We start from the raw sequence: 57,671 nt of genomic DNA on the forward strand, positions 1-57,671 counted from the left end.
TAAGTTTTTTTCGTTTTTTTATTCGTTCGATTAAAAAGAACTCAAAACGCCTCAAAAGTAGGCTTTTATCTTACATATTCTTCAGTTTTTCAGTGAACAAAGAGACTTTTTCCCAGTTTGTGTACTCAACTTCCTTCGTTGTATCCGTTTCACCACCTGTCATATTCATAATAAAGCGGATCATGGTTCTATCGAACCAGTTATAACGTGGGTAATAGAGGGCACCTGCAAATACACCGATTAAAGTCGGCTGCCATGGAGACTTGGTAAGGAACTTCTTAATATACGCACTGCCTTCTGGTGTATCTTTGCCTTGGTCTTCTTTACGCGCCGTTAAGTTAACACAGAAGAACGCAACCTTGTTTGATTGCAACTGAGTAAGGTTGGCATCAATAAATTGATATAGCTTCTTATTAAGGTGGCCATAACGAATCGATGCGCCAATCAACACTCTGTCGTACTGAGCAAAGTCCACCTTGCCAATAGTGTGCAGATCTTGAAGCTCACATTCGAACTCACTCATTTCTTCTTTTATATAGTTCAAGATTTTCTTGGTCTGCCCTTCACGGCTTGAATACAAAAATAGAACTTTTGCCACAATGTTGTCCTTAGCTACGCCAAAACGTAGGGGTCAATAAGATTAATAAGGTGAAGATTTCTAATCGGCCAAACAGCATAGATACGATAAGTACCCATTTTGCTTTGTCGTTCACATCGCCAAAGTGCACCGCGACTTCACCAAGGCCCGGGCCAAGGTTATTTAATGTCGCCGCTACCGCAGAGAAAGCACTCAACTCGTCCATACCAGTTGCAATAAGAGCCAGCATACAAACCACAAACACTAATGCGTATGCAGAGAAGAAGCCCCAGACCGCATCTACAACACGTTGTGGTAGTGCAGAACCGCCAACCTTGATGGTATAGACAGCCCGTGGGTGAACAAGACGCTTCATTTCACGAGCACCTTGCAGAGTAAGTAGTAAGATTCGAATCACTTTCATACCACCACCCGTAGAACCTGCACATCCCCCTATAAAAGAAGAGAACAAAAGCAGTACGGGTAAGAACAATGGCCACTCTGAGAAACCCGTCGTTGTAAAACCCGCGGTCGTAGAGATAGACACGGTTTGGAACAAGGCTTGGTCGAAAGCATCGTAGTACGAATCATAAGAGTGATGATTGAGCAGTAATAAGAAACAAACCAAGAACAGTACTGCCTGAATAAAGATAAAGGCGCGGAACTCAGGATCTTTCCAATAATACTTAGGATGCACACCACCTGAAGCAAATGCAGCAAAGTGAAGCGAATAGTTACATGCGGATATAAGAAGGAACACAACTGTAATCATGTTGATCGCAGGGCTATTGAAATACCCCATGCTCGCATCGTGAGTCGAGAAGCCACCAATCGCAATAGTAGAGAAGCTATGACTGATGGCATCAAAGAAGCTCATCCCAGCAAGCCAAAACGCCACTGCACAAGCAATGGTTAAGCTCAGGTAGATGTACCAAAGCGCTTTTGCCGTTTCAGCAATACGCGGAGTCATCTTGCTATCTTTTACTGGACCCGGGATTTCAGCACGATATAACTGCATACCACCGATACCCAGAACAGGGAGGATAGCTACCGCTAATACGATGATACCCATACCACCAAACCATTGTAGGAACTGACGATAAAAAAGAATCGCCTTAGGCAGATCATCGAGGCCGACAATTACGGTCGCACCTGTCGTAGTTAATGCAGAGAAGGATTCGAAGAAAGCATCGGTTACCGACACATTGGGGTTATCGGCGATCAAAAACGGCAGCGCACCCGCACTACCGATTACCGTCCAAAACAGAACAACAATCAAAAAGCCATCACGCGCTTTCAATTCATGCTTATAACGTCGGTTTGGAAACCAGCAAGTTGCTCCACAGAATAAGAGAACGAAGAAGGTCGTCACAAATGGCACACCCGCACCATCTCGATAGATCAGTGCGACGAGCGCAGGAGCAAGCATTGATACACTAAAAAGTGCTAATAATAATCCGACGATTCGAATAATTGAGCGAAATTGCATGAGCTATTGAACGAAGCGAAATGCTTCACACTTCCTAGTTGTCTTTGACTTTCGTTACCAGTGCCTTAGCACCGCTTTTATTGATCATGGTTTGGGTAAACGAATCTACCTGAAGGAGCTCTATTTCAATAATAAGCTCAACTTGAACACCATAATCCGCTTGGACCTCAACAGCCTGATGCTGAGCCATGATGGATTGTGCGATCGGCACAAAGCCATAGTCTAACTCTAGCCGTAATTTTGTGGTTATTTTTTTCTCGATAGTTTGAAGCAGCTTGAGAGCTTGTTGTACGCCACCGCCGTAAGCCTTAACCAAACCGCCGGTTCCAAGCTTAATTCCGCCAGAGTAGCGCGTCACAACAGCCGTTAATTCACCGACACCAGAGCCCGATAGTTGCGCCAAGATAGGCTTACCCGCTGTACCCGAGGGTTCACCATCATCACTGAAACCCCAAAGCATTGAGTCTTCAGGTCGACCAGCAACAAAACCCCAACAGTTATGTCGTGCTGAAGAATGCTCTTTTTTCACCTGTTCTACGAACTGTTTTGCAGCTTCAACACTTGGAGTATGAGCAAGATGCGTAATAAAGACGCTCTTTTTTATCTCTTCTTCAAACAGAGCCGACGCAGAAGGTATTAAATAAGGCTGTTCATTCATATCGTTAACTTAGTTAATAAGAGCGACGAAGTGTATCACGCGTGAATAATAAGGGTTAGAGGATCTGTGCCATCGCACAATGTTAAACAATTGTTTAAAAAATGTATTGAAATTAATCAAGCAGAGGTACAGACTAAGATAACTGGTCTTACCAGGTATTCTACAATAATAGAAAGATAACAAGATTCTCTCAAACAATCGTGGATTGTATGTCATGGAGATAGACAATGATTTACCAAGCTAACACCCTACAGGTAAAGGAATTACAAGATGGTATTGCGGAATTAAGCTTCTGTGCACCAGCCTCTGTAAACAAACTCGACCTTGCTACTTTAGAATCACTAGATAAAGCGTTAGATGCTCTTAATGCTCACGCAGGATTACGTGGTTTAATCTTAACTTCAAACAAAGACGCGTTCATTGTAGGCGCAGACATCACTGAATTTCTTGGCCTATTTGCTAAGCCAGAAGCAGAACTTGATGAATGGTTAAGATTCGCTAATTCAATCTTCAGCAAGCTCGAAGACCTTCCTGTCCCAACTCTTTCAATGATGCGTGGCCATGCCCTTGGCGGCGGCTGTGAATGTGTACTCGCTACCGATTTCCGTATCGGTGACAAGACCACCAGCATTGGCCTACCTGAAACCAAACTTGGCATCATGCCTGGTTTTGGTGGTTGTGTGCGCCTACCTCGTGTTATCGGTGCTGACAGCGCAATGGAAATTATCACGCAAGGCAAAGCATGCCGTGCAGATGAAGCGCTTAAAGTTGGCTTGTTAGATGCGATTGTTGAAACAGACCAGTTACTAGAATCGGCAATCAATACCGTTTCTCTGGCTGCTAATGAAAAATTAGACTGGCAGCTACGCCGTAAACAAAAGACATCAGCGCTTTCACTAAGCAAACTCGAAGCGATGATGAGCTTTACCATGGCGAAGGGCTTAGTTGCTCAAAAAGCAGGGCCTCACTACCCAGCTCCGATTACTTCTGTGATTGCGATTGAAGAAGCAGCACGCAGCAATCGCGATGCAGCACTCGACATCGAACGTAAGCACTTCGTTAAGCTAGCGAAATCGGAAGAAGCAAAAGCATTAGTTGGCTTATTCCTGAATGACCAGTACATCAAAGGCTTAGCGAAACAAGCGGGTAAGTCAGCAAACAAAGCAACTGAGCGTGCAGCCGTACTTGGTGCAGGTATCATGGGCGGCGGTATTGCTTACCAATCAGCTCTAAAAGGCGTGCCAGTGATGATGAAAGACATCGCACAAGCATCGCTTGATCTAGGTATGAACGAAGCATCTAAGCTGTTGAATAAACGCTTATCACGCGGTCGCTTAGATGGATTCAAGATGGCTGGTATTCTGTCTTCTATTACTCCAAGCCTGCATTACGCGGGTGTAGAACAGTCGGATGTGATTGTTGAAGCAGTAGTAGAAAACCCGAAAGTAAAAGCAGCAGTACTGAGCGAAGTGGAAGGTTTGGTTGGTGAAGACACGGTTCTAACATCAAACACCTCTACAATTCCGATCAACCTGCTAGCGAAATCACTGAAGCGCCCAGAAAACTTCTGTGGCATGCACTTCTTTAACCCTGTGCATCGCATGCCTTTGGTTGAGATCATCCGTGGTGAACAAACTTCAGAAGAGACCATCAATCGCGTGGTTGCTTACGCAGCGAAGATGGGTAAATCCCCAATCGTTGTTAACGACTGCCCAGGCTTCTTCGTTAACCGTGTACTTTTCCCTTACTTTGGCGGTTTCAGCATGTTGCTACGCGACGGTGCTGATTTCACTAAGATCGATAAAGTGATGGAGCGCAAGTTCGGTTGGCCAATGGGCCCGGCTTACTTACTAGACGTTGTAGGCCTAGACACTGCACACCACGCACAAGCTGTGATGGCGCAAGGTTTCCCAGAGCGTATGGGCAAAGAAGGTCGTGATGCGATTGATGCACTTTACGTTGCTGAAAAATACGGTCAGAAAAACGGTAGCGGTTTCTACACATACAGCGTAGACAAGCGTGGTCGTCCGAAGAAGACCTTCTCTGAAGACATTCTTCCTATCTTGGCTGACGTATGTCAAGCACCACAAGATTTTGATGACCAAACAATTATCCAGCGCGTGATGATTCCAATGATCAACGAAGTGGTGCTTTGTCTAGAAGAAGGCATTATCGCGACACCGCAAGAAGCGGATATGGCACTGGTTTACGGTTTAGGCTTCCCTCCATTTAGAGGCGGCGTATTCCGCTACTTAGACAGTGTGGGCATTGGTAACTTCGTTGAAATGGCGAAAGGCTACCAAGACTTAGGTGCAATGTACCAAGTTCCTCAGCTATTGCTTGATATGGCAGCGAAGGGCGAAAGCTTTTACGACAGCCAACAAGCCAGTTCTCTGTAACCCACATTTGGAAAAGGAATAGCAAAATGAAAAATGTAGTTGTTGTTGATTGCCTTCGCACCCCAATGGGACGTTCCAAAGGTGGAGCTTTCCGTCACACTCGTGCTGAAGATCTGTCTGCACATTTGATGAAAGGCATTTTAGAGCGCAACCCAGAAGTAAACCCTGTCGAAATTGAAGATATTTACTGGGGTTGTGTACAACAAACACTAGAGCAAGGCTTCAACGTTGCACGTAACGCTGCCTTGCTTGCTGGTCTACCGATTGAGATTGGTGCTGTAACAGTCAACCGTTTATGTGGTTCATCTATGCAAGCTTTGCATGATGCAACTCGCTCTATCATGGTTGGTGATGCTGAAATCTGCCTGATTGGTGGTGTGGAGCACATGGGCCACGTACCAATGAACCATGGTGTTGATTTTCACCCAGGCATGTCAAAACACGTAGCAAAAGCGGCCGGCATGATGGGGCTAACCGCTGAGATGTTAGGCAAAATGCACGGTATTAGCCGTGAAGACCAAGATGCATTCGCAGCACGCTCACATGCTCGCGCTCAAGCAGCTACGGTTGAAGGTCGTTTCAAAAATGAAATCCTGCCAACCGAAGCTCACGCTGCAGACGGTTCTCTGTTCACTCTGGATTACGACGAAGTCATTCGCCCAGAGACAACAGTTGAAGGCTTATCCCAGCTGCGTCCGGTATTTGACCCAGCAAACGGCACAGTAACAGCAGGTACTTCATCAGCTCTGTCTGATGGTGCTTCTGCAATGCTTATCATGAGCGAAGAGAAAGCTAACGCACTTGGCCTTAAGATTCGCGCTCGCGTGAAGTCTATGGCTATCGCTGGCTGCGATCCTTCAATCATGGGTTACGGCCCAGTACCAGCAACCCAAAAAGCACTTAAACGTGCAGGACTAACCATTGAAGACATGGGTGTGATTGAGTTAAACGAAGCGTTTGCTGCTCAATCTCTACCTTGTGCTAAAGACTTAGGTCTACTGGATGTTGTTGACGAGAAAGTAAACCTTAACGGCGGTGCGATTGCTCTGGGTCACCCACTAGGCTGTTCTGGTTCTCGTATCTCGACGACGCTAATCAACCTGATGGAAGCACAAGACGTGAAATACGGCTTGGCGACTATGTGTATTGGTTTAGGCCAAGGTATTGCAACGGTATTTGAACGCCCATAGCGTTTACTGACTGTAATATTTGAAGGGTAATCTTTTGTGCAGCTATATTTATATAGCTGCACTTTTTATTGCTTGGCATCCAACAATGCATCGATTGCGTTCAGCGAACTCAACGAGAGAAAAACCAACCCTGACATCTATGCACAAAACGCATATATTCAATGTTGATGTTTCATTATTTTTTCTCGGATGATTCAACTAAAGTTACTTCAGTTTCCTAATATTCCTCCACGGAGCAGATCATGTTTAAAGCACTTGTACTAAACCAAGAAGACAAAAAAACTATCGCGTCAGTTTCTCAAATTGAAGAATCTCAATTACCAGAAGGTAACGTGAAGATTGATGTTAGCTACTCTTCTTTGAACTACAAAGATGGTTTGGCGATTACAGGTAAAGGGCGCATTGTTCGTAACTTCCCTATGGTTCCTGGTATCGACCTTTCAGGTGTGGTTTCACAATCTGATGACCCACGCTACAAAGCAGGCGACGAAGTTGTTTTAACGGGTTGGGGTGTTGGTGAAGGTCACTGGGGCGGCATGGCTGAAAAAGCGAGCCTAAACGGTGATTGGTTAGTGCCAATGCCTAAAGGTCTAGACGCTAAGAAAGTCATGGCGATCGGTACAGCAGGCTTCACGGCAATGCTTTGTGTGCAAGCTATTGTCGATGCTGGCATCAAGCCTGAAGACGGTGAAATCCTAGTTACCGGCGCAAGTGGCGGTGTAGGTAGCGTATCTATCACTCTACTAAACCAACTGGGCTACAAAGTGGCAGCAGTGACTGGCCGTGCTTCTGTAAACGGTGAACTACTTAAATCACTAGGCGCGACACGTATTGTAGAGCGTGCTGAACTAGAAGAACCAGCTAAGCCACTAGAAAAACAACTGTGGGCTGGCGCTATCGATACGGTAGGCAGCAAAGTGCTTGCGAAAGTATTGGCGCAAATTGATTACAACGGTGCGGTTGCGATGTGTGGTCTAGCTGGCGGTTTTGACTTACCAACCACGGTAATGCCATTCATTCTGCGTAACGTTCGCCTACAAGGTGTTGATTCTGTAATGTGCCCTCGTGAAAAACGTATTAAAGCGTGGGAACAACTGGCTGAGCTACTACCAGAATCTTTCTACGCTCAAGCAACCAAAGAAGTGTCTTTAGACGGTGCAATTCAAGCAGCAGAAGACATCACTAACGGTCAAATCACTGGTCGCGTAGTCATTAAACTATAGGCTCTCAAACATAAAGTTATCAAACCTTAAGCAACAGCTTTAGGCTTGGATAACCCAAAACAACAAAGGGCTGATTTTTATCAGCCCTTTTGCGTTTTTGTCATTCGGGTCAAGTGAACTCAGACTCAGATCCGGTTAACCCAAACCGACATCCGCAATCCGTTTTTGAATCAACTCACCACACTCTTCTTTTACCACTCTTCTTAACCATTGTTGTGAAGCAGAAGAATCGCAACGCGAGTGCCAGATCAGTGAGTAATCAAACGGCATAAATTCAAATGGTAATGGCTTAACAACCAAGTCATAACGCTCTGCTACCAAATAAGCCAAATCAGCAGGCACAGTAATCACCAACGGCATTCTATCGACAATCGCCAATGCCGCTTCAAGGTGATAAGCACGCAGTACCATTTTTCTGGGTTGTTGATTAGCTAAAGCGTTGTCCAATAAAGCCTTAACACCATCACTGATCGCAATCATCGCATGTGGGAGTGAAACATAGTCTGCAAGGCTTAAAGGTTGATCGGCTAATGGATGGTTTTTAGATAACAGACACGACACACCAACCGGCCCCAAGACTTCTTGATGAAGTGGTGCAATGCTGCCACTCGGACGACAGATCGCCATATCAACGCGTTCGGTGCTGAGCTGTTTAAACAAATGCTCATGCTGCAACGGAGCAAACTCCAAAGAGATATTGGGTGCTTGTTCATAAATCTTAGGCAACGCATAAGGCAAGATGGTTTGCATCGCATAATCGGTGGTAGCGATCAGAAAACGTTCGCTGCAATAGTAAGGGTCAAAGTCACTCGGACTCAGCAATTGGCGAAAAGACTCCAAAGGCTGATCAATACGCTGACTGATCTCGAGTGCTTTCTTGGTAGGAATAAGGTGCTGACCTTGACGTGTAAACAACGGATCGTTTAGTAATTCTCTTAAACGCCCTAATACTCGACTGGTTGCGGATTGGCTTAAGTTAAGACGAAGCGCGGCCTGGCTTACGCTGCCCTCTTCAATCAATACCTTTAAAGCGACCAATAAATTAAGGTCTCTACGATAGATGTCTTCTAATTCCACGCCACTTACCTAGCTGTATACGATTGCCATTAGTCACTAAGTTGTTTATAGCATGCTTTAGATAAAAAAAATCCCGCAATTACGCGGGGAAGCCCAAGAAAATTGGGGGATAGTGTCGGAATGTTGTCGTATCGGAATTCGCTTGCTGTATTCGGGTTAGTGCTCTTGCTCTTCGGCTATACCTTGCCAACGGCGCATCTCTACCCAAATACCAATAATCGTTGCTACTATGCCAAAAATAGGCATCAGTGAGGTCTCTGTCGATGAGCGTAGTACTAACGCACAAAAAGAAATAAAACAGAGAACCGAATAAATTGTTAATCTATCTAATCCTGTCAACATCGCCACTCCTTAGCTAGTTGCCTTTGCTTCAAGTTGTTATCAACTTGTTAACTAAGTTATAGGAAATGATTCTGTTTGCCAAGCACTTATTGCATATTTTTTCTGCAGACGTATTATTCACTCGTTAGATAGATATAGAGATACAAACCATGACATTCAAACCTGAACTGGCAACCCATACTTTAGAAGCTGAAGGCCTGCGTTGCCCGGAACCAGTAATGATGGTCAGGAAGACAATTAGAAACATGCAGGATGGCGATGTGTTACTGGTAAAAGCTGACGATCCTTCGACAACTCGAGATATTCCGAGCTTTTGTCGATTCATGGATCACCAGTTGGTAGGCCAAGCAACAGAAACGTTGCCTTACCAGTATTTGATCAGAAAGGGATTGGAGGCGTAACGCCCCACCGACTATCAAGTATCAAAAAAGCCGCTCGTACCTTATGTTCTTAAACAGAACTCAGAGTACGAGCGGCTTTTTGTTTATTCGCTTCTAGATTTGTTTTGCAGATGCTCCAGCTGATGCTGAATTTCTCGGATATCTTTGCGCATCGGAATAATATGCGCGACCCGAATCCAAGCCTCTACCGCAAGTGCAGTCATGATGATGGCACCCGCGACCATTGGCAGCCACATGTCCGTCAACACCATGCCTAACAGTGTAAGTGCAAGACCAAAAGTAAATAGATAACTTTGGCTTTGTGGAGTAATACCCATATAACGCGTCAACATAATCATGCCCTCGTGTTCTTAACTCACAAGATTAAAATATCATGACAAGTATGACAGTTATATGTCCATTCGCTCGATAAACCCCACAATACTGTAAGAGTATGACCTACAACACATTACTCTACTGATTGAGTATAATAAGACTCAATACCACCTGTTAATAGAAAGCAGCAGCGATAGCTAAACCCACGAATAGCAAGGCTGTGATCTTACGAATCAGATCAAGCGGCATCTTATCCGCAGAGAGCTTACCGATGATCACCACAGGCACATTCGCCAGCAGCATACCGATCGTAGTACCCAGAATCACCCACGTTAATGCATCAGAATATTGAGCCCCTAGAATAGAGGTCGCAATTTGGGTTTTATCACCGATCTCAGCAATGAAGAAGGCGATGAAACTGGCGACAAACGGGCCTCGGTTTGATATCTGCTCATCGTCATCCAACTTATCCGGAATCAGAATCCAGCCCGCCATAGCGATGAAACTAACCACCAGCACCCACTTTAATACTTCAGGTGAAAGATAGTCGGCGACCACAACCCCGAGCCATGCAGCAAGGGCATGATTGGCAATGGTGGCAAAGAAGATAGCCGCAATGATAGGTATCGGTTTTCGATATCGACTGGCTAATAAAAGGGATAGCAACTGGGTCTTATCACCGATCTCGGCTAAGGCGACAGTTGTAATTGAAATTGCTAAAACGCTCACGACATGCTCATTTGGGATGGAGATTATTATATTTAACCAAAGACAAACCTCGCGCCCCATCCCGGTTCACGATGCTTGTCTAAGGTCTTGCTAAGCGCCACCAAGGTGGTGGTTGCCTCGAACGCCATGATGATTTTGCATCAATTATGTTGACGAACGAACTCATTCAATAGGATATGAATAAGTAAGCTACTCCCCAAAGACCGCGAGATTTTAATCACCCACGCTTTCAAACACAAGTGTCAAACTTATCAAAATATCCACTTGTGCCGAAAAACAAACATTAAAGGCAAAAAAATCCACTAAACGACATTTTAGACCACTAATTAAACAAGATTACCCCTACTCGCTTTACGAATATCTCGGTATACTCAGAGGTTATTTTTCTCATTCATTTAAAAGAATCGCGCGAACCTGACTATGCAAAAATACGATATCAAAACCTTCCAGGGAATGATCCTCGCGCTGCAGGATTACTGGGCTCAAAACGGTTGTACCATTGTTCAACCTCTAGATATGGAAGTAGGTGCAGGCACCTCTCACCCAATGACATGTCTACGAGCACTTGGCCCAGAGCCAATGTCTACAGCTTACGTTCAACCTTCTCGTCGTCCGACCGATGGCCGTTACGGTGAAAACCCTAACCGTCTGCAGCACTACTACCAATTCCAAGTAGCGCTAAAACCATCGCCAGACAATATCCAAGAGTTGTACCTAGGCTCCCTAGAGGTTCTTGGTGTTGACCCACTTGTTCACGACATTCGCTTCGTTGAAGATAACTGGGAAAACCCAACACTAGGCGCATGGGGCCTTGGTTGGGAAGTATGGCTAAACGGCATGGAAGTAACTCAGTTTACTTACTTCCAACAGGTTGGCGGCCTTGAGTGTAAGCCAGTAACTGGCGAGATCACTTACGGTATCGAGCGTCTAGCAATGTACATCCAGGAAGTAGATTCTGTTTACGACCTAGTATGGAACGTAGCACCAGACGGTTCTAACGTGACTTACGGTGACATCTTCCACCAAAACGAAGTTGAGCAATCGACGTACAACTTCGAGCACGCAGACGTAGATTTCCTATTCACTTTCTTCGACCAGTGCGAGAAAGAGTGTAAAGAGCTACTTGAGCTTGAGAAGCCACTGCCGCTTCCAGCTTACGAGCGCATTCTAAAAGCAGGTCACGCATTCAACATCCTTGATGCGCGCAAAGCTATCTCTGTAACAGAGCGTCAACGTTACATCCTTCGTATCCGCAACCTGACTAAATCAGTTGCTGAAGCGTACTACGCGTCACGTGAAGCGCTTGGCTTCCCAATGTGTAAGAAGGAAGGTAAATAATCATGGCGAAGAATTTTCTAATTGAACTGGGTACGGAAGAGCTTCCACCAACAGCACTTCGTTCTCTAGCAGAAGCGTTTGCTTCTAACTTTGAAGCAGGTCTTAAAACGGCTGAGCTTTCTCACGAAGGCATCAAGTGGTACGCAGCACCTCGTCGTCTAGCACTTAAAGTAACTGCACTGGCTGAAGGCCAAGCAGACAAAGTGGTTGAGAAACGTGGCCCTGCTGTTTCTGTGGCATTCGATGCTGAAGGCAACGCGACCAAAGCGGCACAAGGTTGGGCTCGTGGTAACGGTATTACTGTTGAGCAAGCTGACCGTCTGAAAACAGACAAAGGCGAGTGGCTTCTTTTCAAACAAGAAGTAGCTGGCAAACCAGTTCAAGAATTGGTGATGGACATTGCTGCGAAAGCACTGGCTGGCCTACCAATTCCTAAAGCAATGCGCTGGGGTAACTCAGACATTCAATTTATCCGTCCAGTAAAAACACTGACAGTACTACTAGGTGATGAGCTTGTTGAAGGCGAAATCCTAGGCGTAGCATCTGCTCGTACTATCCGTGGCCACCGTTTCATGGGCGAACAAGAGTTCACAATCGACTCTGCTGACCAATACCCTGCGATCCTAGAAGAGCGCGGTAAAGTAATGGCAGATTACGAAGCGCGTAAAGCGATCATCCTTGCTGATTCGCAAAAAGCGGCAGCTGCAGTTGGCGGTACAGCTGACCTAGAAGATGACCTTGTTGAAGAAGTAACGTCTCTGGTTGAATGGCCAGTAGTACTGACAGCGAAGTTTGAAGAAGAATTCCTAAAAGTCCCTTCTGAAGCTTTGGTTTACACCATGAAGGGTGACCAAAAGTACTTCCCTGTTTACGATGACAACAAGAAGCTACTACCGAACTTCATCTTCGTATCGAACATCGAGTCTAAAGAGCCTCGTCACGTTATCGAAGGTAACGAGAAAGTGGTACGCCCACGTCTTGCTGATGCTGAATTCTTCTTCAACACAGACCGTAAGCGCCCGCTTATCGACCGTCTTGCTGAACTAGACCAGGCTATCTTCCAGAAGCAATTGGGTACTATCAAAGACAAAACAGACCGCATCACAGAGCTTGCAGGCTACATTGCTGAGCAAATCGATGCTGACGTTGAAAAGTCTAAGCGTGCTGGCCTACTGGCTAAGTGTGACCTAATGACCTCTATGGTATTCGAATTTACGGATACTCAAGGTGTGATGGGCATGCACTACGCGACTCACGACGGTGAAGACGAGCAAGTTGCACTGGCACTTTACGAGCAATACATGCCTCGTTTCGCGGGTGACGATCTACCAAGCACTGGTATCTCTTCAGCAGTAGCAATGGCAGACAAGCTAGACACTATCGTAGGTATCTTCGGTATTGGCCAAGCACCAAAAGGTTCTGACCCATTTGCACTTCGTCGTGCGTCTCTAGGTGTGCTACGTATCATCGTTGAAAACGGCTACAACCTAGACCTAACCGATCTGATCGGCAAAGCGAAAGAGCTACTAGGCGACAAGCTGACTAACAAAAACGTAGAAGCTGACGTTATCGACTTCATGCTAGGTCGTTTCCGCGCATGGTACCAAGATGCTGGTTTCAGCGTTGATATCATCCAAGCGGTACTAGCACGTCGTCCAACTAAGCCTGCTGACTTTGACCAACGTGTTAAAGCGGTTTCTCACTTCCGTGAACTGGAAGCAGCAGAAGCACTAGCAGCAGCGAACAAGCGTGTAGGTAATATCCTTGCGAAATTCGATGGCGAGCTACCAGCTGAAATCGACCTAACGCTTCTTCAAGAAGACGCAGAGAAAGCACTGGCTGAAAACGTTGAAGTAATGACGGAAGCACTAGAACCAGCATTCGCAACAGGTAACTACCAAGAAGCCCTAAGCAAGCTTGCTGATCTACGTGAACCAGTTGATGCATTCTTCGATAACGTAATGGTGATGGCTGATGACGAAGCGCTTAAGAAGAACCGTCTAACGCTACTGAACAACCTACGTAACCTGTTCCTACAGATTGCTGACATCTCTCTACTGCAAAAATAAGCACAAGTGAGACAATTACTCTAAGTCATACTCTGAGTAATTAACGGTAAACACCCAAAGGGAAGCGAAAGCTTCCCTTTTTGTTTTTGTGAACCAAGCATTTGTTTGTAGAGGTCTTATTGATTAACTGAATGAAACAGCACTCAGACTGTAGAGGGCATTGTTTGCTATAACTGACCTGTTTATTCAGGGGAAGGGAACAATGAAAAAAACAGTACTCGCGCTTTCAATACTCGCACTCAGCGCATGCAGCCAAACCAGTGACAACAACCTATTACTGACAATTGATAACGACACTGTCGTATTCGAATCATCCGGTAAAGGCACCGTGATTGCAGAACAGGAACTCGCGAAAGGTAGCTATACCTTCTCTATCAGCGATACTCAAAATACCTGTGGCACCAACTATGCGCTGGCTGAAGAAAACCGCATCAAATTCAATAAACCCCTTCGCCTAGACGACTGCGCCGAGAAGTCTGAATTAGATATCAAGATCTTTCGCGCTAACACCTATCAGTTTATGCTCAACCCACAAACCAATGAACTGACCGTTCAGATAAAGCCGAAGCAACAACAAGTACAAAGCTTTGCTTGTCCGGTTCCTAGTGACGAACCAACCATCATCGACGTTGCTCAAACCTTTGATGATGGCACCGTGGTTAGAGACGCTCTTTCAGGCAAACAAGTCACAGTAACGAATGGCAGCGTCACCATGCAGCCAGCAGAAAATAGCCAAGGTGTTCTGCTGCTTGAGAAAGTAGAACCAGAAACCAAAGCTGACTTTAGTTGGGATAACGCCACGGTTTACTTCGTAATGACTGACCGTTTCCACAATGGTAATCCTGATAACGACAACAGTTACGGTCGCAGCCAAGATGGACAAGACGAAATCGGCACCTTCCACGGTGGTGACTTGGCAGGCTTAACCGAAAAACTCGATTACATAGAATCACTCGGTGCTAATGCTATCTGGATAACGTCTCCGTTAGAGCAAATCCACGGCTGGGTTGGCGGCGGTGATCGAGGTGACTTCAAACACTACGGCTACCACGGCTACTACCATCAAGATTGGACCAAGCTCGATGACAACATGGGCACCGAAGACGAGCTAAAAACCTTCATCGATACCGCGCATAGCAAAGGCATTCGTGTTGTTTGGGATGTGGTAATGAACCACACCGGCTATGCGACGCTTGCCGACATGCAAGAGTTTGATTTTGGTAAGCTCAACCTAACTGACGAAGAAGCCAAACAAACACTTGGCGAAAACTGGACAGATTGGCAACCTGCCAAAGGTCAGAACTGGCACTACTTCAACAACTACATCTCTTACAGCGACAAAGAAGCGTGGGAAAAGTGGTGGGGCAAAGCTTGGCTACGCAGCGATATCGGCGCCTATGACTCTCCGGGCTACAATAACCTCACCATGTCTTTGGCGCATCTGCCCGATTTCAAAACAGAGTCGACAGAGACAATCGGGCTGCCTAATTTCTATCGCAATAAGTCCACCAGCGCGACCGATGAACTCAAAACACCTCGTAACCATTTAATCACTTGGTTATCGGATTGGGTGCGCGAATATGGTGTCGATGGTTTCAGGGTCGATACCGCTAAACACGTTGAACTCGAAGCATGGGCAGAACTGAAAGAGAGCACCAACCAGGCACTTGCCGAGTGGAAACAGAACAACCCAGACAAGGCCTTGGATGACTTACCCTTCTGGATGACTGGCGAAGTATGGGCACACAGCGTGGTCAAATCAGATTACTTCGCTAACGGATTTGATTCGATCATCAACTTTGAATTCCAGAGTGATATCGCACCAAAGGCGCTCAAGTGCCTATCCGATCTTGATGCTGATTACCTTCGATACGCAGAGAAGGTCAACAACGACAGCGAGTTCAACGTACTGAGTTACCTTTCGTCTCACGACACCTCGCTATTCTGGACACAACATGGCAGTGACTTTGCAAAACAAACCAAAGCTGCAAACGCGTTGATGCTGGCTCCCGGTGCGGTACAGATCTATTACGGCGATGAAATCGCCCGAGACTTTGGCCCAACGGGTTCTGATCCAATGCAAGGCACACGCTCAGACATGCCTTGGGATCAAATCACTGGCGAACGTGCAGAGCTGCTAGAACACTGGCAAGCGCTTGGCCAATTCCGCCAACGCCACCCAGCCGTTGCTCAGGGTAAGCACATCATCCGTAACAGCAAGGGCTACTATGCGTTCGAACGCCAATACCAAGATGACAAGGTATTAGTCGTTTATACCGGTTCGAACTAAACCTTCATTAACATAAACACCAGAAACTAAAGGGGAAGCTTAGGCTTCTCCTTTTTTTATCGCTAAAGGTACGTTCAATAAGCAAGCTGTCACTCATTAACCAAACTTTATAGAAGTTTTTTACGTGTTAGAGCATTTGGCGCTATGCGTCGCAAAAACATTGCGGTATGTTCAAGGAATACACTGATGGCAGACATAAGGTCTGCCTTAATGACACGTAACAAGCAATCACAATGAATTAGGTAAAATTAGTAATGCAGTTCTCTAAGTTTGGCGAAAAGTTTAATCGATACTCTGGAATCACTCGTTTAATGGATGATTTGAATGATGGCCTGCGCACTCCTGGCGCTATCATGCTCGGTGGTGGCAACCCAGCCGCTATCCCTGCCATGCTCGATTACTTTAACCAAGCCAGTGCCGACATGCTCGCCAGTGGAGAACTCATCGCCGCCCTCGCCAACTACGATGGTCCGCAGGGTAAAGACAGCTTCATCAAATCGTTAGCAGCAATGCTGAAAGAGACCTACGGTTGGGACATCAGCGAGAAGAACATCAGCCTGACTAATGGCAGTCAAAGTGGCTTCTTCTACCTATTCAACCTGCTAGCAGGCCAACAGCCTGACGGCTCACATAAGAAAATCCTACTGCCGATCGCACCGGAATACATCGGCTACGGCGACGCGGGTATTGATGACGATATTTTTATCTCTTACCACCCAGAGATCGAACTGCTAGAAAACCGTCAGTTTAAATACCACGTTGATTTTGAACAACTAAAGGTTGATGACTCAGTCGCGGCTATCTGTGCATCTCGTCCAACCAACCCAACGGGTAACGTACTGACCGACGAAGAAGTGCGTAAACTGGATAAACTGGCGCGTGAAAACAACATCCCACTGCTGATCGACAATGCTTACGGCCTGCCGTTTCCTAACATCATCTTTGAAGATGTCGAACCGCTCTGGAATGAAAATACGATTCTGTGCATGAGCCTTTCTAAGCTTGGTTTGCCGGGTGTGCGTTGCGGTATCGTAATTGCGAGTGAAGAAGTAACACAAGCATTGACCAACATGAATGGCATCATTAGCTTAGCGCCAAACAGTGTTGGCCCTGCAATTGCCAATCACATGATTGAAAAAGGCGATTTACTGCGCTTAAGTAGCGAGGTAATCAAACCTTTCTATAAAGATAAGTCACTACGTGCAGTTGAACTGTTACAAGACGCTATCGACGACCCTCGCTTCCGTATTCACAAGCCTGAAGGCGCTATCTTCTTATGGCTATGGTTTGATGAGCTGCCGATCACCACAATGGAACTGTACGACCGCCTTAAAGCTCGCGGCGTATTGATTGTTCCGGGTGAATACTTCTTTATCGGCCAAGAAGACGAGTGGGATCATGCTCACCAGTGCTTACGCATGAACTACGTACAAGATGATGAGGCGATGCAGAAAGGCATTGCTATCATTGCTGAAGAAGTGAAAAAGGCTTACTCAGAGCAGTAATAAGAGCTTTTAGCTTACCGCAGGTCAAATACAAAAAGAGCACCTCATTAGGTGCTCTTTCACTTTTACTTCCCGATATTTTTTAGCTCTAAGGAGCTAACAGTAATTAGCCTTCTAGTAAACTATTACCATTGATAGCAATCTTACGTGGTTGCATCGCTTCTGGGATTTCGCGTTCGAGGTCGATGTGAAGAAGACCATTTTCCATGCTTGCACCTACCACTTTTACGTAGTCAGCCAGTTGGAATTTACGCTCGAAATCGCGCTCTGCGATACCTTGGTATACGAAGGTTTTCTCTGCTTCTGCTTTACGCTCACCTTTCACAATTAGCATGTTCTCTTTCTGAGTCAGATCTAATTGGTCATCAGCAAAACCAGCGACTGCCATAGTAATACGGTAGTTGTTCTCGTCTTTTTGCTCGATGTTGTATGGAGGGTAACCGCCAGAAGAGTTCTTCGATGTATTCGCTTCCATCATGTTGAATAGACGATCGAAGCCGATTGCGTTGCGGTAAAGTGGAGTGAAATCTACAGTTCTCATAATGCTATCCTTTTAGTAAGCAATAGTCTTAGCTGCGAATTTTACTTGGATCTAACCTGTGTGTGACCCAGTAAACAGCTAAGAGATTCAATTCGCATTCCTCGGGTTTCACCTCTATTGGCGACAACGCTGGGACATGGCAATGAATCAATTTTTAAGTTGTGTGCTGCCAAAGTTATCCTCTATTGAGCGATACTTCGTTAGCGGTAATGAAGGTTCTGTTTCTTCTCTTGTAGAGCAAGACAGTCATCCTCTTCACAAATAGATATATGGATTGAGCAAAATAGTTTCAAGGGGTTATTTTCAATTATTTTTGCAACTCAATATTTTTCAATATCTTACAAAGATAAAAAAGCACCATCCAAAGGATAGTGCTTTAAAATGATTTTAGTTTTTTGAGACGAAGCTATTTGGCTTTAGTTCAAGGAAGAGGCGCGGAGCATACGAATGTATGTGAGCACCTCTGACACAGAAATTAAGCCAAAGAGCGAAGTATCAAAGAGACTAAACGTCTAGGTTTGCTACTTTCAGTGCATTCTCTTCGATGAAGTTACGACGAGGTTCAACTTGGTCACCCATTAGCGTCGTAAACAACAAATCAGCACCAACAGCGTCTTCAATTGTTACTTGCATCATACGGCGAGTTTCAGGATCCATCGTGGTTTCCCAAAGTTGATCAGGGTTCATCTCACCTAGACCTTTGTATCGCTGTAGGCTTAGACCACGACGAGACTCTTTCACTAACCAGTTCAGAGCATCAACGAAGCTAGAAACTTCTTGAGTACGCTCACCACGCTTAATGTAAGCGCCTTCTTCAATCAAGCCATCAAGAGCTTCAGAAAGATCCGCTAGCTTACCAAACTCTTTAGAGTTAATAAGATCGATGCTTAGTAGGTGTTCATGAGTCACACCATGAGTACGAACCACAATCTTAGGAACGCTTAAGCCTAGCTCTTCGTGTTTTTCAACTTCAAGGCTGTATTGGCTTGCACCTACTTCTTTCGCGTTTAGCTGTTCAACAAGCTGCTTACCCCAAGCTTCAACTGCCGCGTCATCATGACACTGCTCGGCCGTTAGACGAGGAACGTAAATCAGTTCGTGAACCAATGCGCGTGGGTAACGGCGGCTCATACGATCAACAAGCTTGATGCCTGCATTGTATTGCTGAACAAGCTTCTCTAAACCTTCACCTGCAAATGCTGGCGCTTCAGGGTTTACGTGCAGTTCTGCGTTGTCTAAAGCCAAAGATACTTGATACTGGTTCATCGCATCTTCATCTTTAATGTACTGCTCTTGCTTACCTTTCTTCACTTTGTAAAGTGGCGGTTGAGCAATGTAGATGTAGCCACGTTCAATCAGCTCTGGCATTTGACGGTAGAAGAACGTCAGTAGCAGGGTACGGATGTGAGAACCATCGACATCGGCATCGGTCATGATGATGATGTTGTGGTAACGCAGTTTATCTGGGTTGTATTCGTCACGACCAATACCACAACCAAGAGCGGTGATTAGCGTTGCTACTTCTTGAGAAGACAGCATTTTATCGAAACGTGCTTTCTCTACGTTAAGGATTTTACCTTTCAGCGGTAGGATTGCTTGGTTCTTACGGTTACGCCCCTGCTTAGCTGAACCGCCAGCAGAGTCTCCTTCCACAATATATAGTTCAGACAGTGCAGGATCTTTTTCCTGACAGTCAGCAAGCTTACCAGGAAGACCCGCTAAATCTAATGCGCCTTTACGACGAGTCATTTCACGAGCTTTACGCGCTGCATCACGAGCACGTGCTGCATCAATGATTTTAGAACAAACTGTTTTCGCTTCACCTGGGTTCTCAATAAGGAACTCAGACAACTTCTCACCCATTGTAGATTCAACGGCAGACTTCACTTCTGAAGAAACCAGCTTATCTTTAGTTTGGCTTGAGAACTTAGGATCAGGCACTTTAACAGAAACAATCGCCGTCAGACCTTCACGAGCATCATCACCAGAGGTCGCAGTCTTCGCTTTCTTAGAGAAGCCTTCCTTGTCCATGAAGCTGTTCAGAGTACGCGTTAGCGCCGCACGGAAACCTGCTAAGTGAGCACCACCATCGCGTTGAGGGATGTTGTTGGTGAAACAGTAGATGTTTTCTTGGTAGCCGTCATTCCACTGCATCGCAACTTCAACGGTAATACCGTCTTCGCGCTCAGAGTTAAAGTGGAAGATTTTTTGGATGATTGGCGTTTTGTTAGTATTAAGGTGTTCAACAAACGCTTGGATACCGCCTTCGTATTCGAAGTGATCCATTTTGTCTTCTTCGCGCTCGTCAATTAGCTTAATTGATACACCTGAGTTCAAGAATGATAGCTCACGTAGACGCTTAGCTAAAATGTCGTAATGGAACTCGATGTTAGTGAAGGTTTCTTCACTCGGCCAGAAACGAATCTCTGTACCTGTTTTATCCGTGTCACCGATAACCGCTAGTGGCGCTTGAGGCTCACCGTGGCTGTAGGTTTGAGTGTGGATTTTGCCACCGCGGTGGATAGTAAGAGTAACTTGCTTAGAAAGTGCGTTAACTACTGAAACACCAACACCGTGCAGACCACCAGATACCTTGTACGAGTTATCATCGAACTTACCACCAGCGTGAAGAACCGTCATGATTACTTCGGCTGCAGATACGTTTTCTTCTGGGTGCAATTCTGTTGGAATACCACGGCCGTCATCGCTCACAGACACAGAACTATCTTCATGGATAGTTACAATGATGTCATTACAGTGACCAGCTAGCGCTTCATCAATAGAGTTATCTACCACCTCAAAAACCATGTGGTGCAGACCGGTACCATCATCCGTGTCGCCAATGTACATTCCAGGACGCTTACGTACCGCATCCAGACCCTTCAGTACTTTAATACTCGATGAATCGTAATTATCTGACATAGTTACTCTCTGACTAATTATCCTTGCTCTATTTTGCCATGTTCCACATGAAACATCCTGCTATTTTCGTCATGCATATCTGCAATCTGATCAGCGGTAATAGAGCTTACAAAAACTTGAGCCTGGGTCGCCTTTAAACACTCAGCAAGACGTGCTCGGCGTTGGCTATCTAATTCGGAAGCGAAGTCATCTATCAAATAGATGCACTGCTTACCTGTCATTTGAGTGAGGTGTTGCCCTTGTGCTACTCGTAGCGCGCACACCATCAACTTCAATTGACCTCGTGACAAGACATCTTCCACTGGAGTGCCGTTCACTTTTATCTTCAGATCCGCTTTGTTTGGCCCACCAAAGGTGTAACCAAGCTGCTGATCCCTTTCAAAATTCTTTTCTAATATATCGGCGTACGGGGTGTCTTTGTCCCAGCCACGATAGTAGTTAATCTTTATCTCAAACTCAGGAAGGAAGGTCGCACAGATTTCTTCGGCGACTTCTTTGAGCTGATCAACGTAGGTGGCACGCCACTGACTGATGCTTTCTGCTAAACGGGCCAATTCTTGGTCCCAATAGCTCAGCTCTCGATAGTGGGTTGCCGTTTTCAATAAGGCGTTTCGCTGCTTATTGAGGCGCTTTACCCTGCCCCACGCATCATAAAAGCCCGACTCACTGTGGAAGACTCCCCAATCAATGAATGCTCGGCGATGCTTAGGTCCATCGGTTAGTAAATCAAACCCTTCAGGGTGAATCAACTGCAAAGGTAAGACTTGAGCTAACTGAGCCAACTTTTGCCCAGTTTGACCGCTTATTTTAACCTCTGTCGTGCCATCGCGCTGCTTATTAATGCCAATTGGCAGCTCAAATTGATCCGAGGTCATAAAACGGCCATGTACAAACAGCTCACTACACTCGTTTTGTATGATACGACCGGTAAGTGAACTCTTGAATGAGCGACCATGTCCGAGCAGATACACCGCTTCAAGGACACTGGTTTTGCCGCTTCCGTTAGCCCCTATAAGAAAGTTAAAGCCTGATGACGGTTGAATGTCACAGGCTTCAATATTTCTAAACTGCTTAACGATTAAGCGCGATAAAGGCATAACGTCTTCATATTAATCTTCAATCACGACTCGGTAGGTCAACATAGGGCTGCTTATAAGCGAATTGGCATAACAACGTACATCGCGCTGTCATCTTGTGCGTTCTCGATAAGAGCACTCGCATTGGCGTCTGACATTGAGATGCGAACCTGTTCACAACGCAGTGTGTTCAGAACATCCAATACGTAGCTTACGTTGAAGCCAATCTCTAGCGCGTCACCGTCGAAGTTAACATCGAGTACTTCTTCTGCTTCTTCTTGCTCTGGGTTGTTCGCGGTAATGCGCATCTCGCTATCCGCAAGGTTAACGCGAACACCACGGAATTTTTCATTCGATAGAATCGCAGCACGAGAAAATGCTGAACGTAATTCATCACAGCCAGCTTCAAGTGTCTTGGTGGTATTTTGCGGCATTACGCGGCGATAATCAGGGAAACGACCATCAACCAGCTTAGAAGTGAAGACATAGTTGTTCACTTCAGCTCGCACGTTAGAGTTACCAATTTGCAGTGTTACTGGCTGTTCAGGTGCATCCAATAGCTTCACTAACTCTTGAACACCTTTACGAGGAACAATGATCTGCTTCTGAGCAAAATCCGCACCCAGTTGTGCTTGAGATACTGCCATACGGTGACCATCGGTCGCTACGCTGCGCAGGATAGAGCCTTCAATCTCAAACAACATACCGTTGAGGTAGTAACGAACATCTTGGTTCGCCATTGAGAATTGTGTTTTCTCGATAAGACCGCGAAGTTCAGCTTGTGTCACTGACACTTCAACTTCACTGCTCCAGTCTTCAATATTTGGAAAATCTGCCGCAGGTAATGTTGCTAAAGAGAAGCGGCTACGACCAGAGCGAACCTGAATACGGTCACCATCCAATACCACCGTGATCACTGAGTTATCTGGCAATCCACGGCAGATATCTAGGAATTTACGTGAAGGTACGGTAATGCTACCCGCTTCGAAATCACCTTCAAGCGTTACACGGCTGATCAGTTCAACTTCTAGATCCGTCGCTGTCATCGACAACACGTTATCTTCTACTTTAATCAGTAGGTTTCCTAGAATTGGAAGCGTTGGCCTGCCACCGAGTGCGCCAGATACTTGTTGTAATGGCTTAATCAGGTGACTACGTTCAATGGTAAATTTCATATCTTGCTCTTACGGTCTAAATGGCACTGCGTAATAGTACGTGGCCAAGATTCTGCTTATTAAGGTTAAGAATACTGTGTATTAAGAAGAAAGGGTACGAATCAAGTTCGAATAATCTTCTTTAATGTCGTGGCTCTCTTCACGCAGCTGAGCAATCTTACGACAAGCATGCAGTACCGTCGTGTGGTCACGACCACCGAATGCATCGCCAATCTCAGGCAAGCTATGGTTTGTTAGCTCTTTCGCCAGTGCCATCGCCAATTGACGTGGACGAGCAACAGAACGAGAACGACGCTTAGACAATAGATCAGCGACTTTGATTTTGTAGTACTCGGCTACTGTCTTTTGAATGTTATCAATAGTGACCAGTTTTTCTTGCAGTGCAAGTAGGTCACGCAGTGCTTCACGCACGAAGTCGATCGTGATCGGGCGGCCAGTGAAGTTTGCATTCGCAATAACACGGTTCAATGCGCCTTCCAGTTCACGAACGTTAGAGCGTAGACGCTTGGCAATAAAGAACGCCACTTCATCCGCAAGGTGAATTTGGTGGTCTTCGGCTTTCTTCATCAAGATCGCAACACGTGTCTCAAGCTCTGGTGGCTCAATCGCTACCGTCAAACCCCAGCCGAAACGAGATTTAAGACGATCTTCTACCCCGTTGATCTCTTTTGGATAACGGTCAGACGTTAGGATGATCTGTTGATTGCCTTCAAGCAGCGCGTTAAAGGTATGGAAGAACTCTTCTTGAGAACGCTCTTTATTAGCAAAGAATTGGATGTCATCGATAAGCAATGCATCAACACTACGGTAGTAGCGCTTAAATTCTTCGATCGCGTTGTTTTGCAGAGCCTTTACCATATCCTGAACAAAACGCTCTGAGTGCATGTAAACCACTTTCGCATTCGGCTTATTATCAACAATGGCGTTACCCACCGCATGCAACAAGTGCGTTTTACCTAAACCAGTGCCGCCGTATAGGAACAACGGGTTGTAGGCTGTACCTGGGTTATCAGAAACCTGACGTGCCGCAGCCAAACCGAGTTGGTTCGACTTACCTTCAACAAAGTTATTGAACTTATGTTTTGGGTTCACGTTTGAGCGGTGATTCAAGTCAACCGCGACAGGCTCTTCATCACGCCAGATATTATGGACAGGTTTGCGAGCTTGTAATTGCGCAGGTGCTGATGACTCAGCGGCCACATCAGCTGCAGTGCGAGTCTGAGTTGGTGTCGGTGTCGCAGGCTTTGGTGCAATCACACGCTTGCTTCCCACTTCAAAATGAAGATGTGGGATATCGTTACCGCAATATTCTTGCAGCAGACGGTTAATGCTATTTAGATACTTATCACGAACCCAATCGAGTACGAAACGGTTCGGTGCAAATAGAGTTAGAGTATTGTCATTGAGTTCCGCTTGTAACGGACGAACCCACATACTGAATTCTGTAGCTGGTAACTCTTCTTGAAGCTGTTGCAAACACTGCAACCAAAGCGAAGATGACACGGTGCCCTCACTCTATTTAAAGTAATATGAAATGACCGCTAATTTTACCTGTTGATAAGTCAGATCACCAGCAATTGATCACAGATCCAGTGAATAAGATCCAAGTTATTCACAATAAATTTGTAATTTATCGGTGGATCCACACATCTTGCCCCTAATTTACTCACACAATGATCCACTTATGCCCGGATCCTTGCTAGTTATCCCCAAATCGAGAATTCAATCTGGTTATGGTTAATAACATCTGGTTATTTATTCTAGTGAGCATTTTCCCAGTAACATCCAAACCCATAAATATAAGGAGTTACCAAATGAATAACTGGATTAAGGCTGCAATTGCGGCTATCGCACTCTCTGCTGCTACTGTTCAAGCTGCGACTGAAGTTAAAGTCGGCATGTCTGGTCGCTATTTCCCGTTTACGTTCGTTAAACAAGACCAGCTACAGGGTTTTGAAGTGGATTTATGGGATGAGATCGGTAAGCGTAACGATTACAAGGTTGAATACGTAACGGCAAACTTCTCTGGTCTGTTTGGTCTTCTTGAAACGGGTCGCATCGATACCATTTCAAACCAAATTACAATGACGGATGCACGTAAAGCGAAATACCTATTCGCAGACCCATACGTAGTAGACGGCGCACAAATTACCGTTCGTAAAGGTAATGACAGCATTAAAGGCATCGAAGACCTTGATGGCAAGACGGTTGCGGTAAACCTAGGCTCAAACTTTGAACAACTGCTTCGCAGCTACGACAAAGATGGCAAGATCAATGTAAAAACCTACGATACAGGTATTGAACATGACGTGGCACTGGGTCGTGCCGATGCATTCGTAATGGATCGCCTATCAGCACTAGAGCTTATCAAGAAGACTGGTCTACCATTACAACTAGCAGGTCAGCCATTCGAAACAATTGAAAACGCTTGGCCTTTCGTCGACAACGATAACGGCAAAAAACTGCAAGCAGAAGTAAATGAAGCATTAGCAGCAATGCGCGCAGATGGTACGCTAGAAAGTATCTCTCAGAAATGGTTTGGTGCGGACATTACTCAGAAGTAATTACTCACTTTCTCCATTCAAGGCCCACTGCTTTATACAGCGGTGGGCTTTTTGCTTTTGTGCACTAATTAAAAAACCTGATACAACAGTACTTACATATAGAACAACACTGCCAATAAAAATACGAGATAGATTATGGGATTTGACTTTAATTACATGCTAGAGCTGTTGCCAATACTACTGAAGTATTTAGGCACCACGATGGAGATGGCGACCTGGGGCTTGTTCTTTGCTCTGATCCTGTCTCTGATACTGGCGAATATTCGTGTATTCAAAATCCCAGTGCTCGACCAACTGAGCCAGCTGTACATTAGCTTCTTCCGAGGCACACCACTGTTGGTGCAGCTGTTCCTCCTTTATTACGGCTTACCACAAGTCTTCCCGTGGATGGTTGGGTTGGATGCCTTCAGCGCCGCTGTGATTGGCTTAACCCTGCACTTTGCCGCGTATATGGCAGAAAGTATTCGTGCCGCGATTATCGGTATTGATCGCAGCCAGATGGAAGCCAGCCTTTCGGTCGGTATGACAACCAGCCAAGCGATGCGCCGAGTGATCTTACCGCAAGCAACTCGCGTGGCACTGCCGTCGTTGATGAACTACTTCATCGATATGATCAAGTCGACTTCACTTGCCTTCACCCTAGGTGTCGCCGAAATCATGGCTAAAGCTCAGATGGAGGCTTCTTCAAGTTTCCGCTTCTTCGAGGCTTTCTTAGCAGTCGCACTGATTTACTGGGGCGTGGTGGTTATCCTCACTCGTATTCAAATTTGGGCCGAAGTGAAACTGAATAAGGCGTATGTACGATGATCAAATTACAAAATATCCACAAGCAGTTTGGTGACACCGAAGTTTTGAAAGGGATCGACCTAGAAATCAAACAAGGTGAGATAATTGTCATCATAGGTTCAAGTGGTACGGGTAAATCTACCCTACTGCGTTGTGTGAATTTTCTAGAGCAAGCCGATCAAGGCACGATTTCGATTGATGATATCAAGGTTGATACTCAGAAACACACTAAGGCAGAGGTGCTTGCACTGCGTCGTAAGACCGGTTTTGTGTTCCAAAACTATGCACTGTTCGCTCACCAAACCGCGAGACAGAATATTGCTGAAGGTTTAATTACCGTTCGTGGTTGGAAAAAACAGCAAGCCCATGAAAAAGCACAACAAATACTTGATGATATTGGCTTAGGTGACAAAGGTGATAGCTACCCAGCCGCGCTCTCTGGTGGCCAGCAACAACGGGTGGGTATTGGCCGTGCAATGGCACTACAACCCGAGCTTTTACTGTTTGATGAGCCGACTTCAGCGCTCGATCCTGAGTGGGTTGGCGAAGTGCTTAACCTAATGAAAAAACTGGCAAATCAGCATCAAACCATGCTGGTGGTTACCCATGAAATGCAGTTCGCGAGAGAGGTCGCAGACCGAGTGATCTTCATGGCTGACGGTCATATTATCGAGCAGGGATCTCCACAGGATATTTTTGGTAATCCACAGGATCCTAAATTAAAAAAATTCTTAAATAAGGTTGGGATCGACTAAGGATCCTTGTGATTTTAGTTATTCTACGTATAATCCCCCGACCGGAATTTTAGTTAACCCAATCATTGACACTTTTTGTGACAGTGATTACAATTCCGCCTCTTTGTTGAGAGGCGTCGGTTTTCCTTTCTTATATAAAGAAGAGAAAAAATGCCCACGCCGGGTTTAACAAAAACCTAAAACTACTGATCAGTAAGGTAATTACAATGAAACGCACTTTTCAACCTACAGTTCTAAAGCGTAAGCGTACTCACGGTTTCCGTGCTCGCATGGCTACTAAGAACGGTCGCGCAACAATCAATGCACGTCGTGCAAAAGGCCGTAAGCGTCTTTCTAAGTAATCTTTGATTATTTTGAATAAGCTAGCCTTCGGTCGGGAGTTACGCTTGTTAACTCCCGAACATTATCAAAATGTCTTCAAGCAAGCTCATCGAGCTGGCTCCCCTCATTTCACCATCATTGCCCGAAATAACTCTCTTTCAAATCCTCGTCTTGGATTAGCCGTTCCGAAAAAGCAGATTAAAACCGCCGTGGGTCGTAACCGATTCAAGCGTCTTACTCGTGAAAGCTTTCGTAACACTCAACACAAACTTCCTAACAAAGATTTTGTTGTAATCGCTAAGAAGAGCGCGCAAGATTTAAGCAATGAAGAAATGTTCAAGCTACTCGACAAATTATGGCTTCGCCTGTCTCGCCCTTCGCGTGGATAGCGCTAATACCCATCTATTTTTATAGATGGTTTATTAGTCCACTCATCGGCCCACGCTGCCGATTTACTCCAACCTGCTCTTTATATGCGATAGAAGCGTTGAAAGCTCACGGTTTTGTAAAAGGGTGTTGGTTATCAGGCAAACGTCTATTAAAATGCCATCCTTTGAACGAAGGGGGCTTTGACCCCGTTCCACCAGTCCAAAAACAAGACAGAGATAAATAACGATGGATTCTCAACGTAATATCCTGTTAATCGCATTGGCTTTGGTTTCTTTCCTACTGTTCCAACAATGGAACGTAGCTCAGAATCCAGCACCACAAGCGGTTGAGCAGGCACAATCTGGCAGCACCCTACCAGCGCCATCTTATGCAGATGATCTAGACCCGGCTCCTGGTCAAGTTGCTTCTTCTGCTAAAACTATCACAGTAACAACTGATGTACTGACTCTGTCAATTGATACGGTTGGTGGTGATGTCGTTAAAGCAAACCTAAACGATTACTCTGCTGAGTTCGATTCTGAAGATACGTTTGTTCTTCTTAAAAACGAACCAGGTCACCAATTTATCGCACAAAGCGGTCTAGTGGGTCCTCAAGGTATCGATTTAAGCAGCACAAACCGCCCAAGCTACACAGTTTCAGCAGACAGCTTCACGCTTGCTGATGGTCAGGATGAACTACGCATCCCGATGACTTACCAAGCGAACGGCCTTGATTACACGAAAACATTCATCCTTAAGCGTGGCAGCTACGCAATGGATGTTGAATACGATGTAGTCAACAACTCTGGTAACAACGCGACATTCGGCATGTACGCTCACCTGCGTCAGAACGTAATGGATGACGGCGGTAGCCTAACAATGCCAACTTACCGTGGTGGTGCTTACTCTACGGAAGATACGCGTTACAAAAAATACAGCTTCGACGACATGCAAGATCGCAACCTGTCTCTTAACCTAGCAAACGGTCAAGGTTGGGCAGCGATGATTCAGCACTACTTTGCAAGTGCATGGATCCCACGCGACGAAGCAGGCAGCAACCTTTACACTCGTGTAATTGGTAACCTTGGCGACATCGGTGTTCGCATGCCGAACAAAACCATCGCTACTGGCGACGAAGCAAACTTCAAAGCAACGCTTTGGGTTGGTCCTAAACTTCAAGACCAAATGGCTGCTGTTGCACCTAACCTAGACCTAGTAGTTGACTACGGTTGGTTATGGTTCATTGCTAAACCACTTCATACTCTGCTTTCGTTCATTCAAGGCATCGTTGTGAACTGGGGTCTGGCAATCATCTGTCTAACTTTCATCGTTCGTGGTGCTATGTACCCACTAACGAAAGCTCAGTACACGTCTATGGCGAAAATGCGTATGCTTCAGCCTAAGCTGACTGCAATGCGTGAGCGTATCGGCGACGACCGTCAACGCATGAGCCAAGAAATGATGGAGCTTTACAAGAAAGAGAAAGTAAACCCACTAGGTGGCTGTTTACCTATCCTTCTGCAAATGCCTATCTTCATTTCGCTATACTGGGCACTAATGGAGTCTGTTGAACTGCGTCACTCACCGTTCTTCGGTTGGATTACTGACCTTTCAGCACAAGACCCATACTACATCTTGCCACTTCTGATGGGTGCTTCAATGTTCCTAATCCAGAAGATGAGCCCGACAACTGTAACGGATCCAATGCAGCAGAAGATCATGACCTTTATGCCGGTTATGTTCACATTCTTCTTCCTGTTCTTCCCTTCAGGTCTGGTTCTATACTGGCTAGTATCGAACATCGTAACTCTGATTCAGCAAACGCTTATCTACCGCGCGCTGGAAAAGAAAGGCTTACATTCTAAGTAAGTTCGATAATAGAAAGAGACAAAGAAAGGCGACCAAAAGGTCGCCTTTTTGTTTTTAGCTGATTACAATTCAGCTAATTGATTAATCGTGAGCGCCCCTTTTTGGCTTTCACATGCTAGCAGGCACAACTATGACTACAGATACGATTGTTGCTCAAGCGACTGCACCCGGCCGTGGCGGCGTCGGTATTATTCGCGTTTCAGGCCCACAAGCAGCCCAAGTTGCGCTTGAAGTTACCGGCAAAGTACTGAAACCACGTTACGCTGAGTACACCCCTTTTAAATCTCACGATGGTTTAGAGCTAGACCAAGGCATCGCGCTTTACTTTCCTAACCCGCACTCGTTTACCGGTGAAGACGTTTTAGAGCTGCAAGGCCACGGTGGTCCTGTGGTAATGGATATGCTCATCAAGCGCATCCTCGCTATTCCAGGTCTACGCGCAGCACGCCCAGGTGAGTTCTCGGAGCGTGCCTTCTTGAACGACAAGATGGATTTAACCCAAGCAGAAGCGATTGCTGACCTCATTGATGCCAGTTCAGAAGAAGCGGCGAAATCAGCTCTGCAATCGTTGCAAGGTGAGTTCTCGAAACGCATTAATACGCTGGTGGACTCTCTGATTCACTTACGCATCTATGTTGAAGCCGCTATCGACTTCCCAGAAGAAGAGATTGATTTCCTTGCTGACGGTAAAGTAAGTGCTGACTTACAAGCTATCATCGACAACCTCGAAGCGGTTCGCCAAGAAGCCAATCAAGGTGCCATCATGCGTGAAGGTATGAAGGTGGTGATTGCAGGTCGTCCTAATGCCGGTAAGTCGAGCTTACTGAATGCATTATCGGGTAAAGACTCCGCGATTGTGACTGATATTGCAGGTACAACCCGTGATGTACTTCGTGAACATATCCATATTGATGGTATGCCACTGCACATTATTGATACCGCAGGCCTGCGTGAAGCCTCGGATGAAGTCGAAAAAATCGGTATTGAACGCGCTTGGGAAGAAATTGCTCAAGCCGATCGCGTTTTATTTATGGTCGATGGCACCACTACCGATGCAACCGACCCGAAAGATATCTGGCCAGATTTCGTTGATCGTCTGCCGAATAACATCGGAATGACCGTGATTCGTAACAAAGCCGATCAAACCGGTGAAGATCTCGGGATTTGCCATGTTAATGATCCAACTCTGATTCGACTATCAGCAAAGACGGGACAAGGCGTTGATGCACTACGTAATCACTTAAAAGATTGCATGGGCTTTGCTGGTGGCAATGAAGGTGGCTTCATGGCACGTCGTCGCCACTTAGATGCCCTAGAACGCGCATCTGAGCATCTAGATATTGGCCAGCAACAGCTCGAAGGCTATATGGCAGGGGAAATCTTGGCAGAAGAACTGCGTATAACGCAGCAACACCTTAACGAGATTACTGGTGAATTCAGTTCCGATGACCTACTCGGCCGTATCTTCACCTCTTTCTGTATTGGTAAATAACCTTTAAAGGCCGGCTCATGCTGGCCTTTTTCTTTAGTAAGGACAGCTTAATGATCCACATTATTACAGGCAGCACCTTAGGTGGTGCAGAGTACGTTGGCGATCACCTTAATGATCTTCTTGAAGAGCAAGGCCACGAGATCACCCTTCATAATCAGCCTGAATTCGATGATATTCCCCAACAAGGCTTTTGGTTGCTGGTGACTTCAACTCATGGTGCGGGTGAATTTCCAGATAATATTAAGCCGTTTATCGACGCATTGACCCAGCAATCTCCAGATTTAAGCCCGGTTCGCTTTGCTGTCGTGGCGCTTGGTGATTCGAGTTACGATACCTTCTGTTTGGCGGGAAAATCAGTCCACAGCCAGATGAAAGAGCTCGGTGCTCAGCCTATTTCTGACTGTTTTACCATCGATGTATTGGAAACTCCGGTACCAGAAGACGCAGCAGAAGCTTGGTTCAACGATCATAGCGACCAGTTTTAACCTCTCTCCTCTCTCAAAAAGCGGCTTATGCCGCTTTTTTTGTCTCTGAACATCGTGATTGTGAATAACTTTTTTTCAAAAACATCGAAAATTAGCGATCTATTTTCAATTTCTGCTGTGGATAAGATCATACATATACGGTGATTAACCTATAGTTATCCAAATAACAAGTTTTAGGCTAATTTCCTCCTGTGAATAAGTAGCCATTTTGATCCCAGCTAATCCTCATCCTGATCAAAGTTAGATCACATCATTTGATCCAAAAAAGATCCATGATCTCGTTGATCATTTCCGACTTATCCACAGATACCCTCGATCCTAATAATAGATCTAATAAAAGATCTCCTTAAAGATCTTATCTATATTAATTAAAAACAGCTTTTTCGAAAAATCCCAAAAACGTTTTCTCAGGCTATGAAAACAGGTAGAATATCGCTCCTTTTTATCAATCTAGAAAACGTTTGAATACCTGAGGTCGGTTCATGCTTTATCACGAAAAATTTGACGTCATCGTTGTTGGTGGTGGCCATGCAGGAACGGAAGCCGCACTCGCATCTGCACGTACTGGTCAAAGTACGTTATTACTTACTCATAATATCGATACACTAGGACAAATGTCTTGTAACCCAGCCATTGGCGGGATCGGTAAGGGCCACTTGGTAAAAGAGGTCGATGCAATGGGTGGATTAATGGCGCAAGCTATTGATAATGCAGGTATTCAGTTCAGAACATTGAACGCATCAAAAGGCCCTGCGGTTCGTGCTACTCGTGCACAAGCTGACCGCGCACTGTACAAAGCCTTTGTTCGTAACGTTCTTGAAAACACGCCAAACCTGACTTTGTTCCAACAGTCGGTTGATGACTTGATCGTTGAACAGGATCAAGTGGTAGGTGTGGTAACGCAGATGGGCCTTAAGTTCCGCGCAAGCGCTGTGGTTCTGACTGTGGGCACATTCCTAGGCGGCAAGATCCATATTGGTATGGAAAGTTCTTCAGGTGGCCGTGCTGGTGATCCACCATCGATCGCACTGGCTGACCGTCTTCGTGATCTTCCATTCCGAGTTGATCGCCTGAAAACAGGTACTCCTCCTCGTATCGATGCGCGTAGCGTTGATTTTTCTGAGCTTGAGGTTCAGCACGGTGATAACCCGACGCCTGTTTTCTCGTTCATGGGCAGCCGAGCTCAACAACCTCGTCAAATTCCATGTTACATCACGCATACCAATGAAAATACGCATGACGTAATTCGTGCCAACCTTGATCGCAGCCCTATGTACGCGGGTGTGATTGAAGGCATTGGCCCTCGTTACTGCCCTTCGATTGAAGACAAAGTAATGCGTTTTGCTGACAAGAACAGTCACCAAATTTTTATTGAGCCAGAAGGTCTAACGACTCACGAGCTATACCCGAATGGTATCTCTACCAGTCTGCCGTTTGATGTACAGGTTCAAATTGTTCGTTCGATGAAGGGCTTTGAAAATGCTCATATCGTTCGCCCTGGCTATGCGATTGAGTACGATTTCTTTGATCCTCGCGACCTTAAGCTGACTTACGAAACTAAGTTTATCAAAGGTCTATTCTTTGCGGGTCAAATCAACGGTACCACTGGCTATGAAGAAGCGGCTGCACAAGGCTTGATGGCCGGTCTGAATGCAAGTTTGTTTACTCAAGGCAAAGAAGGCTGGAGTCCACGTCGTGACCAAGCTTACATGGGCGTGCTTATCGACGACCTATCTACCATGGGTACCAAAGAACCTTACCGCATGTTTACGTCTCGCGCGGAATACCGTCTGCTGCTTCGTGAAGACAACGCCGATATCCGCTTGACTGAAAAGTCGCGTGAACTTGGCCTTGTTGATGACGCTCGTTGGGCTCGTTTCAACGAGAAGATGGAAAACATGGAGAAGGAGCGTCAACGTCTGAAAGAGACTTGGATTAATCCAAAATCTGAAGATATTGATCAACTGAACCAAATTCTGAAAACACCAATGTCTCGTGAAGCGAGCGGTGAAGATCTTCTTCGTCGCCCTGAAATGACTTATTCACAGTTAACCGCATTGGATCGTTTTGGTCCTGCACTGGAAGATCAACAAGCGTCTGAGCAAGTTGAGATCCAAGTGAAGTACGATGGTTACATTCAGCGTCAACAAGACGAAATTGAAAAATCACTGCGTCATGAAAACACCAAACTGCCTGCTGATATCGATTACAGCAAGGTAAAAGGACTTTCTAACGAAGTGGTTCTTAAACTAACGACAGCTAAGCCTGACTCAATTGGTATTGCTTCGCGAATTTCAGGTATCACACCTGCAGCAATCTCAATTCTGTTGGTTTACTTGAAAAAACACGGTCTGTTGAAAAAAGGTGAGGAAGCATAATGAGCGCATTACGCGAAAAACTGGATCACCTTATTGGCCAGACTGAACTTGAAGTATCTGAAAAACAACGTGGCCAGTTGGTTGGCTACGTTGAGTTACTGAACAAGTGGAACAAAGCTTATAACCTAACATCAGTTCGTGACCCACAAGAAATGATGGTGAAACATATCTTAGATAGCATCATTGTTAGCACTCACTTACAAGGTAAGCGCTTTATCGATGTGGGTACGGGACCTGGTCTTCCTGGGATTCCGCTCTCAATCATGAATCCAGACTGCGAGTTTTACTTGCTAGACAGCCTAGGTAAGCGTATTCGTTTTATCAAACAGGTGATTCATGAGCTGGGTATCGACAACGTGGTACCGGTTCAAAGTCGCGTTGAAGAATTTCAACCAGAAGAAAAGTTTGATGCAGTGCTCAGTCGTGCATTTGCGTCAATGACAGACATGGTAGAGTGGTGTCACCATTTACCTAAAGAGCAATCCGGTGTATTTTTGGCTCTTAAGGGACAACATCCTAGAGACGAAATCGACCTGTTACCTGAATGGTGTTCAGTGACAGACATTAAAGCTTTGCAAGTGCCAGAGCTTGATGGAGAGCGTCATCTAGTTACTTTATCGCGTCAGGGATAATCAGCGAGGCCATAGTGGGTAGAATCGTAGCAATTGCCAACCAGAAGGGTGGCGTAGGAAAAACAACAACTTGCATTAATTTAGCAGCATCAATGGCGGCAACAAAACGCAAGATATTGGTTGTTGACCTCGATCCTCAAGGTAATGCCACTATGGCGAGCGGTGTCGACAAGTATCAAGTTGAAGCAACAGCTTACGATTTGTTGGTTGAAGACACCCCATTTGATGAGGTGGTTTGCCGGAGTACATCTGGCAATTATGACCTCATCGCCGCGAACGGTGATGTTACTGCGGCAGAAATCAAGCTGATGGAAGTGTTTGCTCGTGAAGTTCGTTTAAAAAATGCACTCGAACCCATTCGCAATAATTATGATTTCATCTTTATTGATTGCCCGCCCTCATTAAACCTTCTTACAATCAACGCGATGGCTGCGGCCGACTCCGTATTGGTTCCTATGCAATGTGAATACTTTGCTTTGGAAGGTTTGACTGCATTGATGGATACCATCAGTAAGCTAGCGGCTGTTGTAAACGAGAACCTGAAGATCGAAGGTCTTCTGCGTACTATGTACGATCCTCGCAACCGCTTATCGAACGAAGTATCTGATCAACTCAAAAAACACTTTGGTAGCAAAGTCTACCGAACTGTGATCCCTAGAAATGTGCGTCTGGCAGAAGCCCCGAGTCACGGCAAGCCAGCAATGTACTACGACAAATATTCCGCAGGAGCTAAGGCTTACCTTGCTCTTGCTGGCGAAATGTTGCGTCGTGAAGAAGTCCCAGTATAGGTCCAACCAAAGGAATTCGCTCAATGTCTAAGCGTGGTTTAGGAAAAGGGCTAGATGCATTGCTTGCAACTAGCTCATTGGCTCGTGAAAAACAGCAAGTTGCTTCTCATAGTCAGGCGTTGTCGGCTGATGGTGAGCTTATTGAACTGGCTGTTGGTTGCTTGAAGCCTGGTGTATATCAACCGCGTAAGGATATTGCGCCTGAAGCGCTAGAAGAGCTGGCAGCATCAATTCAATCTCAAGGCATTATCCAACCGATCGTAGTTCGCCCATTGGCGCACGACCAGTTTGAGATTATTGCTGGTGAACGTCGTTGGAGAGCGGCTCGTCAAGCTGGTCTTAAACAAGTTCCATGCTTGATCAAGAGAGTAGAAGACAAGGCCGCGATTGCGATGGCATTGATCGAGAACATTCAACGTGAAGATCTGAATGTTATCGAAGAATCACAAGCGCTAGAGCGCTTGCAGAACGAGTTTTCACTGACACATCAGCAGGTCGCCGATGTGATTGGTAAATCGAGAGCTACCGTTAGTAACTTATTACGTCTAAATCAGCTCGAAAATGAAGTAAAAGGTTTAGTTTCCAATAAACAACTAGAAATGGGGCATGCTAGAGCACTGCTTGCACTTGAAGGTGTTACCCAGGTTGAGGCAGCGAATACTGCAGCAACCAAAAAAATGACCGTGCGTCAAACTGAGCAACTTGTCAAAAAGTGCTTAAAACCAGACGTTGAAGCTGAATCGAAGCCCGAAGACACTGAGGCCATCGAACTTTCACGAAGACTCACGGAAAAATTGCAAGCAAACGTTTCAGTTACTCGTTCTGTTAGCGGTAAGTCAAAAGTGACAATTACTCTTGATGAGCCTCACAAATTAGAGCAACTTATTGCTAAACTAGAGTACTAGATGAGATAATTGATTTAGGTCAATTATGTAATAAACAAGTAATTTCTTACAAAAGTTGTCGGTTTGTATACAGAAATGTAAATGATTGCTGCATTCTTATTGCAATCAATTTGGCTGAACGTATAATTTTCGCCAATTTCTCAGCACGCTTTTAAGCGAGTGGTAAAGTGGGCTTAAAGAGGAACGAATACATGGTAGCGGCGTTAGCAAGACCAGGACGAGTGCTTGCAAAGCAAATGTTATTGATCGAGCTTAGCGCGGTTATATTAGTGGCGATAGGGTTAGGTTTAGCTGTTAATCCTGATTGGGGTTTTGCTGCATTGGTTGGTGGCGGTATTTTTGTCATCGCGAATGTGGTTTTTTGTGTGTGTGCTTTCCTATTTTGTGGAGCTCGCGCAACTAAGTTAGTTGCGGCGTCGTTCTATGCAGGTGAAGCACTAAAGATCCTTATCACAGTTCTACTATTCTCTATTGTCTACATGTATATGCAGGTGGAATTAATTCCCCTCAAACTGACCTATTTACTGGTTCTAGGTATTAATATCTTTGCGCCAGTGCTTTTCATTAACAATAAAAAATAGGATGAGTTATGGCTGCGCCAACAGCATCCGGATACATTGAACACCATTTACAAAACCTTTCTTTAGCTAAGTTTGGTCTTGTAGAGGAGACAAGTTTCTGGAACGTACATATAGACAGTCTGTTTTTTTCGGTGTTGACAGGGATGTTATTCCTTTGGGTTTTTCGCTCAGTCGCTAAGAAAGCAACAGTAGGTGTACCTGGTAAGCTTCAGTGTTTTGTTGAAATGGTAGTGGAATTCGTTGGCGACAACGTTAAAGAAACTTTCCATGGTCGCAACCCTCTGATTGCCCCACTAGCACTGACTATATTCTGCTGGATTATCATTATGAACTTGATGGACTTAGTGCCTATCGATTTCTTACCATATCCTGCAGAGCATTGGCTAGGTATCCCTTACTTGAAAGTGGTTCCTACAGCTGATGTAAATATAACCATGGCAATGGCTTTGGGTGTTTTTGCTCTGATGATCTACTACAGCATCAAAGTGAAAGGCCTAGGCGGATTTGCTAAAGAATTGGCACTGCATCCATTTAATCACCCAATCATGATCCCATTTAACTTGGTACTTGAGGTAATTTCGTTATTAGCGAAGCCACTATCTCTAGGTATGCGTTTATTTGGTAATATGTTTGCGGGTGAGGTGGTGTTTATTCTTATCGCGGCAATGCTACCGTGGTACTTACAATGGGTAGGTGCACTACCTTGGGCTATCTTCCATATCTTAGTTATATTGATTCAAGCGTTTGTTTTCATGATGTTGACAATCGTTTACTTATCAATGGCTCATGAAGATAGTGATCACTAAAAAATTTTTAAGCTTTATTCTAACTATTAATGTTAATCGGAGAACGTAAATGGAAACTGTACTAAGTTTTTCAGCAATCGCTGTTGCTATTATTGTTGGTCTTTGTGCCGTAGGTACTGCAATTGGTTTTGCTATTCTTGGTGGTAAATTCCTAGAAGGCGCTGCGCGTCAACCTGAAATGGCTCCAATGCTACAAGTTAAGATGTTCATCATCGCTGGTCTACTGGATGCTGTTCCAATGATCGGTATCGTAATCGCACTACTATTCACGTTTGCTAACCCATTTGTTGGTCAACTAGCAGGCTAATTAACTCTTTAATAGTTAATTAAATTTTTGTAGTTGATTCTTAACGAGGGGTAGCTGTTGTGAATATGAACGCAACTCTGCTAGGTCAAGCAATTGCTTTTTCACTGTTTGTTTGGTTCTGCATGAAATATGTATGGCCACCAATCATGCAAGCAATTGAAGAACGTCAGAAAAAAATTGCTGACGGTCTTGTAGCCGCTGAACGCGCTGCTAAAGACTTGAACCTGGCACAAGCCAACGCTTCTGAGCAAATGAAAGAAGCAAAGCGCACTGCAACTGAGGTTATTGATCAGGCAAACAAACGTAAAGCTCAAATTATTGATGAAGCACGCGAAGAAGCTCAGGCAGAACGCCAGAAAATCTTAGCGCAAGCTGAAGCAGAAATTGAAGCAGAGCGTACACGTGCCCGTGATGACCTGCGCAAACAAGTCGCAACTCTGGCTATAGCTGGTGCTGAGAAAATCCTTGAGCGTACAATCGATAAAGATGTACACGATGATCTTCTTAACAACATTACTGCAAAACTTTAAAGCAAGGGGCTGTATATGTCTGATTTGACTACAATCGCACGCCCCTATGCTAAAGCAGCGTTTGACTTTGCGGTAGATAAAGGTGAGCTAGACCAATGGGGTCAAATGCTTACTTTTGCTGCCGAAGTGGCACAAAATGATGATGTTCACAATTTATTAAGCGGTTCTATGACTGCTGAAAAATTAGCTGAAGTATTCATTGTAATTTGTGGCGAACAATTTGATGAATTCGGCCAGAACTTAATTAAAGTGATGGCAGAGAATGGCCGCTTAATGGCTTTTCCTGATGTTTGTAAAGAGTTCTTTATACTCAAAAAAGAGTATGAGAAAGAGATCGACGTTGAAGTTACTTCAGCTGTTGAACTTTCTGAAGAACAACGCACAAGCATTATCAGCAAATTGGAACTGCGCCTTGCGCGCAAAGTTCAGCTGAATTGCAGTATAGATGAGACTCTACTTAGTGGAGTTATTATTCGAGCCGGAGACCTAGTCATCGATAACTCAGCGCGCAGTCGTTTAGACCGCCTGAGCGATGCATTGCAGTCTTAATGGGGATTGGAGCATGCAACTTAATTCCACTGAAATTAGCGATCTAATTAAACAACGTATTGAATCTTTCGACGTTGTTAGTGAAGCTCGCAATGAAGGTACTATCGTTTCTGTAAGCGATGGCATCCTTAGCATCCACGGCCTAGCGGACGTGATGCAAGGTGAAATGATCGAACTACCGGGTGGCCGTTACGCTCTAGCACTGAACTTGAACCGTGATTCGGTTGGTGCTGTTGTAATGGGCCCGTATGCTGACCTACAGGAAGGCATGAAAGTTACAGGTACTGGTCGTATTCTAGAAGTACCAGTAGGTCCTGAAATGCTTGGTCGTGTTGTAAACACGCTAGGTGAGCCAATTGATGGTAAAGGTCCAATCGAAGCTAAATTGACTTCGCCTGTAGAAATTATCGCACCAGGTGTAATCGACCGTAAATCGGTAGATCAACCTGTTCAAACTGGTTACAAGTCTGTTGACTCAATGATCCCTATCGGTCGTGGTCAACGTGAACTAGTAATCGGTGACCGTCAGACTGGTAAAACAGCAATGGCGATCGATGCGATTATTAACCAAAAAGATTCTGGTATTTTCTCTATCTACGTAGCTATCGGCCAAAAAGCGTCGACTATTGCTAACGTAGTTCGCAAACTAGAAGAGCACGGCGCACTAGCAAACACTGTTGTTGTTGTTGCATCGGCTTCTGAATCTGCAGCGCTGCAATACCTTGCACCGTATGCTGGTTGTGCGATGGGCGAATACTTCCGTGATCGCGGTGAAGATGCACTGATTGTTTATGATGACCTATCTAAGCAAGCTGTCGCTTACCGTCAAATCTCGCTACTACTTAAGCGTCCACCAGGTCGTGAAGCGTTCCCTGGTGATGTTTTCTACCTTCACTCTCGTCTACTAGAGCGTGCTGCTCGTGTAAGCGAACACTACGTAGAAGAATTCACTAAAGGCGAAGTGAAAGGCAAGACGGGTTCTTTAACTGCTCTTCCTATCATCGAAACGCAAGCTGGTGACGTATCTGCATTCGTACCGACGAACGTAATCTCGATTACCGATGGTCAGATCTTCCTACAAACTGAGCTATTCAACGCGGGCGTACGTCCAGCTGTTGACCCTGGTATCTCAGTTTCTCGTGTAGGTGGTTCGGCGCAGACTAAAATCATCAAGAAGCTATCTGGCGGTATCCGTACTGCTCTAGCTCAATACCGTGAACTAGCAGCATTTGCACAGTTCTCATCGGATCTTGATGAAGCGACCAAAAAGCAACTAGACCACGGTCAAAAAGTTACAGAACTGATGAAGCAGAAACAATATGCTCCTATGTCTGTATTTGACCAAGCTCTAGTAATCTTCGCTGCAGAGCGTGGATACCTTCAAGACGTAGAACTGTCAAAAGTTCTAGATTTTGAAGCTGCTTTACTGTCGTTTGCTCGTGGTCAATACGCTGATCTAGCAACACAGATCGACGCAACGGGTGCTTTCAACAAAGAAATCGAAGCTGAGCTGAAGAAGCTTGTTGACGATTTCAAGGCAACCCAGACCTGGTAATTGGTAGGTGGTCTTAGGGCCACCTCATACCATTAACGGAGAGTAACGATGGCCGGCGCAAAAGAGATACGTAATAAAATCGGTAGTGTTAAAAGCACACAGAAGATTACGAAAGCAATGGAAATGGTAGCAGCTTCGAAAATGCGTCGTTCTCAAGACGCAATGGAAGCTACTCGTCCATATGCAGAAACAATGCGTAAAGTGATCGGTCATTTGGCTAATGGTAGCCTCGAGTATAAGCATCCTTATCTTGAGGAACGTGAAGCCAAACGTGTTGGTTACATCATCGTTTCTACAGACCGTGGTCTTTGTGGTGGTTTGAACATTAACTTGTTCAAAAAAGCTATGAACGACATGAAAGATTGGTCTGAGAAAGGTGCTGATGTAGAACTTGCAATTGTAGGTTCAAAAGCGACAGCATTTTTCAACAACAGCGGCGCGAAAGTAGCAGCTCAAGTTTCTGGTCTGGGCGATCGCCCAAGCCTTGAAGACTTGATTGGCTCTGTAAGCGTTATGCTGAAGAAATATGATGAAGGCGAATTGGATCGCCTGTTCGTAGTGTTCAACAAGTTTGAAAACACTATGGTACAAGAACCAACGATCGATCAATTACTTCCTTTGCCTAAATCAGACAGCGAAGACATGAAACGCGATCATGCTTGGGACTACATTTATGAGCCTGAGCCAAAACCACTACTAGATGCACTACTGGTTCGCTACGTCGAATCTCAAGTATATCAAGGTGTGGTCGAGAACCTTGCTTGTGAGCAAGCGGCTCGAATGATTGCTATGAAATCAGCAACAGATAACGCTGGTGACATTATTGATGACTTAGAACTTGTGTACAACAAAGCGCGTCAAGCGGCAATTACACAAGAACTTTCTGAGATCGTTTCAGGCGCAGCTGCGGTTTAAGCTTAGGTAAAACTAAATAGTTAGAGGATTAACGATGGCTACAGGTAAGATCGTACAGATCATCGGTGCGGTAGTCGACGTAGAGTTCCCACAGGGTGAAGTACCTCGTGTATACGACGCTCTGAATGTTAATGAAGTACAAGAACGTCTAGTTCTTGAAGTTCAGCAACAACTTGGCGGTGGCGTAGTTCGCGCAATCGTAATGGGTAGCTCTGATGGTTTACGTCGTGGTTTGACAGTTGAAAATACTGGCGCTCCAATCTCAGTACCAGTAGGTACTAAGACATTGGGTCGTATCATGAATGTCCTAGGTGACGCGATTGATGAGTGTGGCGAGATTGGTGCTGAAGAGCATTACGCCATTCACCGTGAAGCTCCAAGCTATGAAGAGCAGTCTAACGAGACAGCTCTTCTAGAAACTGGTGTTAAAGTAATCGACTTGATTTGTCCATTCGCTAAGGGTGGTAAAATCGGTCTATTCGGTGGTGCTGGTGTAGGTAAGACCGTTAACATGATGGAACTTATCAACAACATCGCACTTCAACACTCAGGCCTATCTGTATTTGCAGGTGTAGGTGAGCGTACTCGTGAAGGTAACGATTTCTACTTTGAGATGCAGGAAGCAGGTGTTGTAAACATCGAAAAACCTGAAGAATCAAAAGTAGCGATGGTTTACGGTCAGATGAACGAGCCACCAGGTAACCGTCTACGTGTTGCCCTGACTGGCCTAACAATGGCAGAGCGCTTCCGTGACGAAGGTCGTGACGTTCTACTGTTCGTTGATAACATCTACCGTTACACACTAGCAGGTACTGAAGTATCAGCACTTCTAGGTCGTATGCCTTCTGCGGTAGGTTACCAACCTACACTGGCTGAAGAAATGGGTGTTCTACAAGAGCGTATCACGTCAACTAAAGCTGGTTCTATCACGTCTGTACAGGCGGTATACGTACCTGCGGATGACTTGACTGACCCGTCTCCAGCAACAACGTTCGCTCACTTGGATGCAACGGTTGTACTTAACCGTAACATCGCATCTATGGGTCTATACCCTGCGATCGACCCGCTAGATTCTACTTCACGTCAACTGGATCCATTGGTAGTTGGACAAGAGCACTACGACATCGCTCGTGGCGTTCAGTCTACTCTTCAGCGCTATAAAGAGCTGAAAGATATCATTGCTATCCTAGGTATGGACGAGCTATCTGAAGAAGATAAGCAAGTTGTATCTCGTGCTCGTAAGATTGAGAAGTTCCTAACTCAGCCTTACCACGTAGCGGAAGTATTTACAGGTGACCCAGGCATTTACGTACCTCTTAAAGAGACTCTACGTGGCTTCCAAGGTCTTCTATCTGGTGAATACGATGACATTCCAGAGCAAGCGTTCATGTACTGTGGTGCAATTGACGAAGCTATCGAGAATGCTAAGAAGCTATAAGGCTAACTAGGAGGCGATATGGCAGCAATAACCTTTCACCTAGACGTTGTAAGTGCAGAGAAACAAATTTTCTCAGGCCTTGTTGAGACGTTTCAGGTGACCGGTAGTGAGGGTGAACTTGGTATTTTCCATGGTCACTGTCCACTGCTGACCGCTATCAAGCCTGGCATGGTGCGTATTGTTAAGCAGCACGGCCACGAAGAAATCATTTATGTTTCTGGTGGTATGGTAGAAGTTCAGCCTGGTACAGCAACTGTACTGGCTGATACAGCTATCCGTGGTGAAGAGCTAGACGCAGCAAAGGCGGAAGAAGCTAAGCGCAAGGCTGTGGAGAATATCCAAAATCAGCATGGCGACATAGACTTCGCACAAGCGGCCGGTGAACTGGCTAAAGCCATTGCTCAGTTACGAGTTATCGAACTGACAAAACAGCGTCGTTAATCTTTTTAAGATTACAGACTCTGAGATAAAGGCGACCTAAGGGTCGCCTTTTTGCATTTTTAGATTCTCAAAAATGCTTCTTTTACGTATCACTACTGGTTAAATGGTTATTGCGATTTAATTTTTTGCCCAAAAACGGTTACAATATCGGCTTAATAAAAATAACGTTGGATAGGTTTACAATGAAGTTTAGCGCGGTAATTCTCGCGGCGGGCAAAGGCACTCGCATGTATTCAAACACACCAAAGGTTCTGCACACACTTGCGGGTAAGCCAATGGTGAAGCATGTTATCGATACATGTAATGGTTTAGGCGCTCAAAACATCAACCTGGTTTACGGCCACGGTGGTGATCAGATGAAGGCTACTCTAGCTGAAGAATCTGTAAACTGGGCACTGCAAGCTGAGCAGCTGGGTACGGGTCACGCTGTGGATCAAGCATCTGCACATTTCGCTGATGATGAAAAAGTATTGGTGCTATACGGTGATGTTCCACTGATCTCACCTGAAACCATTGAAAACCTATTAGACGCTCAACCAAACGGTGGCATCGCGCTACTTACTGTCGTGTTAGACAACCCGATGGGCTACGGACGTATTATTCGTCGTAATGGCCCTGTTGTGGCTATCGTTGAACAGAAAGATGCAACGGATGAGCAGAAGCTTATCAAAGAGATCAATACCGGCGTTATGGTGGCGACTGGTGGCGATCTGAAGCGCTGGTTGTCAGGTCTAAGCAACGACAACGCACAGGGTGAATATTACCTGACTGACGTTATCGCTGCGGCTCACGACGAAGGTCGTGCAGTTGAAGCGGTACACCCAGTAAGCCCAATTGAAGTGGAAGGCGTTAACGATCGTTCGCAACTGGCTCGCCTAGAGCGCGCTTACCAAGCTACGCAAGCCGATAAGCTATTGAAGCAAGGCGTGATGCTACGCGACCCAAGCCGCTTTGATCTGCGTGGTGAACTGCAGTGCGGTATGGACGTTGAGATTGATACTAACGTTATCATCGAAGGCAGCGTAAGCATTGGCGATAAAGTGGTTATCGGCACTGGCTGCGTGCTGAAAGACTGTGAGATCGATGACAACACAGTTATTCGTCCATACAGCGTAATCGAAGGAGCGACTGTTGGTGAAGACTGTACGGTTGGTCCATTTACTCGCCTACGCCCTGGTGCAGACATGCGTAACGATTCGCACGTCGGTAACTTTGTTGAAGTGAAGAACACTCGCCTTGGCGAAGGCTCTAAAGCCAACCACCTGACTTATCTTGGGGATGCTGAAATTGGTCAGCGCGTAAACGTGGGTGCGGGTGCAATTACTTGTAACTACGATGGGGCGAATAAGTTTAAGACCATTATTGGTGATGACGTGTTTGTTGGTTCAGACAGCCAATTAATCGCGCCTGTTACGATTGGTAATGGTGCGACGGTTGGTGCTGGCTCTACAGTGACGCGTGATGTGTTGGAAAATGAGCTGGTTATCAGCCGAGCTAAAGAGCGCAAGATCGCTGATTGGAAACGTCCGACTAAGAAAAAGTAGTCTCTTAACAAATAAGATGATTTAAATGAAAGTCAGTAGTACCGCTACTGGCTTTTTCTTATTTATCTAGATATAAAAAAAGAGCGAGTAATCTCGCTCTTTTTTGTTTTCGTTAACTTAGAAACTAGTCTTGTTTCTCGTCAGCGACTACTCGAGAGTTGTCAGGTGTCGCGAAGTGTTCAGAAAGCTCTTTGTTCGAAACAATATAGCCAACCCACAACGCACCCAAACAGATCACAACGGCAATACCCGTCGCGCTTAGTGCTTGGCTAGCCATTGCCGCGACCAATGCACTTGATAGGCCACTGATACTGATTTGCAGGCTGTTTTGTAGACCAGCAGCTGTTGCTGGGCTTTGTTTAGCGCTTGATAGAGCACGGTTTACTACGATTGGGTAAAGTGCGCCGTTTGCGACAGCAATCAAACAGAAAGGCGCAAGTAGAGGCCAGATTGACGTCAGTTCCCACTGTGATGCGATAAAGATAAGCATCGCCGCTACACTGAACAAACCGATAAGGTTTCTTAGTACAACGCCATCGCCATATTTCTTCACTGCTTGCTTACCGAAGTAACCACCCGCCATGAACGCGATTGTTTGTGGGATAAAGCTCAAACCGATGTCTTTTGCTTCATAACCTAGCTGAGCCATGATCTCAGGCATACCCGTTAGGTAAGCGAAGAACGCTGCCGATGCTGATGCAAACATTAAAACATTACCCATGTAAGGCTTTGATTTAAGCAACATCTTGATGTCTGTCTTAATCGATGTTTGTTTTACTTCGGGCGCTTCTTTTGGTTGAGCCATTGTTGTTGCCACTAGCAGTGCACCCATCAAGGTTAATGTGATGAAGATGCTGTGCCAGCCAAAGCTATCCGCCAGTAACACACCTAGCTGAGGTGCTAATGCAGGAGATAGCGCAACCAAAGGCATGATGGTTGCAAAAATTTGTTGGCTACTGCTTTGTGAGTAACGCTTGATAACCATTGCTTGCCAGATTACCGCAGGAGCACATACGCCGATCGCTTGAATGAAGCGCAGTGTCAGTAGATGCCATACCTCGGTGCTGAATGCTAAGCCGAATGAAGCTGCAGTAAAGATAACAAGACCAACCGCCAGCGTATTACGGTGACCATACTTGTCACTCGCCAGACCCCAAAGAAGCTGACCCATTGCCATACCGCCAAGGAATACCGTTAAAGACAGGGCAATCTGCTCTGGGCCGGTTGCGAAATCAACTTCCATTGCCTTAAATGCAGGAAGGTACATATCGGTCGCAATAAAGCCAAGCATTGAAAGAACTGCAAGGTAGACCAATTGAAATTTAGAAATATTCATAAGATGCCATTAAGCTAAAGGTAGTGATGTTTTTATCATCAAAAAAATTGTTTGATATACAGAAGTGAAAGCCCCTGTTTATTTATGCTGACATTCTATTTTTCAGACCTGATAAAATAAAACGCTAAAATATGTGGTTATCAATCAAAAAATTTGAAGGCTTATGTTCTCTAAATCCTCTTTAGAAATGCTCGATACGGTAGCGCGCTTGGGCAGTTTTACCGCGGCGGCTGAGCAGTTGCACAAAGTGCCCTCGGCGATCAGTTATGGTGTCAGACAGGTCGAACAAGAACTGGATGTGCTGCTTTTCAGGCGTTTACCGAGAAAGGTTGAGCTCACTCCGGCAGGTGAACTGTTCATTGAAGAGGCGCGTGCACTACTGAGGCAAATGGAAGAGGTCAGTGCCCAGACTCGTCGAGCAGCTCGAGGTTGGAAGAAAACCTTGCGTCTGACGCTCGATAATGTGGTGAAGCTCGACAAGATGAAGCCGATGATTGAAGAGTTCTATCAAACCTTTGAGTTTGCCGAACTTCAGATCAACATGGAGGTGTTTAACGGCTCATGGGAAGCGATTGCACAGGGCAGGGCGGATATCGTGATTGGCGCCACCTCAGCTGTGCCAGTTGGTGGCGATTTTGAAGTCAAAGACATGGGGCAATTAGATTGGGCATTTGTAATGTCGCCAAGTCACCCGTGTGTGCGCGAACAGAACCTCAATGAAGAGTTCGTGAGCCAATATCCAGCCATCTGCTTGGATGATACCTCCAGTGTGCTCCCTAAGCGACACACAGGCCACTACTCAAGTCAAAGACGCCTGTTGTTACCCAATTGGTATAGCGCAATTGAATGCCTTAAAAATGGAGTAGGGGTGGGTTATATGCCGAGGCACATTTCCGCGCCAATTATCGAACAAGGCTTGCTGGTGGAAAAAATACTGCCTGAACCGAGTCCGCAGAGTCATTGTTGTTTGGTGTGGCGAAAAGACGATAACCATAAGTTGATCGAGTGGATGGTGAAATACCTAGGATCGAGTGAACAACTTCACCAAGATTGGTTGGATCATCGCAAGGCGATCTAATGATCTTAGCGAGAAGATCCTTTTCAAGTTTGAGTTGAATCAGCACCAATAAAAAGAGCGAGTAAATACTCGCTCTTTTTGATTCGGTCGTTAACTCTTATGACAAGAAGAACTTGTAGGAAGGGTTATCGGTTTCATCTTTACACTGATAGCCAAGCTCTCGTAGATGTGTTGAGAACTGAGCTAAATCATCATCATCCAGTTCGAATCCACACAATACACGGCCGTAATCAGCGCCGTGGTTACGGTAGTTGAACAGGCTGATATTCCAATGGGTACCTAAGGTATCAAGGAACTTAATCAATGCTCCTGGGTATTCAGGAAACTCGAAGCTGTATAGGCGCTCTTTCAATGGTTTTGATGGTTTGCCACCAATCATGTAACGAATGTGCAGTTTTGCCATCTCATCATCAGACAGATCGACGACTGGATAGCCACCTTCACGCAGGTCGTTGATGATGTGATCGAGTTCTTCTTGTCCACCATTGAGACGTACACCGACGAAGATGTTCGCTAGGCTGTCATCGTTATGACGGTAGTTAAACTCAGTCACAGCACGGCCGCCAATGATATTACAGAACTCTAGGAAGGCACCTTGTCGCTCAGGAATAGTAACCGCAAGTAGACCTTCGCGCTTTTCACCCAGCTCACAACGTTCAGACACATAGCGCAGACCATGGAAGTTGGTATTAGCACCAGAAAGTACAGTTGCCAGTTGTTTGCCTTGCAGTTGGTTCTGCTCTGCAAACTTCTTTAAACCAGCCAGAGCAAGCGCACCAGAAGGCTCGGCAATCGCACGAGTGTCTTCAAAGATGTCTTTGACCGCAGAGCAGATCTCATCGCTAGACACGGCAATGTGACCATCGATGTACTGCTGACACAGACGGAATGTCTCTTCACCAATGCGCTTAACCGCAACGCCATCGGCAAACATGCTGACTTGATCCAGTACCACAGGTTCACCGGCATCGAGGGCCGCTTTTAAGCAAGACGAATCTTCTGGTTCTACTGCAATGACTTTAATCTCTGGCATCAGCTGTTTTACTAATACAGCAACACCCGCAGCTAAGCCACCACCACCAACCGGCACAAAGATGTAATCCATATGACCATTCTGCTGCAGCATCTCCATACCCATCGTGCCTTGTCCTGCAATCACCAGTGGGTGATCGAAAGGCGGTACAAAGGTAAAGCCATGTTCAGCAGAAAGGCGTTCTGCTTCAGCTTTAGCTTCATCAAAGTTGCTGCCGTGTAGAACTACGTTACCGCCAAAGCCACGTACCGCATCAACCTTGATGTCTGGTGTGGTTTTTGGCATCACAATCGTGGTTTGAATACCAAGCTTAGAACCGGACAGCGCCATACCTTGAGCATGGTTACCTGCCGATGCTGCAATCACACCTGCGGCTTTCTGTTGCTCTGAAAGGCTTGATACCATGTTGTAGGCACCACGTAGCTTGAACGAGTGGACCGGCTGACGGTCTTCACGCTTTAGCTGAACCTGATTACCAATGCGAGCACTTAAGCGAGGCATCTCTTGCAGAGGTGTCACGATTGCGGCTTCGTAAACTGGCGCTCTCAGGATCTGACGCAGATAATCTGCGCCAGTTTGTTTTTGGGGACTGACCGTGTCATCACTCATAGACTAGCCCTCTAGCTTAGACTTATCACGCACGGCGCCTTTGTCGGCACTGGTCGCCATGCTTGCGTAAGCTTTCAGTGCGAAAGACACTTCACGCTGACGGTTTTCTGGTTTCCAGCCTAGTGCGTCTTGCTTAACACGACGCGCTTCTAGTTCAGCTTCAGGCACATCAAGTGTGATCGAACGGCTAGGGATGTCGATAGTGATGATATCGCCAGTGTTTACTAGACCAATCACACCGCCACTTGCTGCTTCTGGAGAAGCGTGACCGATAGACAGACCCGATGTACCACCCGAGAAACGACCATCTGTTAATAGAGCACAAGACTTGCCTAGACCCATAGATTTTAGGTAAGTGGTTGGGTAAAGCATTTCTTGCATGCCCGGACCACCTTTAGGACCTTCGTAACGAATAACAACCACTTCGCCCGCTTTCACTTTGCCACCTAAGATGCCATCAACAGCACTATCTTGGCTTTCAAATACGATAGCAGGACCTTGGAATTTCAGGTTCTCTTCATCAACACCTGCTGTCTTAACGATACAACCGTCAACGGCGATGTTGCCTGAAAGTACGGCTAGGCCACCTTCTTGGCTGAATGCATTCTCTTTAGTACGGATACAACCTTCTTTACGGTCGTCATCAAGATGATCCCAACGGCAATCTTGTGAGAAGGCTTTGGTGGTACGAATACCTGCTGGGCCCGCGCGGAAGAACTTAAGTACCGCTTCGTCTTCTGTCTGCATGATGTCGTATTGAGCTAGCTGCTCTTGCATGCTTAGGCCAAGTACAGTGCGAGTTTGGTTGTTCAGTAGGCCTGCGCGGTCTAGTTCACCTAGGATAGCCATAACACCACCAGCGCGGTGAACGTCTTCCATGTGGTATTTAGGTGTTGAAGGCGCAACCTTACATAGGTGTGGAACGCGGCGAGACATCTCGTCGATATCACCCATATCAAAGTCGACTTCACCTTCTTGAGCTGCTGCCAATAGGTGAAGAACGGTGTTACTCGAGCCACCCATTGCGATATCTAGAGCCATTGCATTTTCAAAGGCTGCGCGGTTCGCGATGTTACGAGGCAGTGCTGATGCGTCATCTTGCTCGTAGTAACGCTTAGTCAGGTCAACGATACGCTTACCAGCATTGATGAATAGCTCTTCACGGTCAGCGTGCGTTGCTAGCATAGAACCGTTACCAGGCTGAGATAGGCCTAGCGCTTCAGTTAGACAGTTCATTGAGTTAGCCGTGAACATACCTGAACAAGAACCACATGTCGGACACGCAGAACGTTCTACTTGCTCACTTTGCTCATCAGAAATCGTTGGATCGGCACCTTGAATCATTGCATCAACAAGGTCTAACTTGATGATTTGATCGGAAAGCTTGGTTTTACCTGCTTCCATTGGGCCGCCTGATACAAAGATCACTGGGATGTTAAGGCGCATTGCAGCCATCATCATTCCCGGAGTGATTTTGTCACAGTTAGAGATACATACCATCGCATCCGCACAGTGAGCATTCACCATGTACTCTACTGAGTCTGCGATAAGCTCACGTGATGGCAGTGAGTACAGCATGCCACCGTGACCCATTGCGATACCATCATCAACTGCGATGGTGTTGAATTCTTTAGCGATACCGCCCGCTTTCTCGATTTCACCTGCTACCAATTGACCCATATCTTTAAGGTGAACGTGGCCTGGTACGAATTGAGTGAAAGAGTTTACAACTGCGATGATTGGCTTACCGAAGTCATCATCTTTAACGCCAGTTGCACGCCATAAAGCGCGCGCACCAGCCATGTTGCGTCCGTGGGTAGTCGTTGCTGAACGATAGATTGGCATTGCTTAAATCCTTATAAAATATTTGGCTGTTGCTTACTTAGTTGTTTGCGTTTGGTTTTCTGAAGTTTGGTCTGCTGGGTAAACGTAGTCTAACCAGCCCCACTTATCTTCAGTGGTTCCATTGAATAGACCAAAGTAAGCCGCTTGAACTTTTTCAGTGATAGGACCGCGTTTGCCTTCACCTACTGTAATTTTGTCTACGCTGCGAACCGGAACGATTTCCGCCGCTGTGCCTGTCATGAATACTTCATCGGCAAGGTATAGCGCTTCACGAGCAATGTTCTCTTCACGGATCTCATAACCCATGTCTTTTGCTAGTGTCATGATCGAATCACGCGTTATACCCGGCAGAATCGCACTGGTCGCTGGTGGTGTGGATAGCACGCCGTTACGTACCACAAAGATGTTCTCACCAGCCCCTTCAGAAAGGTAACCATCAACACTCAGTGCGATGCCTTCATCGTAACCATGACGGCGAGCTTCGCCACCAACTAATAGTGAAGATAGGTAGTTACCACCGGCTTTTGCTGCGGTTGGGATCGTGTTTGGAGCGGCACGGTTCCAGCTAGAAATCATTGCATCAACGCCGTTTTCTAGTGCTTCTTCGCCTAGGTAAGACCCCCAAGGGAAAGCAGCGATGATCAGTTCCATCTCAGTATTTTCTGGCGGGCAGACACCCAAACCAACGTTACCTACGAAACCTAGAGGGCGGATGTACGCTGACTCTAGCTTATTTTGGCGTAGCGTTTCGCGAGTCGCTTCCATAATTTCTTCCTCAGTGTAAGGAATAGGGAAGCGATAGATTTTTGCTGAGTCTTTTAGGCGCTTAGCATGTTCAGGGTGACGGAAGATAACCGGCCCTTTTGGTGTGTTGTAACAACGAACACCTTCAAACACAGAAGTACCGTAGTGCATTGCGTGAGTCAGGACGTGAACGTTCGCCTCTGCCCAAGGAACCATCTCACCGTTAAACCAAATATAGTCTGCTGTTTTAGCTGTCATGTTTGCGGTTCCTTATGCGTTTATCTTTTGTTGTAAGTTGTTGTTTGGCAGTTCATTACGGCTGATCGAGATAACGTCAACGGTACGTACATCCCACAGCTTTTCGATTTGGTTTACCAAGAACGAGATCGGACGGTCACTGTCTACAATGATCTCTACACTCGCCACTTTACTTTCGTGGTTTTGAGTGCCCGCGACTTGCTTAACAATAAAGCCACGGTGGCGGATAACACGAAGAACACGCTCTAGTAGTACAGGCTTATCATCGGCTTTGATGTCTAATAGGTATCTTTTCATGTTATGTGTTCTCCAACATCTCACTGTTTGAAGCACCTGGCGGTACTAGTGGCCATACGTTCTCTTCTTCATCAATAAGAACATGAAGTAGGTAAGCGGTTTTGCTTTCTAGCATCTCTTTCAGTGCTGGCTCTACTTCTTCTTTGCGCGTGATGGTTTTACCCGGGATATCGAAGGCTTTCGCTAGCATCACGAAGTCTGGGTTGTCATCTAGGATGGTTTCACTGTGGCGGCCATCGAAGAACAACGATTGCCATTGGCGAACCATACCCAAGCGAGAGTTATTAAGCAGTACCATCTTCACTGGGATCTGACGACGCTTCAATGTGCCAAGCTCTTGCACGTTCATCATGAACGAGCCATCACCAGAGATTAGAATAGATTGGTCATCAGGACGCCCAACCGAAGCACCCATTGCAGCTGGCAAGCCAAAGCCCATGGTGCCTAAACCGGCAGAGGTAATGAAGTTCTGTGGATCGCGAGGCTGAATGTGCTGAGCTGCCCACATTTGGTGTTGGCCCACATCAGTCGATACGATAGAGCTTGCTGGCATCATGTCTGACAGTTGCTTCAACAGCAGTGGAGCAAAAATCAGATCACCAGGGTGGTCGTAACGCCATTTGAATGAGCTACGAAGACCTTCAGAGTGATGAACCCAAGAGGAGATGTCTTGGCTTAGCTCTAGTTGAGGCATGATCTTGTTGATGTCACCGCGAATTGGCGCATTGGCAAGACGCAGTTTGCTGAACTCAGCGGCATCGATATCGATATGGATAACCTTAGCATGCGGCGCAAAGGTATCGAGTTTGCCAGTTACTCGGTCATCAAAACGAGCACCGACAACAATCAACAGGTCACTCTCTTGAACCACAAGGTTAGCGGCTTTAGTGCCGTGCATACCCAGCATGCCAAGGTAGTGTGGGTCGTCACGTTCGATAGTGCCCAAGCCTTTCAGTGTGCTTACTGCTGGCATTGGGTTTAGGCGTAAAAACTCACGAACCGCATCGGTTGCTTTAGCAAGTTGAACACCACCACCTACGTATAAAACAGGACGGGTCGCTTGAGACAAAAAGTACTGTGCCTGTTCAATGGCATCAGTTGTCGCAACAGGAATTGCGGGTGGAGTAAATTCAGGAAGAGCGTTAACAGGTGTTTCTGCTAGTTGAACGTCTTTAGCGATATCGACGATAACCGGGCCAGGGCGGCCAGACTTTGCTACCACAAACGCTTCAGCGAGGGTTGGAGCTAGCTCTTCAATATCAGTTACTAGGTAGCTGTGTTTAGTACATGACAGAGACATACCAATCACATCCATTTCTTGGAATGCATCGGTACCAATGTGGGAACTTGCAACCTGACCTGTGATAGCAACCAATGGGATTGAATCCATAAAGGCATCAGCAAGGCCAGTGACTAGGTTGGTTGCACCTGGTCCCGAGGTTGCCATACAAACAGCGACATCTTGTGTTGCTCTAGCCATGCCGATCGCGGCCATAGCGGCGCCTTGCTCATGGCGACATAGGATATGTTCAACCCCGCCGTCATAGAGTGCATCGTAGATTGGCATGATGGCACCACCGGGGTAACCAAATACGGTCTCAATTCCTTGTTGCTTGAGTGCGGATACGACTAGTTCTGCGCCTTTCATCGGAATTCTCCCGTATTACCTTTATTTTGGTAACTGTTTCCTTTGTCTCTGCACATCTTGTGCTCCCATTCTTCCTGTAAATCGGCAAAGCCGAAAATGCTCAAAAATATAAAAATCGAATGTTTAAATTAGAAAAAACCCCCGGACTTGTCAGTGCGGGGGTTTTTTCTAATTCGTGGTTACTTTCTTCCCACTCGCCCCCGCGCAGTCTTAATAATGACTACGATAATCAGGTTAATCAGTGCGTAAATGCGAGCGTTAAAAATCATAATATTCGAGTTTTCTCGTTTATTGTCTTCAGTAAATGTCTACATCTCTAGTGTTATCACACAAATCTGCCGCATGACAAGGGAAATGTCATTCTTTTTTCACATTAAAATACCATTCCACCAAGCTATATAACAACCTTATCGCTTTGGTGAGCAACGAATATCCAGAGCGAATACTTTTAAATCAAAGACAAAGGAAAGTTATGGGACTCGCGATAATTCATAGCCGAGCTAGTGTGGGTGTAGAGGCGCCAGAAGTGACCGTTGAGGTGCATATAAGCAACGGAATGCCTGGCTTCACGCTGGTGGGTCTACCTGAAACAACGGTCAAGGAATCTAAAGACCGAGTGAGAAGCGCGATCATCAATTCTCGCTTTGAGTTTCCATCGAAAAGAATCACGGTCAATCTCGCCCCAGCCGATTTGCCCAAAGAAGGTGGCCGTTTTGACCTGCCCATCGCGCTTGGGATTTTGGTGGCGTCAGATCAGCTTCCGACATCAAAAATAGCTCAACATGAATTTATCGGTGAGTTGGCATTGTCAGGAGAACTTCGCTCGGTAAAGGGCGTTTTGCCTGCGACGTTAGCCGCCGACAGTGTAGAGCGATGCTTAGTTGTCCCACATCATAACGGTGATCAGGCTGCGCTGGTGGGCAAGGGAGCGCATAAATCTGCACAAACCTTGTTGGAGGTTTGTGCTGACATGTGTGGACAGGCTCAGCTTGGGCTATATAGAACGGAACATCATCAGGCTGATGTTTCAGTGCTTCGCGACCTACAAGATATTATCGGCCAACAACAAGGCAAGCGAGCTCTAGAGATAGCCGCTGCTGGGAATCATAACTTATTGTTTCTTGGCCCACCCGGAACCGGAAAAACTATGCTCGCTTCTCGACTGCGTGACCTATTACCTGAAATGAGTGATGACGAAGCGATGGAAACCGCGTCGGTGGCCTCGTTAACGCAACAAGAAATCAATCAATACAACTGGAAGCAACGACCTTTTCGCTCTCCTCACCATTCCAGTTCAATGGCGGCATTAGTGGGTGGTGGTTCGGTGCCTCGCCCCGGAGAGATCTCTTTAGCGCATAACGGCTTATTGTTCTTAGATGAGATGCCGGAGTTTGAGCGCAAGGTGCTTGATTCATTACGAGAGCCACTAGAGTCGGGCGAGATCATTATCTCCCGTGCTGCGGGCAAGACTCGTTTTCCTGCGCGTTTTCAATTGGTCGGTGCACTTAACCCAAGTCCAACGGGTTATTACGAAGGTAACCAGGCGCGCGCCAACCCACAGATCATCCTGCGTTACCTCAATCGCTTATCTGGGCCCTTGCTGGATAGGTTCGATATGTCATTGGAGATACCTCTGTTGCCAAAAGGAATGTTGGCCGAAGGCGGTGATCGCGGTGAAACCACTCAAGTAGTTAAGCAAAGGGTTAGGCAGGCGCGAGAGTTAATGCTATCTCGCAACCATAAATCGAATGCACTGTTAGGTAGCCGAGAAATTGAGAAGTATTGCCCACTGCGACGCGAAGATGCAGAGTTTCTTGAGACAGCACTACATCGCTTGGGTTTATCGATTCGTGCTTATCATCGAATTATTAAGGTGGCACGAACCATTGCCGACCTTGACGGTAACGAGCAGATCGAAAAGAAACATCTATCAGAAGCGCTAGGCTATCGCGCGATGGATCGCTTGCTGAAACAACTCACGGCTCAAGCTGTCTAGCAAGCAGAAAAAGCCTGCTTAGATGCAGGCTTTCGTTGGATTGCAGTTCATACTCGCTAAGGTTAGAAGTTGTAGTTCAAGCCAACTGAAACTATATATTGAGACTCGTCGTAGAAGGTAATGTTCGAGTCGCTGGTGCCGTAGCCTGCCAGTGAAATAAACGACCAGTTTTCCCAATCCATGAATTGATCATACTCATAGGCGGCGAATAGGTTGATATTGTCGTCGCTGCGTTTCTTGTCGTAGATCGGGTTGCTCGCATCGTAAGAGCGTTGGTTGTAACCCGCTGTTAGTGCGTACTTGTGACGCCCCATGCCACCAAACAAGCTTACCTCACCACCGAATTGGTCGTAAGATTCAGCTTTACCATCAGCATCACGTGTTTGATAGATGACGGATGGAATAAGCATCATGGTACGACTAAGTGGCAGGCGATATTGACCTTTCAAGTAGAGAGTATTGGCATCTCGTTTGAGCTCTTGATCTTGAATATCATCCTTGTCGACATCTTTGGTCGCATAGGCCATGTCTAGCGAGAAAGCTGAGCCCGCAATGTTGCTTAGCTTCAAACGAAACGCATTGCCAGTTTCATCGGTCTTGGTGCGAGCTGATGTGGTGTTGTATGGATCAGCCCAAGTTTCACCAGACATAATGGTTGGCAGCAGTGAAGCGTCGATCACCATGCCTGACTCAAGTTGGTATTTGTAACCGACTTCGAGAACTACAGTACCTGTTGCTACATCATCTCGCGCGGTACCTGTGTATACCTGATGGTTTAGCTTTTCACCAAAGGTATAAGCAACACTACCTAAAGGAGCAACCAGAAAAGAGCTTTCCGAAGAAGCCTTCTGATCTGTGGATGAAAGATTGCTATCAGCATCGGTATTAAAGTTCGAGGTGGAAGAGGTAACCCCGGTATTGAGAGAGATTTCACCACTGAAACCTTGTTGGTCTGCAAGCTTGGCAAAAGCGGGAGAAGCCGCAACGCTCAATGCCAAGAGAGTTATTTTTATTTTCATTCAAGGGCTCCTTGCCCACCGGTTCTTAGGACGGGTTATTAATAGCAGTAAAGCTTTAAACTTCCAGGTTAATTATTTATCAATAATGATTTTTGAACTAGCAAAAAAAAAGGAAGCCGAAGCTTCCTTTCATCAATGGCTTACTTCTTTAATAAGAAGTTCACGAGCTCGAAGTACTCATCAAGAGAGTTGATACCTTGAGCTTCTACTAGGTAGCGGTTGTTAACCACAACAGCGGGTACACCTGAAAGGCCGCTGTCTTTGAATGCTTTGTCGAAGCGACGAACCATAGAATCTACAGCAAAGCCGTTATACGCAGCATCGAATTTCTTCGCATCAACGCCTTCGTCTAGGAAGATTTGACGCAGTTCTTCTTCATCACGTGGTGGCTTGTTCATTGTGTGGATGCGGTTAAACATCACTGGCACCATTTTATCTTCAACTTTCAGTGCAATCATTGTCGCGTAAGCTTTGCTCATTGG

At 45.9% G+C, this 57,671-nt stretch carries 54 protein-coding genes and 1 riboswitch (1 of these 55 running past the window's edge); of the genes, 34 read left to right on the top strand and 20 right to left on the bottom strand.

What is annotated here, in order from left to right:
* Window positions 1–70 precede the first annotated feature (70 nt).
* Genes hemG through AB6E54_RS17650 form a run of 3 tightly spaced genes read right to left on the bottom strand, consistent with a single transcriptional unit; the run spans window position 71 to window position 2,724 of the window.
* Window positions 71–598 (bottom strand): menaquinone-dependent protoporphyrinogen IX dehydrogenase, encoded by a 528-nt coding sequence (hemG, locus tag AB6E54_RS17640; RefSeq protein ID WP_102331978.1) that lies wholly within the window; start codon window positions 596–598, stop codon window positions 71–73.
* Window positions 599–608: 10 nt separating this feature from the next.
* Window positions 609–2,066: a TrkH family potassium uptake protein gene (locus tag AB6E54_RS17645; RefSeq protein WP_008223210.1), complete on the bottom strand. Its 1,458-nt coding sequence runs from the start codon at window positions 2,064–2,066 to the stop codon at window positions 609–611.
* 34 nt (window positions 2,067–2,100) lie between these two features.
* Window positions 2,101–2,724: a YigZ family protein gene (locus tag AB6E54_RS17650; RefSeq protein ID WP_017058823.1), complete on the bottom strand. Its 624-nt coding sequence runs from the start codon at window positions 2,722–2,724 to the stop codon at window positions 2,101–2,103.
* Between the two features lie 227 nt (window positions 2,725–2,951).
* Here AB6E54_RS17650 and fadB point away from each other — a divergent pair, with 227 nt between their 5' ends.
* The 3 genes from fadB (at window position 2,952) to AB6E54_RS17665 (ending at window position 7,536) form a co-directional block, all read left to right on the top strand.
* Complete coding sequence (gene fadB, locus AB6E54_RS17655) at window positions 2,952–5,123, top strand: fatty acid oxidation complex subunit alpha FadB (protein ID WP_017058822.1); 2,172 nt, start codon at window positions 2,952–2,954, stop codon at window positions 5,121–5,123.
* A gap of 26 nt (window positions 5,124–5,149) precedes the next feature.
* Window positions 5,150–6,313, top strand: coding sequence for an acetyl-CoA C-acyltransferase FadA (gene fadA / locus AB6E54_RS17660; RefSeq protein ID WP_017058821.1), 1,164 nt, complete (start codon window positions 5,150–5,152; stop codon window positions 6,311–6,313).
* Between the two features lie 242 nt (window positions 6,314–6,555).
* On the top strand, window positions 6,556–7,536 hold the full coding sequence (locus tag AB6E54_RS17665) for an MDR family oxidoreductase (RefSeq protein ID WP_017058820.1): 981 nt from the start codon (window positions 6,556–6,558) through the stop codon (window positions 7,534–7,536).
* 135 nt (window positions 7,537–7,671) lie between these two features.
* On the opposite strand, the gene AB6E54_RS17670 is transcribed toward AB6E54_RS17665, so the two are convergent.
* Both AB6E54_RS17670 and AB6E54_RS17675 read right to left on the bottom strand, forming a co-directional pair.
* Window positions 7,672–8,613, bottom strand: a complete 942-nt coding sequence (locus AB6E54_RS17670) for a LysR family transcriptional regulator (protein WP_017058819.1) — start codon at window positions 8,611–8,613, stop codon at window positions 7,672–7,674.
* Between the two features lie 156 nt (window positions 8,614–8,769).
* Window positions 8,770–8,955, bottom strand: a complete 186-nt coding sequence (locus tag AB6E54_RS17675; protein ID WP_004736674.1) for a hypothetical protein — start codon at window positions 8,953–8,955, stop codon at window positions 8,770–8,772.
* A gap of 149 nt (window positions 8,956–9,104) precedes the next feature.
* Between AB6E54_RS17675 and tusA the strand changes: the two genes are divergently transcribed.
* The gene (gene tusA / locus AB6E54_RS17680) at window positions 9,105–9,356 is read left to right on the top strand and encodes a sulfurtransferase TusA (RefSeq protein WP_004736675.1); all 252 of its coding nucleotides are present in this window, start codon (window positions 9,105–9,107) and stop codon (window positions 9,354–9,356) included.
* 83 nt (window positions 9,357–9,439) lie between these two features.
* Here the strand turns inward: tusA and AB6E54_RS17685 are convergent, their stop codons facing one another.
* Both AB6E54_RS17685 and AB6E54_RS17690 read right to left on the bottom strand, forming a co-directional pair.
* Window positions 9,440–9,694: a hypothetical protein gene (locus AB6E54_RS17685; protein WP_017058818.1), complete on the bottom strand. Its 255-nt coding sequence runs from the start codon at window positions 9,692–9,694 to the stop codon at window positions 9,440–9,442.
* Between the two features lie 151 nt (window positions 9,695–9,845).
* Entirely contained in the window at window positions 9,846–10,400 is a 555-nt protein-coding gene (locus tag AB6E54_RS17690) for a TMEM165/GDT1 family protein (protein ID WP_017055491.1), read from the bottom strand.
* 34 nt (window positions 10,401–10,434) lie between these two features.
* Window positions 10,435–10,610: riboswitch (yybP-ykoY riboswitch) on the bottom strand.
* 210 nt (window positions 10,611–10,820) lie between these two features.
* Here AB6E54_RS17690 and glyQ point away from each other — a divergent pair.
* The 4 genes from glyQ to AB6E54_RS17710 all read left to right on the top strand — a co-directional run bounded on the left by glyQ (window position 10,821) and on the right by AB6E54_RS17710 (window position 17,602).
* On the top strand, window positions 10,821–11,738 hold the full coding sequence (gene glyQ / locus AB6E54_RS17695) for a glycine--tRNA ligase subunit alpha (protein ID WP_017058815.1): 918 nt from the start codon (window positions 10,821–10,823) through the stop codon (window positions 11,736–11,738).
* Between the two features lie 2 nt (window positions 11,739–11,740).
* Window positions 11,741–13,807, top strand: a complete 2,067-nt coding sequence (gene glyS / locus AB6E54_RS17700) for a glycine--tRNA ligase subunit beta (RefSeq protein WP_017058814.1) — start codon at window positions 11,741–11,743, stop codon at window positions 13,805–13,807.
* Window positions 13,808–14,009: 202 nt separating this feature from the next.
* Window positions 14,010–16,097 carry an alpha-amylase gene (locus AB6E54_RS17705; RefSeq protein WP_229648147.1) on the top strand — a complete coding sequence of 696 codons (2,088 nt, stop codon included), beginning with the start codon at window positions 14,010–14,012 and terminating at the stop codon, window positions 16,095–16,097.
* Window positions 16,098–16,351: 254 nt separating this feature from the next.
* Complete coding sequence (locus AB6E54_RS17710) at window positions 16,352–17,602, top strand: valine--pyruvate transaminase (RefSeq protein ID WP_017058812.1); 1,251 nt, start codon at window positions 16,352–16,354, stop codon at window positions 17,600–17,602.
* A 106-nt stretch (window positions 17,603–17,708) separates the two neighbouring features.
* Here the strand turns inward: AB6E54_RS17710 and AB6E54_RS17715 are convergent, their stop codons facing one another.
* On the bottom strand, window positions 17,709–18,143 hold the full coding sequence (locus tag AB6E54_RS17715) for an Hsp20 family protein (RefSeq protein ID WP_009848140.1): 435 nt from the start codon (window positions 18,141–18,143) through the stop codon (window positions 17,709–17,711).
* Between the two features lie 142 nt (window positions 18,144–18,285).
* Here AB6E54_RS17715 and AB6E54_RS17720 point away from each other — a divergent pair, with 142 nt between their 5' ends.
* Window positions 18,286–18,408, top strand: coding sequence for a hypothetical protein (locus tag AB6E54_RS17720; RefSeq protein ID WP_267869012.1), 123 nt, complete (start codon window positions 18,286–18,288; stop codon window positions 18,406–18,408).
* Window positions 18,409–18,647: 239 nt separating this feature from the next.
* Here the strand turns inward: AB6E54_RS17720 and gyrB are convergent, their stop codons facing one another.
* The 4 genes from gyrB to dnaA all read right to left on the bottom strand — a co-directional run bounded on the left by gyrB (window position 18,648) and on the right by dnaA (window position 24,819).
* Complete coding sequence (gyrB, locus tag AB6E54_RS17725) at window positions 18,648–21,065, bottom strand: DNA topoisomerase (ATP-hydrolyzing) subunit B (RefSeq protein ID WP_017058811.1); 2,418 nt, start codon at window positions 21,063–21,065, stop codon at window positions 18,648–18,650.
* Between the two features lie 17 nt (window positions 21,066–21,082).
* On the bottom strand, window positions 21,083–22,162 hold the full coding sequence (gene recF, locus AB6E54_RS17730) for a DNA replication/repair protein RecF (RefSeq protein WP_371725269.1): 1,080 nt from the start codon (window positions 22,160–22,162) through the stop codon (window positions 21,083–21,085).
* 53 nt (window positions 22,163–22,215) lie between these two features.
* Window positions 22,216–23,316 (bottom strand): DNA polymerase III subunit beta, encoded by a 1,101-nt coding sequence (gene dnaN, locus AB6E54_RS17735; RefSeq protein WP_017058809.1) that lies wholly within the window; start codon window positions 23,314–23,316, stop codon window positions 22,216–22,218.
* Window positions 23,317–23,397: 81 nt separating this feature from the next.
* Window positions 23,398–24,819, bottom strand: coding sequence for a chromosomal replication initiator protein DnaA (gene dnaA, locus AB6E54_RS17740; protein ID WP_017058808.1), 1,422 nt, complete (start codon window positions 24,817–24,819; stop codon window positions 23,398–23,400).
* 311 nt (window positions 24,820–25,130) lie between these two features.
* On the opposite strand from dnaA, the gene AB6E54_RS17745 reads away from it, so the two are divergent.
* The 23 genes from AB6E54_RS17745 to glmU all read left to right on the top strand — a co-directional run bounded on the left by AB6E54_RS17745 (window position 25,131) and on the right by glmU (window position 45,326).
* Window positions 25,131–25,880, top strand: a complete 750-nt coding sequence (locus tag AB6E54_RS17745; protein ID WP_009848135.1) for an amino acid ABC transporter substrate-binding protein — start codon at window positions 25,131–25,133, stop codon at window positions 25,878–25,880.
* A 135-nt stretch (window positions 25,881–26,015) separates the two neighbouring features.
* Entirely contained in the window at window positions 26,016–26,687 is a 672-nt protein-coding gene (locus AB6E54_RS17750; protein ID WP_009848134.1) for an amino acid ABC transporter permease, read from the top strand.
* Window positions 26,684–27,421 (top strand): amino acid ABC transporter ATP-binding protein, encoded by a 738-nt coding sequence (locus AB6E54_RS17755; RefSeq protein ID WP_017058807.1) that lies wholly within the window; start codon window positions 26,684–26,686, stop codon window positions 27,419–27,421. Before AB6E54_RS17750 ends, AB6E54_RS17755 begins: the two co-directional genes overlap by 4 nt.
* A gap of 206 nt (window positions 27,422–27,627) precedes the next feature.
* Entirely contained in the window at window positions 27,628–27,762 is a 135-nt protein-coding gene (rpmH, locus tag AB6E54_RS17760) for a 50S ribosomal protein L34 (RefSeq protein WP_004735800.1), read from the top strand.
* A gap of 45 nt (window positions 27,763–27,807) precedes the next feature.
* Window positions 27,808–28,131 carry a ribonuclease P protein component gene (gene rnpA, locus AB6E54_RS17765; protein WP_017055478.1) on the top strand — a complete coding sequence of 108 codons (324 nt, stop codon included), beginning with the start codon at window positions 27,808–27,810 and terminating at the stop codon, window positions 28,129–28,131.
* Complete coding sequence (yidD, locus tag AB6E54_RS17770) at window positions 28,098–28,355, top strand: membrane protein insertion efficiency factor YidD (RefSeq protein WP_004735802.1); 258 nt, start codon at window positions 28,098–28,100, stop codon at window positions 28,353–28,355. The genes rnpA and yidD overlap by 34 nt, the downstream gene beginning before the upstream one ends.
* 2 nt (window positions 28,356–28,357) lie before the next feature.
* Window positions 28,358–29,980, top strand: a complete 1,623-nt coding sequence (gene yidC, locus AB6E54_RS17775) for a membrane protein insertase YidC (protein WP_017058806.1) — start codon at window positions 28,358–28,360, stop codon at window positions 29,978–29,980.
* A gap of 130 nt (window positions 29,981–30,110) precedes the next feature.
* Window positions 30,111–31,472 (top strand): tRNA uridine-5-carboxymethylaminomethyl(34) synthesis GTPase MnmE, encoded by a 1,362-nt coding sequence (mnmE, locus tag AB6E54_RS17780; RefSeq protein ID WP_029235098.1) that lies wholly within the window; start codon window positions 30,111–30,113, stop codon window positions 31,470–31,472.
* 50 nt (window positions 31,473–31,522) lie between these two features.
* Window positions 31,523–31,957 (top strand): FMN-binding protein MioC, encoded by a 435-nt coding sequence (gene mioC, locus AB6E54_RS17785; protein WP_017058804.1) that lies wholly within the window; start codon window positions 31,523–31,525, stop codon window positions 31,955–31,957.
* A gap of 482 nt (window positions 31,958–32,439) precedes the next feature.
* On the top strand, window positions 32,440–34,335 hold the full coding sequence (gene mnmG, locus AB6E54_RS17790) for a tRNA uridine-5-carboxymethylaminomethyl(34) synthesis enzyme MnmG (protein ID WP_372106603.1): 1,896 nt from the start codon (window positions 32,440–32,442) through the stop codon (window positions 34,333–34,335).
* Window positions 34,335–34,967, top strand: coding sequence for a 16S rRNA (guanine(527)-N(7))-methyltransferase RsmG (gene rsmG, locus AB6E54_RS17795; RefSeq protein WP_017058801.1), 633 nt, complete (start codon window positions 34,335–34,337; stop codon window positions 34,965–34,967). The genes mnmG and rsmG overlap by 1 nt, the downstream gene beginning before the upstream one ends.
* 14 nt (window positions 34,968–34,981) lie before the next feature.
* Window positions 34,982–35,755, top strand: a complete 774-nt coding sequence (locus tag AB6E54_RS17800; RefSeq protein WP_029235097.1) for a ParA family protein — start codon at window positions 34,982–34,984, stop codon at window positions 35,753–35,755.
* A gap of 23 nt (window positions 35,756–35,778) precedes the next feature.
* Window positions 35,779–36,660 carry a ParB/RepB/Spo0J family partition protein gene (locus AB6E54_RS17805; protein WP_372106605.1) on the top strand — a complete coding sequence of 294 codons (882 nt, stop codon included), beginning with the start codon at window positions 35,779–35,781 and terminating at the stop codon, window positions 36,658–36,660.
* 191 nt (window positions 36,661–36,851) lie between these two features.
* The gene (locus AB6E54_RS17810; protein ID WP_010433210.1) at window positions 36,852–37,241 is read left to right on the top strand and encodes a F0F1 ATP synthase subunit I; all 390 of its coding nucleotides are present in this window, start codon (window positions 36,852–36,854) and stop codon (window positions 37,239–37,241) included.
* 8 nt (window positions 37,242–37,249) lie between these two features.
* A complete protein-coding gene (gene atpB / locus AB6E54_RS17815) occupies window positions 37,250–38,047 on the top strand; it encodes a F0F1 ATP synthase subunit A (protein ID WP_009848124.1) in 798 nt (265 codons plus the stop codon).
* Window positions 38,048–38,096: 49 nt separating this feature from the next.
* Entirely contained in the window at window positions 38,097–38,354 is a 258-nt protein-coding gene (gene atpE, locus AB6E54_RS17820; protein ID WP_004411110.1) for a F0F1 ATP synthase subunit C, read from the top strand.
* Window positions 38,355–38,413: 59 nt separating this feature from the next.
* Window positions 38,414–38,884, top strand: a complete 471-nt coding sequence (atpF, locus tag AB6E54_RS17825) for a F0F1 ATP synthase subunit B (RefSeq protein WP_010433231.1) — start codon at window positions 38,414–38,416, stop codon at window positions 38,882–38,884.
* Window positions 38,885–38,899: 15 nt separating this feature from the next.
* A complete protein-coding gene (gene atpH / locus AB6E54_RS17830) occupies window positions 38,900–39,433 on the top strand; it encodes a F0F1 ATP synthase subunit delta (RefSeq protein ID WP_010433233.1) in 534 nt (177 codons plus the stop codon).
* A gap of 13 nt (window positions 39,434–39,446) precedes the next feature.
* Window positions 39,447–40,988: a F0F1 ATP synthase subunit alpha gene (gene atpA / locus AB6E54_RS17835; protein ID WP_372106606.1), complete on the top strand. Its 1,542-nt coding sequence runs from the start codon at window positions 39,447–39,449 to the stop codon at window positions 40,986–40,988.
* A gap of 48 nt (window positions 40,989–41,036) precedes the next feature.
* On the top strand, window positions 41,037–41,903 hold the full coding sequence (atpG, locus tag AB6E54_RS17840; protein ID WP_017058793.1) for a F0F1 ATP synthase subunit gamma: 867 nt from the start codon (window positions 41,037–41,039) through the stop codon (window positions 41,901–41,903).
* Between the two features lie 34 nt (window positions 41,904–41,937).
* Window positions 41,938–43,341 (top strand): F0F1 ATP synthase subunit beta, encoded by a 1,404-nt coding sequence (gene atpD / locus AB6E54_RS17845; RefSeq protein WP_017058792.1) that lies wholly within the window; start codon window positions 41,938–41,940, stop codon window positions 43,339–43,341.
* A gap of 18 nt (window positions 43,342–43,359) precedes the next feature.
* Entirely contained in the window at window positions 43,360–43,782 is a 423-nt protein-coding gene (locus AB6E54_RS17850) for a F0F1 ATP synthase subunit epsilon (RefSeq protein ID WP_017058791.1), read from the top strand.
* Between the two features lie 182 nt (window positions 43,783–43,964).
* Entirely contained in the window at window positions 43,965–45,326 is a 1,362-nt protein-coding gene (gene glmU, locus AB6E54_RS17855) for a bifunctional UDP-N-acetylglucosamine diphosphorylase/glucosamine-1-phosphate N-acetyltransferase GlmU (RefSeq protein ID WP_372106608.1), read from the top strand.
* 124 nt (window positions 45,327–45,450) lie between these two features.
* Here glmU and punC read toward each other — a convergent pair whose 3' ends face one another.
* Complete coding sequence (punC, locus tag AB6E54_RS17860; RefSeq protein WP_017063021.1) at window positions 45,451–46,662, bottom strand: purine nucleoside transporter PunC; 1,212 nt, start codon at window positions 46,660–46,662, stop codon at window positions 45,451–45,453.
* A gap of 163 nt (window positions 46,663–46,825) precedes the next feature.
* Here punC and punR point away from each other — a divergent pair, with 163 nt between their 5' ends.
* On the top strand, window positions 46,826–47,740 hold the full coding sequence (punR, locus tag AB6E54_RS17865) for a DNA-binding transcriptional activator PunR (protein WP_372106610.1): 915 nt from the start codon (window positions 46,826–46,828) through the stop codon (window positions 47,738–47,740).
* A 97-nt stretch (window positions 47,741–47,837) separates the two neighbouring features.
* Here punR and ilvA read toward each other — a convergent pair whose 3' ends face one another.
* From ilvA to ilvG, 5 genes are read right to left on the bottom strand one after another with little or no spacing between them, the layout of a single operon-like run.
* Window positions 47,838–49,382 (bottom strand): threonine ammonia-lyase, biosynthetic, encoded by a 1,545-nt coding sequence (gene ilvA, locus AB6E54_RS17870; RefSeq protein WP_372058958.1) that lies wholly within the window; start codon window positions 49,380–49,382, stop codon window positions 47,838–47,840.
* A 3-nt stretch (window positions 49,383–49,385) separates the two neighbouring features.
* Window positions 49,386–51,227: a dihydroxy-acid dehydratase gene (gene ilvD / locus AB6E54_RS17875; protein ID WP_372106612.1), complete on the bottom strand. Its 1,842-nt coding sequence runs from the start codon at window positions 51,225–51,227 to the stop codon at window positions 49,386–49,388.
* A 33-nt stretch (window positions 51,228–51,260) separates the two neighbouring features.
* On the bottom strand, window positions 51,261–52,229 hold the full coding sequence (locus AB6E54_RS17880; protein ID WP_017063017.1) for a branched-chain amino acid transaminase: 969 nt from the start codon (window positions 52,227–52,229) through the stop codon (window positions 51,261–51,263).
* A gap of 12 nt (window positions 52,230–52,241) precedes the next feature.
* Window positions 52,242–52,526: an acetolactate synthase 2 small subunit gene (ilvM, locus tag AB6E54_RS17885; RefSeq protein ID WP_017055442.1), complete on the bottom strand. Its 285-nt coding sequence runs from the start codon at window positions 52,524–52,526 to the stop codon at window positions 52,242–52,244.
* Window position 52,527: 1 nt separating this feature from the next.
* The gene (gene ilvG, locus AB6E54_RS17890) at window positions 52,528–54,174 is read right to left on the bottom strand and encodes an acetolactate synthase 2 catalytic subunit (RefSeq protein ID WP_371721167.1); all 1,647 of its coding nucleotides are present in this window, start codon (window positions 54,172–54,174) and stop codon (window positions 52,528–52,530) included.
* Between the two features lie 472 nt (window positions 54,175–54,646).
* Here ilvG and AB6E54_RS17895 point away from each other — a divergent pair, with 472 nt between their 5' ends.
* Complete coding sequence (locus AB6E54_RS17895) at window positions 54,647–56,170, top strand: YifB family Mg chelatase-like AAA ATPase (RefSeq protein WP_017058783.1); 1,524 nt, start codon at window positions 54,647–54,649, stop codon at window positions 56,168–56,170.
* Between the two features lie 62 nt (window positions 56,171–56,232).
* On the opposite strand, the gene AB6E54_RS17900 is transcribed toward AB6E54_RS17895, so the two are convergent.
* Window positions 56,233–57,189: a DUF2860 domain-containing protein gene (locus AB6E54_RS17900; RefSeq protein ID WP_102331970.1), complete on the bottom strand. Its 957-nt coding sequence runs from the start codon at window positions 57,187–57,189 to the stop codon at window positions 56,233–56,235.
* A 140-nt stretch (window positions 57,190–57,329) separates the two neighbouring features.
* Window positions 57,330–57,671: the 3' portion of a thiol:disulfide interchange protein DsbA/DsbL gene (locus AB6E54_RS17905; RefSeq protein WP_017063015.1), read on the bottom strand. 258 nt of this gene lie beyond the right edge of the window; 342 of the gene's 600 nt are visible here — the last part of the coding sequence; its start codon lies off the right edge, out of view — the gene reads right to left on this strand; the stop codon is at window positions 57,330–57,332.

The organism is Vibrio sp. 10N.247.311.49 (assembly GCF_041467655.1).
GTDB classification, from domain to species: Bacteria; Pseudomonadota; Gammaproteobacteria; order Enterobacterales; family Vibrionaceae; genus Vibrio; species Vibrio crassostreae_C.

Bases quoted from the DNA above. Each gene is read 5' to 3' on its own strand.
- AB6E54_RS17895 (WP_017058783.1), top strand. From the start codon at position 54,647: ATGGGACTCGCGATAATTCATAGCCGAGCTAGTGTGGGTGTAGAGGCG.
- AB6E54_RS17745 (WP_009848135.1), top strand. From the start codon at position 25,131: ATGAATAACTGGATTAAGGCTGCAATTGCGGCTATCGCACTCTCTGCT.
- atpB (WP_009848124.1), top strand. From the start codon at position 37,250: ATGGCTGCGCCAACAGCATCCGGATACATTGAACACCATTTACAAAAC.
- AB6E54_RS17645 (WP_008223210.1), bottom strand. From the start codon at position 2,066: ATGCAATTTCGCTCAATTATTCGAATCGTCGGATTATTATTAGCACTT.
- AB6E54_RS17810 (WP_010433210.1), top strand. From the start codon at position 36,852: ATGGTAGCGGCGTTAGCAAGACCAGGACGAGTGCTTGCAAAGCAAATG.
- AB6E54_RS17850 (WP_017058791.1), top strand. From the start codon at position 43,360: ATGGCAGCAATAACCTTTCACCTAGACGTTGTAAGTGCAGAGAAACAA.
- fadB (WP_017058822.1), top strand. From the start codon at position 2,952: ATGATTTACCAAGCTAACACCCTACAGGTAAAGGAATTACAAGATGGT.
- AB6E54_RS17710 (WP_017058812.1), top strand. From the start codon at position 16,352: ATGCAGTTCTCTAAGTTTGGCGAAAAGTTTAATCGATACTCTGGAATC.
- ilvA (WP_372058958.1), bottom strand. From the start codon at position 49,382: ATGAGTGATGACACGGTCAGTCCCCAAAAACAAACTGGCGCAGATTAT.
- atpG (WP_017058793.1), top strand. From the start codon at position 41,037: ATGGCCGGCGCAAAAGAGATACGTAATAAAATCGGTAGTGTTAAAAGC.
- AB6E54_RS17705 (WP_229648147.1), top strand. From the start codon at position 14,010: ATGAAAAAAACAGTACTCGCGCTTTCAATACTCGCACTCAGCGCATGC.
- ilvD (WP_372106612.1), bottom strand. From the start codon at position 51,227: ATGCCAATCTATCGTTCAGCAACGACTACCCACGGACGCAACATGGCT.
- ilvM (WP_017055442.1), bottom strand. From the start codon at position 52,526: ATGAAAAGATACCTATTAGACATCAAAGCCGATGATAAGCCTGTACTA.
- AB6E54_RS17715 (WP_009848140.1), bottom strand. From the start codon at position 18,143: ATGAGAACTGTAGATTTCACTCCACTTTACCGCAACGCAATCGGCTTC.
- ilvG (WP_371721167.1), bottom strand. From the start codon at position 54,174: ATGAAAGGCGCAGAACTAGTCGTATCCGCACTCAAGCAACAAGGAATT.
- AB6E54_RS17750 (WP_009848134.1), top strand. From the start codon at position 26,016: ATGGGATTTGACTTTAATTACATGCTAGAGCTGTTGCCAATACTACTG.
- AB6E54_RS17805 (WP_372106605.1), top strand. From the start codon at position 35,779: ATGTCTAAGCGTGGTTTAGGAAAAGGGCTAGATGCATTGCTTGCAACT.
- glmU (WP_372106608.1), top strand. From the start codon at position 43,965: ATGAAGTTTAGCGCGGTAATTCTCGCGGCGGGCAAAGGCACTCGCATG.
- mnmE (WP_029235098.1), top strand. From the start codon at position 30,111: ATGACTACAGATACGATTGTTGCTCAAGCGACTGCACCCGGCCGTGGC.
- atpE (WP_004411110.1), top strand. From the start codon at position 38,097: ATGGAAACTGTACTAAGTTTTTCAGCAATCGCTGTTGCTATTATTGTT.
- AB6E54_RS17685 (WP_017058818.1), bottom strand. From the start codon at position 9,694: ATGATTATGTTGACGCGTTATATGGGTATTACTCCACAAAGCCAAAGT.
- rpmH (WP_004735800.1), top strand. From the start codon at position 27,628: ATGAAACGCACTTTTCAACCTACAGTTCTAAAGCGTAAGCGTACTCAC.
- atpA (WP_372106606.1), top strand. From the start codon at position 39,447: ATGCAACTTAATTCCACTGAAATTAGCGATCTAATTAAACAACGTATT.
- mioC (WP_017058804.1), top strand. From the start codon at position 31,523: ATGATCCACATTATTACAGGCAGCACCTTAGGTGGTGCAGAGTACGTT.
- AB6E54_RS17650 (WP_017058823.1), bottom strand. From the start codon at position 2,724: ATGAATGAACAGCCTTATTTAATACCTTCTGCGTCGGCTCTGTTTGAA.
- punR (WP_372106610.1), top strand. From the start codon at position 46,826: ATGTTCTCTAAATCCTCTTTAGAAATGCTCGATACGGTAGCGCGCTTG.
- dnaN (WP_017058809.1), bottom strand. From the start codon at position 23,316: ATGAAATTTACCATTGAACGTAGTCACCTGATTAAGCCATTACAACAA.
- AB6E54_RS17900 (WP_102331970.1), bottom strand. From the start codon at position 57,189: ATGAAAATAAAAATAACTCTCTTGGCATTGAGCGTTGCGGCTTCTCCC.
- yidD (WP_004735802.1), top strand. From the start codon at position 28,098: ATGGCTTCGCCTGTCTCGCCCTTCGCGTGGATAGCGCTAATACCCATC.
- atpH (WP_010433233.1), top strand. From the start codon at position 38,900: ATGTCTGATTTGACTACAATCGCACGCCCCTATGCTAAAGCAGCGTTT.
- tusA (WP_004736675.1), top strand. From the start codon at position 9,105: ATGACATTCAAACCTGAACTGGCAACCCATACTTTAGAAGCTGAAGGC.
- AB6E54_RS17675 (WP_004736674.1), bottom strand. From the start codon at position 8,955: ATGTTGACAGGATTAGATAGATTAACAATTTATTCGGTTCTCTGTTTT.
- AB6E54_RS17880 (WP_017063017.1), bottom strand. From the start codon at position 52,229: ATGACAGCTAAAACAGCAGACTATATTTGGTTTAACGGTGAGATGGTT.
- AB6E54_RS17720 (WP_267869012.1), top strand. From the start codon at position 18,286: ATGAATCAATTTTTAAGTTGTGTGCTGCCAAAGTTATCCTCTATTGAG.
- glyS (WP_017058814.1), top strand. From the start codon at position 11,741: ATGGCGAAGAATTTTCTAATTGAACTGGGTACGGAAGAGCTTCCACCA.
- fadA (WP_017058821.1), top strand. From the start codon at position 5,150: ATGAAAAATGTAGTTGTTGTTGATTGCCTTCGCACCCCAATGGGACGT.
- yidC (WP_017058806.1), top strand. From the start codon at position 28,358: ATGGATTCTCAACGTAATATCCTGTTAATCGCATTGGCTTTGGTTTCT.
- atpD (WP_017058792.1), top strand. From the start codon at position 41,938: ATGGCTACAGGTAAGATCGTACAGATCATCGGTGCGGTAGTCGACGTA.
- recF (WP_371725269.1), bottom strand. From the start codon at position 22,162: ATGCCTTTATCGCGCTTAATCGTTAAGCAGTTTAGAAATATTGAAGCC.
- mnmG (WP_372106603.1), top strand. From the start codon at position 32,440: ATGCTTTATCACGAAAAATTTGACGTCATCGTTGTTGGTGGTGGCCAT.
- gyrB (WP_017058811.1), bottom strand. From the start codon at position 21,065: ATGTCAGATAATTACGATTCATCGAGTATTAAAGTACTGAAGGGTCTG.
- glyQ (WP_017058815.1), top strand. From the start codon at position 10,821: ATGCAAAAATACGATATCAAAACCTTCCAGGGAATGATCCTCGCGCTG.
- punC (WP_017063021.1), bottom strand. From the start codon at position 46,662: ATGAATATTTCTAAATTTCAATTGGTCTACCTTGCAGTTCTTTCAATG.
- AB6E54_RS17665 (WP_017058820.1), top strand. From the start codon at position 6,556: ATGTTTAAAGCACTTGTACTAAACCAAGAAGACAAAAAAACTATCGCG.
- rsmG (WP_017058801.1), top strand. From the start codon at position 34,335: ATGAGCGCATTACGCGAAAAACTGGATCACCTTATTGGCCAGACTGAA.
- AB6E54_RS17755 (WP_017058807.1), top strand. From the start codon at position 26,684: ATGATCAAATTACAAAATATCCACAAGCAGTTTGGTGACACCGAAGTT.